Source organism: Candidatus Omnitrophota bacterium (genome assembly GCA_041649175.1).
Taxonomy (GTDB): domain Bacteria; phylum Omnitrophota; class Gorgyraeia; order Zapsychrales; family JBAZNR01; genus JBAZNR01.
Window position 1 is genome coordinate 980,415 of record JBAZNR010000001.1, and the last position, 57,671, is coordinate 1,038,085.

The window sequence follows — 57,671 nt, forward strand, 5'->3', positions numbered from 1 at the left end:
GGGAAATTACATGGCCGTACAGCATTAATAATACGATCGCCCACAACATTTTTATGGGTAGCTTTAAATATGGTTTGAAAGTATACGCTGATTTTGAGGATGAAGAACCTTATGGCTCCAATGTTCGCGAGAATACCGTAGCGAATAATATTTTTTATTCGACATCAAGCGGTAAGGTTATTCCGACTTCTCTTCAATACGATGTTGACCATAGCTTAAATACTTATAACAACAACATCTATTTTGCTCCCAATGCCAGCGAAATAAAATTTGTTTATCAGACTTTAGGCAACCAGGCTACGGCAGAATTTAATTTTGCTGATTTTCAAGAATTCTCCGGGCAGGAAAATAATTCCGCGGCCCTCGATCCGCTATTTACAAATTTCAATGACGGCGACTTTACGTTGCTGCCCGGATCACCGGCGATAGATAATGCCATGCTTTTATTAGACATCAATGATCTGGATTATCGAGGGGTGGGCCCGGATATCGGTGCTATCGAATTTGCGTCGGCCCCTCTGTGCTCTAATTCTATTGTTGAAGAAGGCGAGCAGTGCGACGATGGAAATCTAGCCGACGAAGATGGATGTTCGTCTACGTGTGAAGTGGAGCCTCAGCCGATCTTTATCAATCCGCCGCCGGGCAATAGTGAACCTGAGCCAATTCAAGGAAATCAGTCCGTTGGCCAATCTCAAGTTTCATCCGATAGCCAGGTTTCTCAGCGAACAACTGAGAGCAGCAGTGTTGATTCTTCGCAACAAGCGCCGATCGGATTTCCTGATTCCGATCGTTCCGGTAGCGTTTCTTCTAAGCAGAATGCGCGGCAAGATGCGGCATTTAATTCAAGGAAAACTGTTTTTCCGGATCTCAACATAGCTGTTCCCGAGAATGAGCAAGGTCAATCGCTAGAGACTGCGGCGAACTTATTGGGGGCTAAGCATCCTCGTGTTTTTGGCCCCAAAAATCTAAAAATTGGAACAGGAAAAAATACTCCGATTTCTTGGAAAGAAACAGCAAGCAGCTATAGTGACAAAGCTAATGATGAGCTTAAAAAAGATAGTTTGAAGGGTTCTGCCGCAAAAACACCGCATAAAACTTCAGCTGTGCCAATGTCTGCCGTAGCGATGAGCATTATTTTCCTTTGTGCTCTCGCGGCGATGGTCATTTTCTTGAGGAAATCTATTAAGAAATAATTTCGACCGAAATTTTAAAAGCGGATTTAGATAATTTTTAGAACGGATTCTGCCGCGCGCCGGCTGGCACCGGGCTCACCGAGGGAAGATTTCACAAAGCCAAGAGCGCTTTTGATCTGGTTCATCTTAAATTCATTGGATGAAATGCTTTTGAGTTCGTTGGCAATATGAACCGCTGTCGCTTCAAATTGTATACATTCCGGAACGATTTTTTGTCCCGCCACGATATTGACCAGCCCGATGCAGGGAATTTTCACAAATAATTTCGCCAGCATCCAGGTCAAAAGCGATGTTTTATAAATAACGACCATCGGTTTTTGTAAAATGGCTGTTTCCAGCGTCGCTGTTCCGGAGGCGACCATACAAATATCGCACGCGTTAATTCCAACATAAGTTTGGTCATCAATGATCTTGATCGGGAAATTGTAATGACGGATAGGGTGTTCTAAAACGCTCTTGCTGATCGTGGATGCTCGCATCAAAAGAAATTGTAATTTTTGGTTTTGCTGGTAAAGAATATTGGCGGCGCCTAACATCACCGGTAAATGTGTTTCCACTTCCTTTTGACGCGACCCGGGTAAAAGCCCGATGGTTAATTTATTAGTGGCGAAATTAATAGAGCGAAAAAGCATATCGCGCGAGACCTGGACGTTGATCATATCCAGTAAAGGGTGTCCCACAAAATCCGCATCAATGCCGTGTTTTGCGTAGAGTTCTTTTTCAAATTGGAATAGAACAAGCATTTTGTCCACGCATTCTTTAATGAGAGCTACGCGGTCTTCTTTCCACGCCCAGATCTGTGGGCTAATATAGTAAATAACTTTAACACCTTTTTTCTTTAGTTCGCGGGCCAGGCGTAAATTAAATCCGGGATAATCAACGAGGATAACGGCGGTAGGCTTGATCTCATCTATTTTTGCTAAGACGAGATTAAATATTTTCTTGATCTCGCTAAAATGTTTTAAAACTTCCACAAAACCAACGACCGCCAGATCGGTGATGTCCGCAAAAAGCTTAACGCCGCTGGCGCGCATTTTTCCTCCGCCCACGCCTGAAAAAATAATGGAAGGATCAAGCAGTTTGATTTCATCAACTAAGCTGGCAGCATGCATATCACCGGAAGCTTCGCCGGCAATAATTAGGATATGTTTTTCTTTGGAGTCCATATTTTTTTGATGATCTGAAGGGCGACTCTTAGCGCTTCGGTGCCTTCAACACCGGAAACGACCGGTTGTTGATCGCCGGCAATGCAATCAATAAAAGATTCCAGCTCTTTTTTGAGCGGCTCTTCTTTTTCAATAGGCAAGGCGTGCTTGGAGATGAGCTGGTTGTGCTTTTTATAGATGAAGGCTTCTTGCTTGGGATAATCTAAAGAAATATAAGTGTCGGGAAGGAAAATGCGTATTTTTCGGGTAACATCGTCGGAAACACGGCTGGCGGTCAAGTTGCAGACGCAACCGTTTTTAAAGGTGATGCGGGCATTGGCGATATCTTCCTTATCTGTTAAAACCGGAACGCCGATAGCCTGAATATCTTTAATAGGAGCATTAACCAATCCTAAAATAATATCAATGTCATGGATCATGAGATCCATCACGACGCCGATATCCAAAGAACGGTTGGGGAAATGGTTAAGCCGATGACATTCGACAAATAAAGGATTCTTAGCTAGGGTTTTGATCGCTTCAAACGCGGAATTAAACCTCTCCACGTGGCCCACTTGAAGCTTAAGGTTGTTTTTTTGAGCTAAAGCGACCAGTTTCTCGGCCTCTTTAACTGTTGTGGTGATAGGTTTTTCGACTAAGGTGTGAATGCCGTTATTTAGGAAATCTTTCGCGACTTTAAAATGATTAATGGTAGGAACGCAAATACTGGCGGCGTCGATTTTCCCGGCAAGATCACGGTGGTCTTTAAAGAAGGGAATTTTATATTGCTCAAAAAGTTCTTGGGCTCGCTCTGCTTTTGTATCGCAAATACCGACCACATTAACTTTTTCGGAAAGTTCTTGATAGACTTTTAAATGGCGAGAACCCAAATGCCCAATGCCGATAACTGCCACATTGATCTTTTTCATTGGCTGACTATAACAAATCTTTCCGCAAAAGTCAAATGAGGCCATGGGCATAAATCGCTCGACAAAAGTTTATCGCTATGCTAATATGCCCCCCAAACATGAAAAATTATTTTAAGCTTTTGCGCTTCTTAAAGCCCCACTCCAAGACATTGGTTTTGGCCTCTTTTTTTATGTTCATTTCCGCTATCTTCGACGGAGTTCAGCTGTCTTTGATGGTTCCTATTACCGATAAGATCCTCAGCAAAGGAACGATCATCTTGCCCGGTAAGGCCCCCGAATTCATCACAAATTTGATCGATCAAATTAACGCGACTCCTTCCATGACATTATTGTGGGTTATGGCGGTTGGCGTTGTTGTGATGTTCATCCTGAAAGGGTTTTTTGGTTTTTGGTACGGGTATCTGATGAACGATGTTTCTCAGAAAGTTATGCGCGACATCCGTTTTCAGCTTTACGAAAGAATTCAAACTCTATCATTGGAGTATTTTGGAAAGAAACGCAGCGGGGAGTTGATCGCGCGCATTACCAATGATGTGCAGGTGGTTGAAAACGCGGTTTCTTACGGCATAACGGATTTTATTTATCAGACATTTAAAGTGATCATGCTGACGGCTATTTTGTTCTTCATCTATTTTAAGTTGGCTGTTTTGACTTTTCTTTTATTTCCCCTTATTGCTTTGCCAATGCGCCAAATAGGCAAGAGATTGCGCAAACTTTCCAAGAGTTCCCAAGAAAAAATGGCTGACATCAATTCTTTTCTCATCGAAACAATTTCCGGCGTGCGCATTGTTAAGGCATTTTGCATGGAGTCGTATGAGATCAAGCGCTTTGCGCAGCAAAATCAGGATTTTTATAAGATAAAAATGAAAGGGTTGCAAAGAAGCCTTTTGGTCAATCCGATCACCGAGCTCGTTGGTGTTTTCTGCGGCGTTGCGATCTTCTGGTGGATGGGCCGCCAAGTGATCGCCGGCAGCGTGTCGTTTGGAATTTTCGGGTTTTTCTTCGGCTCTATGATGTCTTTGATCAATCCTTTAAAGAAATTGGCCAATGTCAATGCTTTAACACAACAAGCTTTAGCGGCTAACGAACGTATTTATGATGTCTTAGAATCCAAACCAACGGTTGTTGAGTCGCCGGATGCCAAGCAGATCGGGATCATCCGAGATCGCATAAAGTTGCAGGATATCAGCTTTCAATATGATAAAGAATCCGGCGATGTTCTTAAAAATATCAACCTGGAGATCAGGGCTGGCGAGTTGGTGGCTATTGTTGGCCCGACGGGAACGGGGAAATCAACCCTGGTTAATCTTATCCCGCGTTTTTATGATCCGTCTTGCGGTGTTGTGATGATGGATGGGGTGAATTTACGAGATGTGAGCTTCCAGTCTTTGCGCGGGCAGATAGGCATCGTGACGCAGGAAACGATCCTTTTTAATGATACGGTCCGCAATAATATTGCTTATGGTTACTTGGATGCTTCACTCAAGGAGATCGAGTCTGCCGCGCAAAAAGCCTTCGCGCATCAATTTATCATGGAAATGCCTAGCGCCTATAACACGATTATCGGTGACCGAGGGTTTCGGCTTTCCGGAGGGGAAAAACAGCGTATCGCGATCGCCAGGGCTATTTTGAAAAATCCGCCGATTTTGATCCTGGATGAGGCTACTTCGCAGCTAGATTCAGAATCGGAACGGCTTGTCCAAGAAGCACTGGATAAGTTGATGAACGAAAGAACGGTTGTTTGTATCGCTCACAGGCTTTCCACCATCAAAAAAGCCACAAAAATCGTGGTTTTGAATGAGGGGCAAATTGTGGGCTTAGGGACGCATGAGGAATTGCTTAAAACCTGCAGTCTGTATCAGAGACTCTACGAAACGCAATTTCAGATGTAAGCTTTTGGCCAGAAATCCGCCGATTTTCGCTTAAATCCCGAAGAAATAAAAAGTTGCAAAAAAAACGATTATTGGGTATACTACTTCAACAAAAATTCAAGAATACAAAACGGAGGAGTAATGACTGACGAATTAATTAAACAACTTTTGGAAGCGGGTGTCCATTTTGGGCATCAGACAAAGCGCTGGAATCCGAAAATGAAGAAGTACATTTTCGGGCAAAGAAGCGGTATTTACATCATTGACCTTGAGAAAACAGTCGAGTGCCTTAATAAGGCGCGTGATTTCTTGCATGGCATTGCCTTAAAAGGGGGTAATGTTCTTTTTGTCGGAACAAAAAAGCAAGCTCAGGATGTTATGGAGGCCGAAGCGACACGTTGCGGTATGTATTATGTTAAGTATCGCTGGTTGGGAGGCCTGATGACCAATTATCAAACAGTTAAGAAATCCGTCGAGAGAATGAAGGCGATCGAGAAGATGGCGGAAGACGGAACGTTTGAAAAATTGACCAAAAAAGAAGTTGCTGTACTCAATAAAGAAAAAGATAAATTATTGCGCGATCTTAAAGGGATCCGTGACATGGGCATGCGTTTGCCGCAGGCCATTGTCATGGTTGATTCCAAGAAAGAAGAAATCGCTGTTCGCGAAGCCAGCCGTCTTAAGATTCCTATTGTTGGGTTCATTGATACCAATTGCGATCCGGATTCCATTGATTATGTTATTCCCGGCAATGATGACGCCTTAAAATCTATCCGCCTCGTTGTCTCGCTTTTGACGGATAGTATCATCGAAGGAAAGAAAGAATTTGCGGTCGGTGAGCGGGTGAAGGCAGCGGCTGCCGAAGAAGAGGCCAATGCCGCCAAGGAAGAGGTCGCTATCTTACCTGAGGTTTTAGAATCATTCGAAGAAGCCCCGGAATTAACGGCTGAGCAAAAACGCGGGCCTACCAAGGTTCGTTTAGGCCGAGATAAGAAATAGTTTTTCCAAAGATTTTAAGCTATTTTAAGATAAGAAAGGAATGACATGGCTGTCTCTGCAACAGATATCAAGGAATTACGAGAGATGACCTCGTGCGGTGTTATCGAATGTAAAAAAGCTTTAGAAGAGGCCAAGGGCGACAAGGGCAAGGCCAAAGAAATTTTACAAAAAAGAGGCTTAGAAATAGCGGCGAAAAAAAGCAGCCGCACGGCCAATGAAGGGCGCGTGGAAGCGTATATTCATTTAGGTTCCAAAATCGGTGTTCTTTTAGAAGTTAACTGCGAAACTGATTTTGTGGCGCGTAATGAAGATTTCTGCCGGTTCACCAAGGACGTGGCTATGCAAATTGCCGCGACCGCTCCGAAATACATCAAAAAAGACGATATTCCTGCCGATATCTTGAAGGAACAAAAAAATCCTGATGTCTTTGTTAAAGAGCATTGCCTTTTAGATCAGGCGTATATCAAAGATCCTTCGATGAATATTCAAGGGTATCTTAATTCTTTGGTCGCTAAGATCGGTGAAAATATATCGATCGGCCGTTTTATCCGTTATAAGGTCGGTGAAGGTGAATAAAAAAGCCATCTATAAGCGTATTCTTTTAAAGCTAAGCGGCGAAGCCCTTCAAGGGCGCCAGGCGCACGGCATTGACGCTGAGATGTGTGTTTCTTTAGCGGCGCAAATAAAAGAAGTGATCGGCCTTGGCGTGGAAGTCGCTTTAGTTGTTGGTGGCGGCAATATCTTTCGCGGCCAGGTTGAATCAGCGCGTTTTGGCTTGGATCGTTCTGTTGCCGATTATATGGGGATGCTGGCGACTGTCATCAATGGTTTGGCTCTCCAAAATGCTTTAGAACATAACGGAATTCCCACGCGTGTTTTAACCGCCATTGAAATGCGTGCTGTTGCCGAACCTTATATTCGCCGACGGGCTATGCGTCATTTAGAAAAAGGGCGCGTGATCATTTTCGTTGCAGGGACCGGCAATCCTTATTTCACGACTGATACGGCCGCGGCGCTTCGCGCCAAAGAGATCGGCGCGGAAGTTATTTTAAAAGCGACCAAGGTTGATGGTGTTTATACGGCCGATCCCGTTAAGGTAAAAACAGCCAAGAAATTCTCTCGCCTGAAATTTATTGATGTCTTAAAAAAGAATTTAAAAGTCATGGATGCGACGGCAACTAGCCTTTGCATGGATAATAATCTGCCTATTGTTGTTTTTGACCTGACAAAGCCGGGGAATATCAAGCGCGTTGTCTTAGGAGAAAAGATCGGCACGACCGTTTGCTAGTTTTGTATTTTTGAATCCGGAAAAGCGTTTTTAGGGAGGGACCTACCGATGAATATCAAAGATGTTGTCAGCGAAACAGAATTAAGAATGAAGAAAACGATGGAGTCGGTCTCTAGAGAATTCTCAGAAGTCCGTACCGGCCGTGCTCATCCGGGCCTCATCGAGGGAATGCATATCGATTATTACGGAACGCTGACGATGATCAAGCAAATTGCCAACATCTCCGTTCCTGACGCAAAGACAATTGTGATCCAGCCGTGGGATATTTCGGCGATCGCTGAAATAGAAAAGGCAGTTTTAAAATCCAGTTTGGGTGTGACACCGATGAATGACGGGAAGATCGTCCGTCTGTCCATTCCGCCGCTTTCTAAAGAACGCCGTCAAGAATTGGCCAAGGTTGTCAAAGACATGGGGGAAAATGGCCGCGTTTCTTTGCGTACGATCCGCCGCGATGCTAATGAAAAGATCAAAAAGCTTAAAGCGGATAGCGTTATTTCGGAAGACGATAGTTTTAAAGGCCAAGACGCGGTGCAGAAGCTGACGGATAAGTTTATCGCGGAAGTTGAAAAGATCTCGGAATCAAAGAATAAAGAATTAGTCGATTTTGGATAAAGCATTTCCTGATTTTCCCGGCCTCCATTATTTCGTATCCGTACAATAATCGCGGTCGTATTTAAAACGTTCATTGAAATTTTATCATTTGCTTTTTGACCCACTAGCTCATCTGGCAGAGCACCACCCTTTTAAGGTGGGTGTGCCGCGTTCGAGTCGCGGGTGGGTCACCAAATTTGTAAGATCAAAGTTAAGCGGAAGCGAATTTCTTATCGGGCATTACGCTTTTTAAGATTGAGCGGTCATATATTCGGATCGGGCGGATGGCGGAATTGGCATACGCGCATGCCTTAGGAGCATGTCCCGAAAGGGTTGGAGGTTCAACTCCTCTTCCGCCCACCAGATTTTTACGAAGGATGCGCCAAAAGTTGTAAAAGTTGGAAGCTCAACCGCGCTTAGAAAATGTGGATCAACAGTTCTTTAATAGGCTAGCAGGAATATCTCAAAGTCGAAGACCAATAAAATCTTGCGACGGTAATTCAGCGGTAGAATGCCTCCTTGCCAAGGAGGATGTCATGGGTTCGATCCCCATCCGTCGCTTTTAATTTAATTGAAAATCAATGTTAAACCCAAAACGACGAGGATTCCATTATGTTTGTTACCGAAGGAGGTACGTCCATGAAGATCGGTGATTTTCTCTGCGATGAGGCCGTGACGGCGGATTTAAAAGGGACGACCAAAAAAGATGTTATTGAAGAATTAGTTGATTTACTCATTGAAGCGAAAGCAGTTGAAAAAAAGAACAAAGCCAAACTTGTCGAGATTTTAATGGCCCGAGAAGCCTTAGGTTCAACGGCGATCGGCCAAGGCGTTGCCATTCCTCATGGCAAATGCGAATATGTTACCGAATTAAAAGCTGCTTTAGGCATTAGCAAAAAAGGCGTTGATTTTGATTCTCTCGATGGAGAGCCCGCCTATATATTTTTCTTGCTCATTGCTCCCGCCGACTCTGCCGGGCCGCATTTAAAAGCCTTAGCTCGGATATCGCGTCTGCTCAAAGACAGATATTTCAGAGAAAGTTTAAAGCAGGCCAAAGACGAGAAAAGCATCTTAAAGTTTATATCTCAAGAAGATAAAAGAGCTCTTTAAAAGCCATGCTGCAGACCATTTTTAAATGGCTTTATCCCGGGATGAAAGTCAAGAGGTGGCTGGTGACCTCGCTTTCCGGCATTGTTGTCGTCGGGATCGGAGCTATTTTTACGACACAGCCGTACACCTTAGTAAGCAGCTTTGGTGTTATTATCATTATTTGCGGGATCGTGCTGGTCGTTTTTGGCATTGGGAAAATGATCGTGTCATTGATCACGCTTTTTCTTCCCGAGCGCGAAAGAGATCTCGTTAATATTCTTTTTGAGCGCCGTTATCTAGAGCGCGGCCCTAAAATTGTGGCGATGGGCGGAGGGCATGGCTTATCCAATCTTTTGTTGGGGTTAAAAGAATATACATCGAATATTACGGCCATTGTAACGGTTGCCGATAGCGGCGGTTCGTCGGGTCGTTTGCGCGAAGAATTCAATATTGTCGCTCCCGGTGACATTAGAAATTGTTTAGTGGCGCTTGCCGATACGCCGGCTTTGATGAGCCAATTATTTCAGTACCGGTTTTCCGAAAAATCTCAGCTTCAAGGGCATAGCTTCGGAAATCTTTTTTTAACAGCGATGGTCCAGTTAACCGGCGGAGATTTTGAAAAGGCTGTTAAAGAGTCAAGTAAGGTTTTGGCGATCCGAGGCAAAGTTGTTCCGTCAACCGTGAGCAATGTTCACTTAGTTGCGGAATACGCCGATGGGAAGCGTACGGAAGGGGAAGCAAAGATCCCCAGGTCCAATGCGCGTATTAAACGTTTATCTTTAAAGCCGGAAAATTCTAAGCCGACCGCTGATGCCTTAGAAGCCATTGCCAATGCCGAGATCATTATTTTGGGCCCGGGAAGTCTATATACGAGCATTATCCCTAATTTGATCATTCATGGTATGACGGAAGCTATTGTGAATTCTTCGGCGTTTAAGATCTATGTGTGCAATGTGATGACCCAAAAAGGCGAAACAGAGAATTACGGTGCCAGTGATCATGTTAAAGCCATTGTTGAGCATACATCGCCTAAGATCATAGATGCGTGTTTAGTAAATAACGCGATCGCGCCTCCGGATATGCTGGGCCGGTACAGCGCGGAAAATTCGTATCCGGTCACCCCGGATGTTGAAAAAATAAAAAAAATGGATTATATGGTTGCGGCGACGGATTTGCTGGGTGTTGACGATTATGTCCGTCACGATGCCAAAAAGTTAAATAAAGCCCTTATTGAACTCATCGAAACGAATAGGATCATAAAAAGATAATGGTCAATCTTCTCTTAGCGATGCATAATCATCAACCCGTCGGAAATTTTGACGGTGTTTTTAAAGAGGCTTACGAAAAATCATATAGGCCTTTTCTTGATGTTCTTGAGCGTCATCCAAAGATCAAGGTTGCGCTTCACTATACGGGAAGCCTGCTGGATTGGCTGGAAAAAAATGAACCGGGATTTATCGCACGGATCAAAAAGTTGGTTAAGGAAGGGCGAGTGGAGATTTTTGGAGGCGGCTACTATGAGCCGATCCTTACCGTTATTCCTCATCAAGATGCCGAGGCTCAGTTAAATTTATTGACGGAAAAGGTCAAGAAACTTTTTGGTTATGAAGCAAAAGGTGCTTGGATCGCCGAGAGAGTTTGGGAACCGAAGATGCCCGTTTTGTTCTCAAATTGTAATTTAGATTACGGCATCGTGGATGATTCGCATTTTACCATGGTGGGCAAAAAACCCGAGGAGCTAAGCGGATTTTACGAGACGGAAGATGAGGGGAAACGCTTTAATTTATTCGCATGTTGCGAACAACTGCGTTATGTCATTCCGTTCGGAAAGCCGGAAAAAACGATCGAATATTTAAAAGCGCGTGAGCAAGATTGCCCGGAAGTGACGATCGCCTACGGGGATGACGGCGAGAAATTCGGCCTTTGGCCGGGAACTTACAAATGGGTTTATGAAGAAGGTTGGCTAGAGAAGTTTTTTACTATTCTCGAGCAAAATAGTTCTTGGCTTCAAACGATGACGTTTAAGGAATACTACGATACACATTTACCGACGGATCGCGTCTATCTTCCATGCGCCAGCTACCGGGAAATGCTGGAATGGTCGAAAGGCTTCTATCGGAATTTTATGGTTAAATATCCGGAAGTTAATTTAATGCATAAGCGCATGCTTCAAGTGAGCCATAAGATCGATACGGCGAAGAATTTGACCAAATCAGAAACTACGAAAGCCAGAAAGCACCTTTTAATGGCGCAAGCTAATGACGCCTATTGGCACGGAGTTTTTGGCGGGCTTTATCATAATCATTTACGAAGTGCTGTTTATCAAAATCTCATCAAGGCGGAAAGCCTTCTTGATGCCGCAACGAAAAGAAAGCCGGCTGTTCAATTGCGCGAAGTGGACGTAGATTACGACGGAGATAAGGAAATCATTATCGAGACAAAGAATAATAATTTTTATCTTAAGCCTAATGCGGGCGCGACGCTTTTTGGCTGGGACGTTAAAGACAAGACGTGGAATTTGGTTAATACGATCAGCCGTAAAGAAGAGATCTATCACAAAAAAATCCGGGAAAAAAATAAGTCAAAAGAAAAAGAGCCCCAATCTAAAGAGGGCATTGCCACCATTCACGATAATTTTGTCCAAAAGCAAGACGACCTTGTGAATTTCCTTTTTTATGATAAAAATCCGCGACATTGCCTGGTGGACCATTTTCTTTCCAATGACATTGAAGTTGCGCAATTCTTTAATAGCAGTTATGAAGAGTGTGGTGATTTTTCTACGGACCGCTATGAAGCGGCGATCAAAAAACACGGTTCCATTGATGAGATTGTTATGTCGTGTCGAGGGCATATCAATCATTATTTGTCGAATTTAACTAAAAAGATCTCTCCCACGGAACATGGGCTGATGGTCCGTTATGATATAAAGAATTTGGAATCTAAAGAAGTAATTGACGCGACCTTTGGCGTTGAATTTAATTTCTCTCTTTATGATAAAGAATTGGCGGCCATGGGGCAGATCTTACAAAAAGACCATTTGCAAGTTCGCGACCAGTGGAATTCGTTCGTGATCGATTTTAAATTAAGCCAAAAGGCGAATGTGGCGCATTATTCGGTGGAAACAGTTTCGGATTCCGAGACGGGAATTGAAAAAACCTATCAACAGCTTTGCGTTGTTCTTCTTTGGCCTTTGAAGATAAATCCGAATGAATCATGGTCCGTTAATTTTTCCATGACAGCCTGATCTGGTGAGAAGTTTGTTTTGAGATCTTATGCCCAAAATCGAAAAAGAAGTTATGATCGGAAATCCTCAGGGCCTTCACGCAAGGCCGGCAGCCTTGTTTGTTCAGCTGGCTTCCAAGTTTGATTCTATGATCACGGTGCGGCGGGGCGCAGAAAGAGTAAGCGGAAAATCCATTATGGGAATTTTGATGTTAGCGGCGGGAAAAAACGCAAAGGTTACGATCGAGGCTGACGGTGAAGATGCTCAGCAAGCGGTTGATGAATTAGAAAGGTTTTTAATTCAAAATGAGTGAAATCGTTTTAAAAGGAATTCCGGCGGCTCCGGGGGTTGCATGCGGCCCGGCGTTTATTTTGGATAAACAGGACTTTATTATCCCGCCTCGGGCCATTATGGACCAGGAGATCCCCATTGAGATCGCGCGCTTTGAAGAGGCATTGATGAAAACGCGTGATGAGATCGTCGTGATCCAAAAAAAGATCTCCGAAGAAATGGATACGCATCACGCCCAGATCTTTGATGCCCATCTTTTGGTCTTAGAAGACCGGACTCTCATCGAAGAAGTGATCAAGCGCGTAAAAAAAGAGAAATTATCCGTCGAATTCATATTTTCTAAGGTTTTAAAGAAATACATTAAAGTGTTCTCTAATATTCAGGATGAATATTTGCGCGAGCGTACCAGCGACGTCAATGACGTGGGCCGGCGTATTTTAAAGAATTTAGTTGATGAATCAAAATTGCACGAACTGGATAATTTGCAAGAACAGCTGGTCATTGTCGCGCACGATCTTTCTCCGTCAGACACGGCTAGCATGTATAACAAGAACATCATTGCCTTTGCTACCGATAGCGGCGGACGAACTTCGCATACGGCTATTATGGCAAAATCTTTAGGGATCCCGGCGGTGGTTGGCCTTAAAGATGCGACACTGCGCGTTACTAATCAAGATTTTGTTATTGTCGACGGACGCATGGGGCTTTTGATCATTAACCCGACCGAAGCGACCGTGACCGTTTATCGCCACGAACAAGACAGAATCGAAGCCTTAAGAGACCGCTTTGATGATATTAAAGATTTGCCGGCGGAAACAACAGACGGAAAGAAAGTTAAGATCTCTGCTAATTTGGAACTGCCGGAAGAAATTCCTATGGTTTTAAAGAACGGCGCCGATGGCATCGGATTATACCGAACGGAATATTTCTATATGAATCGCATGGATCTTCCGTCCGAAGAAGAGCAGTTTGAGGCCTACAAACATGTCGCGCAGGCTGTTCTGCCGCATCCGGTCAATATCCGCACCCTGGATTTGGGCGGAGATAAATTCATTTCCAGCTTACAAATTCCGCATGATATGCACCCCTTTCTAGGCTGGAGGGCCATTCGCTTTTGTTTAGCGCGTCCGGATATTTTCAAAACACAGTTACGGGCTATTTTAAGGGCGTCCGCTTACGGTAAATTAAAAATGATGTATCCGATGATCTCCGGTTGCTGGGAATTGCGCCAGGCCAATGTGATCTTAAATGAGGTCAAAGAAAATTTACGCGAAGAAAAAGCCCCCTTTGATGAAAATATGGAAGTTGGCGTTATGATCGAGGTCCCTTCGGCGGCGTTAACGGCCGATCTTTTAGCCAAAGACGCTAATTTCTTTAGCATTGGAACTAATGACCTTATTCAATATACGCTGGCGGTTGATCGGGCCAATGAACAGGTGGCGGATCTTTATGAGCCCGGACATCCCGCGGTTTTACGCCTGATAAAAAGCGTTATTGATTCCGGGCATCAGAACAAACTTGAGGTAAGCCTTTGCGGAGAAATGTCCAGCGAACCGGCCTTGGCGCTTTTGCTTTTAGGGTTAGGATTGGATGTTTTTAGCATGCCGCCATTTAATATTTTGCAGATCAAAAAACTTATTCGAAGCGTAAGTTTTCAGGATGCGCAAAAAGTTGTCGCGCAGGCAATGACGTTTTCGACGGGCCAAGAGGTTGAAGAATTTAGCCGGCTTAAATTACGAGAGTTAGCTCCGCAGATCGTTAATGCCGATAACGGCGGACGAAAAGCTTAATCATGAAAATCCTTATTTTGGCGGCAGGTTACGGAACAAGGCTTTATCCTTTAACGCTTAACGCGCCCAAACCGCTTTTAGCCGTCAATAAAAAGCCGATCATTGATTATCTTTTAGAAAAGACTGAAAAGATAAGCGGTATTACGGAAGTTTTAGTTGTTACCAATGAGAAATTTTATTCTAACTTTACCAAGTGGAGCGCTGATAAGAAATATCCGCTTCCAATTACGATCGTTAATGACACAACAACAAGTCCGGAAGATCGGCTCGGGGCGGTTGGGGACATCGCGTTTGTTTTGAGAAAGCGCGCTATCAAAGAAGACTTGATGGTTTTGGGGGGCGATAATCTTTTTGATTATGCGCTGATTTCTTATATTCGTGCGGCTGGGCAGAATAGCCCGCGGGTTACGATCGGTCTCTTCGACATTAAAGATCCGGCGCAGGCCAAGCAATTTGGCGTTGTCGGCCTTGATGAGAATAACAAGATAACATCTTTTGAAGAGAAGCCCCAACAGCCTAAGTCCAGCTTGATCGCGATGTGTTTATATTATTTTCCCAAGGAATCTTTAGGCTTGTTCGAAAAATATCTTCAGACTGTAAAAAAAACTGATACGACTGGTGAATACATCAAATGGATCGCGCAACAAGAAGCGGTGTTCGGATATAAGTTCAGCGGCAAATGGTATGACATCGGCAGCATGGAGTCATACACGCAGGCACAGAAAGATTTTTCTTAAAAAAAGTTAACTTTTAGAAAGGAAGGATGAACAGTGGAAGGGCGATATTTCTTAACATCAGAATCCGTCGGTAAGGGGCATCCCGATAAAGTGTGCGACCAAATCTCCGATGCAGTTTTAGACTCTGTTTTAAAAGACGATCCCAAAGGGCGCGTGGCGTGTGAAAGTTTTATTTCTGCCGGAATGGTCATTGTCGGTGGCGAGATCACTACCACAACCTATGTGGACGTTCAAAAAGTTGTTCGAAACGTTTTAACTGGTATCGGTTATACGCATCACAAATATGGTTTTCATGCAGGAACATGCGCTGTGTTAAACGCCATCAACAGCCAATCGCCAGATATCTCGCAAGGCGTTGATTCGGGCGGGGCCGGGGATCAGGGAATTATGATCGGTTATGCCTGCGATGAAACTTCTGAGTGCATGCCGCTTCCCATAATGCTCGCGCATAAGCTTGTCAAGAAAATGGAAGATGTCAGAAAGTCTAGAAGGTTGGATTATTTAGGTCCGGATTGCAAAAGTCAGGTCACCGTTGAATACGAAGATGATAAACCGCTTCGTGTTGAAACAGTTGTTTTAGCCTGCCAGCATACGGAAGATATTCTTGACAAGACCGGGAAAAAGATCACCGAGAAATCGCGCAATGAAATTATTGATGTTGTTGCCAAAGAAACTTTAGGGAAATATGTCGACAGCCGCACGAAATATTATGTTAATCAAACCGGAAAATTTGTCGTCGGCGGCCCGCAATCAGACACCGGAATGACGGGGCGTAAGATCGTTGTTGATACTTATGGCGGCGTTGTTTCTCACGGCGGCGGGGCTTTTTCCGGAAAAGATCCGACGAAGGTTGACCGTTCAGCCACCTACATGGCGCGCTATGTAGCCAAAAATATCGTTGCAGCCAAATTAACCAAAAAATGCTGGATCCAGCTTGGCTATGTCATCGGTAAAGCCGATCCGGTCAGCGTTATGGTGGATACATTCGGAACAGGAAAAGTCTCTAATCAAAAACTGGTCGAGTTGGTGCGCAAGCATTTTGATCTAACGCCGCGCGGAATTATTGCGGAATTGGATCTACTGAAGCCTATTTATCAAAATACGGCCGCCTATGGGCATTTTGGGCGTAATGAATTTTCTTGGGAAAAACTAAACAAGGTTCAAGCACTTAAAAAAGGATAGTTAAAAACAATGAATTACGACGTAAAAAATCTCGCACTCGCGAAAAAAGGAAAACTGCGTATTGAGTGGTCCAGAAAAGATATGCCCGTTTTACGGCTTATTGAAAAACGTTTTGAAAAAGAAAAGCCGCTAAAGGGATTAACGATCAGCTGCTGTTTGCATGTCACGACGGAAACAGCCAATTTAGCGCGCGTTTTAAAAGCGGGCGGCGCGAAAACTTATGTTTGCGCGTCCAATCCCTTATCAACGCAAGATGATGTGGCATCTTCTTTAGTTAAAGATTATGGAATTCCCACATTTGCCATTAAAGGGGAAGACACCAAAACTTATTACAAGCATATCAACGCCGTTTTGGATGCTAAACCGAATTTGACCATGGATGACGGGGCTGATCTGGTTTCCGTGGTTCATCAAAAACGAAAAGATCTGGCGGATAATATTTTAGCCGGCACCGAAGAAACAACGACCGGGGTTATTCGCTTAAAAAGCTTGCAAGCTCAAGGGCTTTTGATGTACCCCATTGTTGCCGTTAATGACGCGATGACCAAGCATTTTTTTGATAATCGCTATGGAACGGGTCAATCGACTATCGACGGAGTTATTCGTGCCACCAATCGTTTGATGGCGGGCGCTAATTTCGTTATCTGCGGTTATGGCTGGTGCGGGCGGGGTTTGGCGATGCGCGCGGAAGGAATGGGCGCAAAAGTTATTATAACGGAAGTTGACCCTTTAAAAGCTTTGGAAGCAACCATGGACGGCCATCAAGTGATGCCCATCAAAGACGCGGCAAAGATCGGTGATTGCTTTGTCACGGTAACCGGCGATATCAACGTTATTCGCGCCGAGCATATGCTTTTAATGAAAGACGGCGCTATTATGGCTAATTCCGGCCACTTTGACGCTGAACTTGATCTAAAAGGGCTTAAAAGAATCACAAAAGCAAGCAGGGCCATTCGTGATTTTGTCCAAGAATACACGCTTAAGAACGGAAAGAATATTTATCTTTTAGGCGAAGGCCGCTTGATCAATTTGGCTGCGGCCGAAGGGCATCCGGCGTCGGTTATGGATATGAGTTTTGCCAATCAAGCTTTATCCGCCGAATATGTCGCGAAAAATTATAAAAACCTCCAAAGAAAAGTTTACAGTGTCCCCGAAGATATTGACCGCATGATCGCCAAATTAAAACTGCAAGCACTCGGCGTTAAAATAGATACGCTCACCGAAGAGCAGAAGAAATATCTTAGTAGCTGGGATATGGGAACATAGATTTGATGAGATAAGGTCTAGGGAGTTCTTATGAAAAAGGGTATCAAAAAGATCGGCGTACTTTGTTCCGGCGGTGACGGCCCGGGAATGAACGCGGCAATCCGCAGTGTGGTGCGCAGCAGCCTCGCTTACGGCATATCGGTCGGCGGAATTATGCGCGGTTACGAGGGATTGATCGACGATGAAATTATTGCGATGGATCATCGCTCCGTTTCCAACATTATCAATCGCGGCGGAACGATTCTTAAAACGGCGCGTTCCAAAAGATTTAAAACGCCCGAAGGAATGAAAAAGGCGTTCGATGTTTTTAAAAAACACCGCATGGATGGCTTGATCGTTATTGGCGGCGATGGAAGTTATCGCGGTGCTGATGAATTTTATAAAAGATATAAAGTGCCGGTCGTTGGAATGCCCGGAACGATCGACAATGATCTATGCGGCACCGATCAGACCATCGGTTGTTCTACGGCAGTTAATACGGCGCTAGAGGCTATCGACAAAATTCGCGATACGGCGCATAGCATGGAACGGATCTTTATTGTTGAGGTTATGGGAAATTCTTCCGGTTATATTGCGATGCAAGTTGCTTTAGGCTCTGGCGCTGAAAGCGTTATTATTCCGGAAAGAAAATTTGATTATGAAAAACTTTTTACCGATGTCCAGGAAGGGTATCGTAAGGGAAAAATAAGCTGGATCGTTATTACCGCCGAAGGCGCCGGCAAGGCTCCGGATGTCGCGAAGAAGATCATGCAAACAACGGGGCTGGAAACACGGTTCGTTGTCTTGGGCCATGTTCAGCGCGGCGGGGTTCCGACGGCGTCCGACAGGATTTTGGCAACACGTTTAGGCGTGGCGGCGGTTGAATTACTGCTCAAAGGCATTTACGGAAAATCCGTTGGGGTTTTACAGGAAAAGATCAGCGTTGTTCCATTAGCACAAGCTTGTCATCGAAAGAAAAGTTATATTGACGAATATGACCGTTTGATGAAGCTTTTAAGATAAACATACATTCAGATCTTTTAACCACGATTAAGCAACAACAAGAGGGAGGATTCAAACATGTCTCAAGCTTTGGATATTGATGTTTTGGTTAGTGAGTTAATTACCAACGATGATATTTCGGCGAAACAAAAGATCGTCGGCGAGATCTTTAAAATGGCTAAGGCCAAGGGTATTTTCTTGGCTTCCATTCATGATCTTTATAAAGCCCGCGGTGAAGGAAAGTGGAGCGATTTTACCGTTCCGGCGATGAATTTACGCTGTTTAACCTATTATTTGGCTAAGGCGATCTTTCGCGTTGCCAACAAAACCAATGCGGGCGCTTTTATCTTTGAAATCGCCAAATCCGAAATGGGCTATACTGGCCAACCGCCGATCGAATATACGGGCGTTATTTTAGCGGCTGCAGTTAAGGAGAATTTCTCCGGCCCTGTATTCATTCAAGGTGATCATTGCCAATTAAAAGCCAAAGCCTTTTTTGCTGATCCCAAAAAAGAAGTAACCGCGGTTAAGCATTTGCTGGAAGACTGCATTGCTTCTGGTTTTTATAATATCGACATCGATAGCTCAACTTTGGTTGATCTTGATAAAAAAACTACTGCCGAACAGCAGGAGAATAATTTCAAGGTCTGCGCTGAGCTGACGGAACATATTCGCAAAATTCAGCCTGAAGGCATTATGGTTTCTGCCGGAGGCGAGATCGGTGAAGTTGGCGGGAAAAATAGCACCGTAGAAGAATTAAAAGCGTTCATGGACGGTTACTTGGCTTGTTTACCGCCCGGAACCGAAGGGATCAGCAAAATCAGCATTCAAACCGGAACATCGCACGGCGGCGTGGTTTTACCCGACGGCACGATGGCTCAGGTGAAAGTTGATTTTGATTGCATTAAAACTTTGTCAAAATATGCGCGCGACAATTACGGGATTTCCGGCGCGGTGCAGCATGGTGCGTCCACCTTGCCGTCCAACGCCTTTGGAAAATTCCCGGAAATGGACACCGTCGAGATCCATTTAGCGACGAATTTCCAGAACATGATGTTTGACAGCGTTTTGTTCCCTAAAGAACTTAAGGAAAAAATGTATCTGTGGGTGAAAAAGAATTGCGCGGATGAAAAGAAAGCTAATCAAACCGAAGAGCAATTTGTTTATTCAGCCCGCAAAAAGGCTTTAGGGCCGTTCAAGAAAGAAATTTTCGCTTTGCCGGAAAAAATTAAAGAAGGCATTGCCCAAGAGATGGAAGCCAAATTTGATTTCCTCTTTAAACAGCTCAAAGTAGGAAATACAAAAGCGATCGTTGGGCAATTCATTAAACGCAAGGATGTTGAATTAGGGTTAAACAAACAAGCCAAAGCGATTTTAGATGGCGAGGGTGATGACTAATAAATGACGGCTCGGCTTACGCAGCGTTGTTGCGTAAGCCGATAGCCGGAATTTACCCCGCGTTTTGTTTTTGAAAAAACAGCGGGGGCGTAGGTTTCTAATTTAAGGAGAATGTTAATGGCTAAAATTTATTATGAGAAAGACACTGATTTAAATTTTATCAAAGATAAGACGATCGCGGTGATCGGTTATGGTATTCAAGGCCGCGGACAAGCCTTAAATTTACGCGACAGCGGTTTAAAAGTTATTATTGGCCAACGGGAAGGTTCGGTCAATTACGATCAAGCTAAGAAGGATGGTTTTGAGCCCATGGATGCCGCGGCCGCCGCAAAACAAGCGGACATTATTCAGATCTTGACGCAAGACCATGTTCAGGCTGAGATCTATAAGAAATCCATCAGAAAACATCTTAAAAAGGGGAAAACGTTGATGTTTTCTCACGGATTTAATATTCATTTTAAACAAATTGTCCCTTCGCCGGATGTGGATGTAGTAATGATCGCGCCCAAAGGGCCGGGTTCGTTGGTTCGTCGTCAATACGAAGAGGGAAAAGGAGTTCCTTGTTTGGTTGCCGTTCATCAAGACGCGTCAGGAAATGCGTTAAAGACTGCGCTCGCTTACGCGAATGGAATTGGCGGCGCTCGCGCCGGAATTCTTGAAACAACATTTAAAGAAGAAACCGAAACCGATCTTTTTGGCGAGCAAAGTGTTTTGTGCGGCGGTGCTTCAGAACTTATTAAAGCCGGATTTGATACGCTTGTGGAAGCCGGATATCAGCCGGAAATCGCGTATTTTGAATGCTTACACGAATTAAAGCTCATTACCGACCTTATTTATGAAGGCGGCTTGCAAGGAATGCGCAAGAAAGTTTCTGATACAGCCGAATACGGTGATTATACGCGCGGCCCGCGTGTTGTCGATGCTAAAACGCGTAAAACCATGAAGAAAATTCTAGGCGAAATCCAATCCGGAAAATTTGCCCGCGAATGGATTAGGGAAAATAAGCAAGGCCGCCCCAATTTCAATAAATACCGCGAAGAAACAGCTGCTCTACAAGTTGAGAAAGTCGGTGCAGAGCTTCGTGGTATGATGCCTTGGATGAAGAAGTAATTTAATCAAATCTTAGATTACGAGCCCCGCTATTTTGTTAGTAATCAAGAAGCGGGGCTCAGTCTTTAAAAATCGTTATGGACAAAATTCTTTACTTGAGCCTCGGAGGAATTGTCGGAACGCTGGCAAGATACGGCCTGGCGGGTGTGGTTTATCGATTTTTTGGGACGAGTTTCCCATTTGGGACATTTGCCGTAAATATTCTAGGATGTTTATTGGTCGGATTCTTTGCCTCTCTTTCAGATAAAAAGTTTCTACTCGATCCCAATACGCGTTTGCTGCTTATGGTTGGCTTTTGCGGGGCCTTTACTACTTTTTCCACGCTTATTTTAGAAACGGATCATTTACTTAAAGACGGTGAAATGATCAAAGCTTTTTTAAATATTTTGCTAAGCGTTGTGGTTGGTTTTATTGTTTTTAGGGTTGGCATTTTCTTGGGAAAAATCATATAATCATCAGAAAAGAGAATAGGCTATGAAAATTCCGGCAGACGGAAAATTACTAAGAATTTTTATCGGCGAGGCCGACAAATGGCAGGGCAAACCTCTCTACGAAGAGATCATTTATCTGGCTAAAAAAGAAAAAATGGCCGGGGCAACCGCCATCAAAGGTTTTATGGGTTTCGGCTGTAAAAGCCACTTGCATACGGCCAAGCTTTTAAGGCTTTCGGAAGATCTTCCGATCATCATTGAAATTGTGGACAGCGAAGAAAAGATCAATCAATTTTTGCCGCATTTAGATGAGATGGTCAAAGAAGGATTGATCACTTTAGAAAAAGCCAATGTGGTTATGTATCGGGCTTAAGAAATGAATACAGTTATGCAAAACAAAGCCGAAGTTCAAAATAATTCTACGATCAAGCTTCACCTCGGATGCGGGACGAATAAATTGTCCGGCTGGGTCAATATTGATTCTGTTAAAGACTGTCAGCCCGATTTAGTTCACGATATCATGCGTCCTTTGCCGTACGCGGACCAAACGGTCGATGAGATCTTAGCGGAAGACCTCCTCGAGCATTTTGATAAATATATGCGCTATATTGTTTTTGGCGATTGGGCGCGGGTTTTAAAAATCGGTGGCACAATAACCATTCGTGTGCCAAACTTTAAAAAGCTTCTTTTCCGGTATTTTAAATTTGGGTTTGATAATTTAGTGGATATGGCCTTTGGAGAGAATATGTGGCGTTCAGAAATTTATTTAGGGCATTTTGGCAATCACAAATGGGGTTATTCGCCCGAGAGTTTAAGCGCTTTTGTGAAAAATTTTGGCATTACTTCATCAAAAGTTACTCTCGAAGGCCTTAACATCAAGCTAGTCGGTTCCAAAGACCGACACGCGACCACTGATGAACTAAATAAACTGATGATTTACGCACATGCCAACAAAACGGGCCAAGGGAAACCATTCCTTTCGCTTGGGTTTGTTAGGGAAAAAATCAATAAATTTCAAAACTCAATTTAAAATAAAAGGTGATAAAAATGGACGACAAAAATAAAGTATTGATCTTTGATACAACGCTGCGCGACGGAGAACAGGCTCCGGGCGCCAGCATGAATGAAAAAGAAAAGTTAGAGATCGCTTACGCTTTGGAACGTTTGGGCGTTGACGTGATCGAGGCCGGATTTCCCGTTATCTCCGAAGGGGATTTCAATTCGGTCAAAAACATCTCAAAACATATTAAGAATTCTATCATTTGCGGTTTGGCGCGTTGTGTTAAAAAAGACATTGACGCGGCCTATGAAGCGGTAAAATCAGCCAAATATCCGCGCATTCATGTTTTCTTGGCGACATCCAAGATCCACTTGCAGTATAAATTAAAGAAAAGCGCCGATGAGATCTTGCAGATGGCGGTTGATTCGGTGAAATACGCCAAATCAAAAGTTTCTGATATTGATTTTTCTCCGGAAGATGCTTCGCGCAGCGAAAAAGATTTTCTCTATCGCGTATTGGAAGCGGTCATTGATGCCGGTGCCACAACGGTTAATATTCCCGACACGGTCGGTTATGCAACTCCAGCGGAATATGGGCAATTAATGGCGGATATCAAAAACAATGTTCCCAATATTGATAAAGCGATCATTTCAGCGCATTGCCACGACGATCTGGGCTTAGGCGTTGCTAACTCTTTAGCGGCGGTGATCGGCGGAGCGCGCCAAGTAGAATGTACCATTAACGGCATTGGCGAACGCGCCGGCAATGCTTCCATGGAAGAGATCGTAATGGCGATCAAAACGCGCGCTGATTTTTATAAGTGCTTTACGAATATCAATACACAGGAATTTTGCCGTATTTCGCGGTTGGTGAGCAAATATACGGGGTTCATTGTTCCTCCCAACAAAGCCATCGTCGGGGCCAATGCTTTTCGGCATGAATCCGGCATTCATCAAGACGGGATCTTAAAGGAACGCTCAACGTATGAGATCATGCATGGCGAAGATGTTGGTTTTATGGAAACGGGAATGGTGTTAGGAAAACATTCCGGTCGGCACGGATTTAAAGTCCGCTTGCAAGCGTTAGGAATTAATTTAAACGATGCGCAATTAGATAAAGCCTTTGATCGGTTCAAAAATATTGCCGATAAAAAGAAACAGGTTTTTGATGAAGACCTGATCGCCATTGTGGAAGATGAAACGAAATTAGTCCAGAACACCTGGCAATTAATTGACCTGACCATCACTAGCGGAACGAATATCGCGCCCAAGGCAAAGATCGTTTTGCAATCCAAGGGAAAAAAGCATGAGAATAGTTCTTCCGGCGACGGCCCGGTGGATGCCTGTTACAAGGCGATCGACGCTATTACGAAGATGAAAGGCGAGTTGTTGGATTATTCTATTCAATCTGTTACTCGCGGAAAAGACGCTTTGGGCGAGGTAATGGTGAAAGCGCGTTTTGCGGATAAAAAAGTGATCGGCCATGGCGCCAGCACTGATATCATTGAGGCCTCTGCTAAAGCGTATATCAACGCCATTAACAAAGCGCTTTCTAAGGATGTCGCGAACGACTAAATATTATGGAAGATCAAAAAACATATTACGGCTTAGTTGGCTATCCTGTTTCGCATAGCCTTTCGCCTTTAATGCATAATACGGCTTTTGCCGAGTTGGGCATTAAGGCTTCTTATGAGCTTTTTCCTCTTAAAGAAGAAGAGCTAGAGCCTTTTTTTAATCGCTTGAAGGAAAAAAGTTGCGATATCCAAGGTATCAATGTAACGGTTCCATATAAAGAAAAAGTGATCGGTTATCTTAATGGCGTAAGCCCTTACGCGCAAAAAGCCAAAGCCGTTAATACGGTGGTGATCTCTCCTCAACGAAGCCTTCAGGGTTTCAACACGGATGGGCCGGGATTTCTGACGCATCTGACAGAGCTGGGGTTTGACACAAAGGACAAAAAAATCGCCATGATCGGCTGCGGAGGGGTAGCGCGGGCGATCGTATCTGTCCTTTGCCTTTTGCCTGAGCGGCCGAAATTAATTACGATCTATGATGTTCAAAAAGAAAAAGCCGACGGGCTTATTAGCGATCTAGGTAGCCGTCTGGATGTAAGCATTGTAAAGAATGTCGGCGAGGTTTCTGATTTGGGCCTTAAAGAAGCTCAGTTATTGATCAACGCGACACCTATCGGCTTAAAAGAAGAAGATCCCTGCATCGTCGATGAAAAGGCTTTGCACGAAAAAATGCTTGTTTATGATGTGATCTATAATCCTTTGGAGACCAAGCTATTAAAAGCGGCAAAGAAAAAAGGTGCCAAAACGGCCAATGGATTAAAGATGCTTTATTATCAAGGGGTTTTGGCATTTCAACATTGGATGAATGCTGAGTTAGAGCCGGAAGTAAAAAACAAAATGTGGCAAAGCCTAGTGAAAGGGCTTTCGGCCCATTAAGGGATAAAATATGATAGAGACAATTTGGCCTTTGTTCATGTTTATTTTAGGATCGATGATCGGAAGCTTTCTTAATGTCTGCATCGTGCGCATGCCGCAGGAACGCTCCATTGTTTTTCCGCGTTCACACTGCGTTCACTGCCAGAAACAGATCGCTTGGTATGACAATATTCCGTTTGTCAGTTATCTTGTCCTTCGGGGGAAATGCCGCTTTTGTAAAAAGCCTATTTCTTTTCGGTATTTTCTGGTGGAATTCATAACGGCAGTTTTTTTCTTAGGGTTTTATCTTTATTTCGGGCTTAACGGACAATTATTTGCGTATCTTGTTTTGGTGTGCGGCCTTATTGTGGCGACCTTTGTTGATTTGGAACATAGGATCATTCCTGATGAAATTAGCGTCGGAGGAATGGTCGTAGGGTTTATTTTAAGCTGCGCTTTGCCGCAATTGCACAATACCAATTCTCATCTTGTGGCTATGGGGCAATCGGCATTAGGGATTCTAGTTGGCGGCGGAACGATCTATGCGATGGGCCTTTTAGGCGATCTTATCTTTAAGAAAGAATCTATGGGTGGGGGAGATGTAAAATTTCTGGCGATGATCGGCGCGTTTTTAGGCTGGAAAATGGCGGTTGCGACATTTTTCATTGCTCCTATTTTTGGAGCTGTGGCCGGAATTATTGTCAAGATCCGCACGAAAGAAAGCGTTATTGCTTACGGGCCGTTTCTGGCTTTAGGAGCACTTATTAGTCTTTTTTGGTCGGGACCGTTAATCGAGTGGTTTTTGAGCGGCTACGGACTTTATTAGTAAGTTATTGTAAATGTTATCTTTGAAAGAGGCGGTTCGCCTCGCCAAAGCCCATGGCGAGGCGAACCGCCTCTTTAATTCTAAAAGCCCATCGCATAACTTCCTATAATAATTGACAGCTTTTGCCTGCAGTGTTACAATCCTCGCCATGAATAAGAATATTGTTTTAGTCGGATTTATGGGCGCAGGTAAATCTGTGACAGCTAAGCAGTTGCAAGAGCTTTCCCAGAGAAGCCTTGTTTCGACCGACGAATTGATCGAAAAAAAGGAAGGCAAGGCGATCAGCCGGATCTTTCAGGAAAACGGTGAAGCCTATTTTCGTGATCTGGAGCGAAAAGTCATCGAAGAGATCTCTCGAAAAGAAAATCTCATTATTGATTGCGGCGGCGGCGTTATTCTCGACCAGGGCAATATCGACAATTTAAAGAAAAACGGTGTTATTTTCTACCTTAAGGTATCACCGGAAATTATTTATGAGCGTATCAAGCACGAAACGCATCGTCCGCTCTTGAAGGTGGACAATCCAAAAATAAAAATTAAAGAGCTGCTAGAGAAAAGACAATCCCGCTACGAACAAGCCGACCAGATAATCGATACTTCCGGAAAGACCATTGATCAGGTTGCCGGCAGCATTTTAAAATTAATTTAGCATGAATGAAGCAGAAGCTTTGATGGCTTTAAATGCGGTTCCCGGATTAGGGAATGCCCGCATTAAGAAATTGATCGACCGTTTTGGCTGTGCCAAAACCGTTTTTTCTTCCTCGGCCAAGGACCTTGGATCTAGCGGTATTGTTTCATCGGAAATAGTCAACTTGATAAAAACCCTCGATGTCGACGACTATTTGAAACAAGAAGCTCAATTGATCAAGCGTTTTGGGACAGAGGTTGTCGCGTTTACGGATGAACAATATCCTAAAAACCTTAAAGAAATTCCCGATTGTCCGGTGCTTTTGTATTGTAAAGGAAATATCTCAAAGCTTGATCATTTGGCCGTTGCCGTTGTCGGCTCTCGAAAAGCATCGATGTATGGACAGGCGACCGCGGAGAAGCTGGGTACAAATTTAGCCGAATTAGGAATAGCGGTTGTTTCGGGGATGGCGCGCGGCATTGATACGTGCGCGCACCGGGGAGCGTTAAAAGCAAAAGGCATAACGGCCGCTGTTTTAGGCTGCGGCTTGTCGCATATTTATCCGCCGGAAAATAAAAAATTATTTGATCAAATTGCCGAGCAAGGAACGGTTATTTCAGAATTCTCGATGGCAACGCCACCTGCGGCTTATCATTTTCCTCAGCGCAATCGGATCATTAGCGGGCTTTCTTTAGGCGTTGTGGTGGTAGAGGCATCCTTTAAAAGCGGAGCGCTTATTACCAGCGATTTTGCTCTAGAACAAGGACGGGAAGTTTTTGCTGTTCCCGGGAAAATTGATAATCCGGCGGCCTTAGGTGTTAATCGCCTCATTCAACAAGGGGCGAAGCTCATTAATGGCGTTGAAGATATCATTGAAGAATTAAAGCCGCATCTTCAGCTTCCCGTTGAAAGAAGTATTCAAAAAGAAGAGGAAAAGACGGTTTTACACGATCCTCTTGACCCAAAACAGGGAGGCGTCTATCGGCTTCTCAATAAGGAACCGGCGCATATCGACACATTGGTTGATAAAACTCAGTTTTCTTTGCCGCAAATATCATCAATTCTGCTACAATTAGAGCTCAAAAAGCTTATTAAACAGTTGCCGGGAAAGTTTTTTGTCCGGATAGAGAAATAATTAAGTCTTCTAGGATTTCTGTCGCACAAAAGGAAAATCATACATGGTAAAAGCACTCGTGATCGTAGAGTCACCCGCGAAAGTTAAGACGATCAATAAGATCTTGGGGAAGAATTTTAAAGTCCTTTCTTCGATGGGGCATTTGGTCGATCTCCCTGCATCTAAACTCGGCGTTGACCTGGAGAATAACTTTAAGCCGCAATTGATCGTTATGCGTAAAAAACAAAAGGTTTTAAAGGATTTGAAGAAAGAAGCGAAAACAAAAAAAGACATTTATATCGCGACAGATCCCGATCGCGAGGGAGAAGCCATCGGCTGGAATATTGCCAATCAACTCGGTGATGAAAAAAATTTCTACCGCATTACCTTCCATGAAATTACCAAAGATGCCGTTTTAAAGGCTTTCAAAACTCCTCGTAAGTTTGACTTAAAGAAAATTGACGCTCAAATCGCTCGTCGGATCTTAGATAGGATCGTGGGCTATCAGTTAAGCCCGCTTTTATGGAAAAAGATCGGCTCACATTTAAGCGCCGGGCGCGTTCAATCGGTGGCGCTGCGCCTTATCGTTGACCGCGAGCGTGAGATCCAGAAATTTATTCCGCAAGAGTATTGGGAGATCGCCGTCGACTTAAAAAAGAAAGGTTATGAAGATATTCTTTGCGCTGATCTGGAAAGAATAAGCGGTGAAAAGATCGATCTGCAGGCAAAACTTCCCACCGATGATGTTGTGGCTCAGATCAAAAAAGAAGATTTTAAGGTCACAAATATCACCAAGCGGGATGTCAAGCGCAGTCCTTCGCCTCCTTTGATCACCAGCACGCTTCAACAAGATGCTTTTAATAAATTAGGATTTAACGCCGCTAAGACGATGATGATCGCCCAAGAACTTTATGAAGGCGTGGAATTAGAGGGGGGCGAGGCTGTCGGTCTTATTACCTATATGAGAACCGATTCCGTCAATATCGCCAAAGAGGCTATTGAAAAAGTCCGCGGTCTTATTGAGAAATCTTACGGCAAAAAATATCTGCCCGAAAAACCTAATGTTTATAAATCAAAGAAATCCGCCCAAGAGGCGCATGAGGCTATTCGTCCATCGGATGTTGACCGCAGCCCCGAAGATATTCAAAAATATCTCTCTGTCGATCAACTTAAGCTTTATCAGTTGATCTGGAAGCGATTTGTGGCTTGCCAAATGACAGACGCGCTTTTTGAAAGCAAAAAAATAGAAATTACCGCCGGAAAATTCCAATTCGGCGCGTCAGGATCAACGCTTAGCTTTGACGGATTTTTAATTTTGGATAAAGAATCGCGCGGCGCGGATAAAGCCATCGATCTATCGCATTACAAAACCGGCGATCTAATGGATCTCGTTGATATTCACCCCAGTCAACATTTCACCAAACCTCCGGCGCACTATTCGGAAGCAACGCTTGTTAAAGCTTTAGAAGAAGACGGCATTGGCCGGCCCAGTACTTATGCGCCCATCATTCAAACACTGGTGTATCGTAATTATGCCAACCGTGACAAGGGGTATTTTAGCGCTACTGAACTCGGAATGATGACTTGCGATCTTCTGGTTCAATATTTTCCAAAGATCATGGATATCGGGTTTACCGCGACGATGGAGGAGCATTTAGATTTAGTGGAAGAAGGAACGCTGGAATACACGAAGCTCCTCAATGAGTTTTATCAACCATTTAAAGAAGAGCTTGAATATGCCATGGGTAAAATTGAGAAAACCCAGACACTTCTTGAGAAAAAATGTCCTCAATGCGATCGGCCGATGGTAGTCAAGTGGGGCCGGCGCGGCAAGTTCTTAAGTTGTTCCGGATTCCCCGAATGTAAATTTGCCCAAGGGTTCGGGATGGGCGTTAAATGCCCGCAGGAAAATTGCGGCGGTGAGCTTATTGAGCGCCGCTCCAAGCGCGGATCGACCTTTTACGGATGCAGTAATTATCCGACATGCAGGTTTATAGCCAATAAACTTCCTCAAGAGCAAAGCGCGCCAGGCGAAAAGCATGAACCGATACCTTGAAAAATTCTTGCCCTATTTGGAAATTGAAAAGAACTATTCCAAGCACACGGTTCTCAATTATAAAATCGACTTAGAAGATTTCTTTAAGGTTGTCGGCGATGTGGCGATCGAGCAGATCGATTACCTTGTTTTGAGAAAATATTTAGCCGCTATCCGTTCTCGCGAGCATAAGCCCCGCACGGTTGCCCGAAAACTTTCCTCGCTGCGCAGTCTGTTCAAATTCCTGCAAAGAGAAGGTTATATTAAAAATAATCCGGCTACGCTTCTCATGACGCCGAAATTAGATAAAAAACTTCCGGTTTTCTTGACGGAAGAAGAAGTATTTAAATTATTGGACGCGCCTTCCGGCGATGATGTGGCGGGGTTGCGTGATCGGGCGATTTTAGAAACACTTTACAGCACCGGAATTCGCGTGAGCGAACTTGTCGGTTTGGATGTGGATGCGGTTGACCTTATTAGCAATATCGCTAAAGTAGCCGGTAAAGGAAAAAAAGAAAGACTGGCTCCTATTGGCAACAAGGCTACTTCGGCTATTCGCGAATATTTAGGAAAAAGAAAGCATAAAAGCAGCGCTCTTTTTTTGAATAAAAACGGAACGCGGCTGACAGATAGAAGTATTCGTAACATCATCAATAAGTATATTCATTTGATAAGCCTACGCGCCAGCCTTTCTCCGCATGCGTTGCGGCATTCCTTCGCGACACATATGCTTAATCGAGGCGCGGATTTGCGTTCGGTCCAAGAGCTTTTAGGGCATGTGAATCTTTCCACAACACAGATCTACACACATATGACAACCGAAAAGATAAAAGGGGTTTACGATAAGGCGCATCCGCGCGCTTAAGTTTTTTAAACGCTATGGTTATTTTCTACGATTCTTTTTTTATTCTTTTTGCTGTTATCTATTTCCCTTATCTTTGCCTTAAAGGAAAATGGCATAACGATTTTGTTATGCGCTTTGGGTTTTTCCCCGGCTCTTTAAGAAGATCAATTTCGTCGCGAAAGAATATTTGGGTTCATGCCGTAAGTGTCGGGGAAGTCTTGGCGGTTGCTAAACTCATCCGTGGCATTAAAGAACAATATCCGTCGCATCAAATTGTTGTTTCAACTGTGACAACAACCGGATTTAAAATGGCTTGTCTTAATTTTCCCCAAGATATTGTGATCTATGCGCCGGTAGACTTTAGTTTTTCCGTGAATCGTTATATTAAATTGATCTCTCCTCAACTTTATATTGCCGCCGAAACAGAAATTTGGCCGAATTTATTTCATGCGTTAAGCAAGAAGAGTGTTCCTATTATTCAGGTGAACGGCCGTATTTCCGATAAAGCGTTTAACCGATACCGTTTGGTTCAATTTATTTTACGTCCTATTTTAAATTGTGTTCGCCTTTTTTGTGTGCAAAGCGAGCAAGATGCCAAGCGCATTATTGCGCTAGGTGCTAAAGAAAAAAACGTTAGAATAACCGGCAATATGAAATTTGATGACCTGCCGGAAATGGACGGGCCAGCGTTAGAAAACCTTGGGCTTAACGAAGGAGATGCCGTTTTGGTCGGCGGCAGCACTCATCCCGGGGAAGAAGAAATTCTGGTTAATATCTTCAGAGAATTATCTAAGGAATTTTCTTCTCTTCGCTTGATCATCGCGCCGCGGCACATTGAACGGGCGGATGATATTTTTAAGCTTATTGAAAAGCAAGGGCTCAGGGCGCAAAAATTCTCTCAAATTAAAAATGAGAAGCCGCAAGGTCGGCCAGTTATTGTCGTTGATGCGATGGGGCATCTACGCTTACTTTATAAATTGGCAAAAATTGTTTTTGTAGGAAAAAGTTTAACCAAGCGCGGCGGCCAAAACATCATTGAGCCGGCGTGTTTTGCGAAGCCTATCATCGTTGGACCCTGGACGGAAAATTTCAAAGATGTGGTCAATATTTTCGCGCGTGAAAGATCTATTATCCAGGTTAATGATGAACGCGAGCTTCTCAATGAAGTGCGGAATTTATTGAAAGATCCACAGCAAGCACAGCGCTTAGGGTCTTTAGCGAAAAATGTTGTTCAAAAAAATCAAGGCGCAACAAAGCGCACCTTAGAAATAATTACAAAAGAAGCAGCATTGGCGTAAGATTATGAAGAAATGTTTTTATGAATTAGCGACTGACCAGCGTCATGGCATTATAGACGCGCCCGTAAAGCTTCTTCTTGGGATCTTGTCGGTGTTTTATTTTTGCGCTGTCCGTGTGATCTTGGTACTTTATAGGTTTGGTATTTTGAAACAGCGTGTTCTTCCTAAGCCGGTTATCAGTATTGGTAATATGACTTTAGGCGGTACCGGAAAAACGCCTCTGGTGGAATTTGTTGCAAGAGCATTGCGGGATAAAGGAGTTAAAAGCGCTGTGCTTATCCGAGGCTATATGGATAAAAATAGCGCGGGATTGTCGAATAATACGGCGAGCGATGAAGCGGTTTTACTTAAAGAGTTGCTTAAAGATATCCCTGTTTTTGTTGGGGCTGACCGATTTCGATCCGGACAAGAAGCTTTAAAAAATAATTCTATCGATGTTTTCCTTCTGGATGACGGATTTCAACATTGGAAATTAAAACGTGATTTGGATATTGTGGCTATTGATGCGTCGCGGCCGTTCGGCAATGGATTTTTAATTCCCAGAGGTATTTTACGCGAACCTTTAAGCTCGCTATCTCGGGCCGGAATTTTTATTATTACGAAATCTGATCTTGACTATTCAAATTTAGAGAAGATTTATAACTGTTTGCGCAAAATCAATCCCAAAGCAATTGTTGCCGAGAGCATTCACAAGCCCATCGCGTTTATCAATTTATCAAAATCCAATTCATCAGTAGGCTTGTCGGCTTTAAAAAGTAAATCGGCTTGCCTATTATGCAGTATTGCAGATCCGAACGCTTTCAAGCAAACCGTGCTTAATTTAGGCGTTAATCTGCGAAAAGAATTTACATTTATTGATCATTATATTTACCGGAAGAATGATGTTATGTCGGTCGTTGAATTCTGCAAGCAAAATAAGATCGAGTCCGTTATATCGACCCAAAAAGATGCCGTTAAGCTTATGAAATATGTAGATTGCTTTAAAGATGGACCGGATCTTTTGAGTTTATCCATTAAGATTGAATTAATAAAAGGAAAAGATGAAGTTATTTCTCGAATCACTTCTATGTGCCTTCGTTAGCCTGATCGGTCTTTTGGTGCGTCTTCTGCCGGTTTCAGCGGCGCTTTTTATCGGGCGCGCGCTGGGCCTTTTGGCGTATTATGTGGACCGAAAGCATAAAGCGCTGGCGTACGGAAATTTGAAGATCGCGTTCTCGAGAGAGAAGAAGCCCAGCGAGATCAAAAGGATCGTTAAGCAACTTTTTAAGAACTATGCGCAGAACTTTATTGAGCTTTTAAGGATCCCGCTTCTTAAAAAAGGCGGATTTAAGGATTTTGTGCAAGTTGACGGACGGGAGCATGTCTACGAGGCGTTAAAGAAACAAAAGGGCGTTATTTTGCTTGCGATGCATTTTGGCAGTTGGGAACTTTCCAATTTTATGGGTGAAATGCTTGGACATCCTTACCGGGTGCTGGCGAAACCTCAAAATAGATTTTCCGGGCTCGACCGTTTGCTTAATTCTTACCGCGAATCCAGCGGATCTTCGGTCATCTTAAGAGGTGTCGGAACGCGGGAGATCATTACAAGTTTGCGCAACAATGAAGTGATCGGTATGGTTGTTGATCAGGGTGGCCGCGATGGCGCTTTAGTTAAATTTTTTGACCGGCAGGCGGCGATGTCGGTGGGGGCTATCCGCATTGGGTTAAAATTAAAAGTCCCGATCTGTTTTTCTATTATTGTCCGCGAAAAAGGCGCGCAGCATCGCTTGATCATTAATCCTGAGATCGAGCTTATAAATACAGGCGATATTGAGAAAGATGTCGCGGCTAATTTAGAAAAGATCGTTAAGTTGATGGAAAGTTATATTAGAAAGTATCCATCGGAATATATGTGGTTTTATAAAATATGGAAATATTCCAAAGAATCAACAACGATCGTTTTAAGCGACGGCAAGACAGGGCATTTGCGCCAATCGCAAGCGGTGGCAAAGTTGGTGGACGCGGCGCTGGCCCAGAGAGATATTGTTTCGCAGACACAAATTGTTGAGGTTCGTTTCAAAAATACCTTAGCGGCTAAAATGGCTACACTGTTAGGAAGCATATCGCATCAGTATTTTTGCCAAGGCCGATTGCGGTATTTAAAATGGTTTTTAACCTATGAATCGTTTCGAAAAATATCCAGCATCAAAGCGGATTTTGTTATTTCCTGCGGGTCATCCATAGCCGGAGTTAATTTTCTTTTGTCTTCGGATTGCCGCGCGAAAAATATTTCTATCCTAAAACCGAGCGTTTTAGATTTTAAGAAATTCCGCTTGGTCATTTTGCCGGCTCATGACCGCGTTTCTTTAGCGGGAAAAGAGGAAAGTGTTGTCATTACGCAGGGAGCATTGAATCTCATTGATCGGGATTATCTTAAAGAGCAAATCGATTTGCTTGGCAAACGCTTTAAGGGTCGCTTTGACACGAATAAATTAAGGATTTCTGTTCTCATCGGTGGTGACAGCAGGAAATATGCGGTCGATGAAGGGCAAGTAAGAATGCTGATCGGTCAATTAAAAGAGGCTTGCGAAAAACTTGATGCCGAAATCCTTTTAACGACTTCTCGCCGGACATCAATAGCCGCGGAAAATATCATTAGAAATGAACTGCAAAATTATAACCGTTGCCGATTGCTTATCTTTGCTAAGGAAAATAATATTCCCGAGGCCTTGGGTGGGATGGTCGGCTTATCTGATATTGTCATTACCTCCGGTGACAGCATTTCGATGGTTTCGGAAGCGGCGAGTTCGGGAAAAAATGTTATCGTTTTTCCAGCGCGTAAAAAGCCGGGTTTGTTGATGGGAAAAAGCCGCCATGACTATTTTGTTGAGAATTTAAGCGACCAGGGATATATCGTTTTATCTGATGAGAAGAATATCGGCCGGGTCATTACAGACATGGCGAAGGGAAAATTAAAAACAAAAATCTTAGATGAGCGTCGTGTTGTTTTTGAGGTAATTAAAAAAATCATATGAAGATCTTACAAATACTTCCTGAATTGCACGTCGGCGGGGTTGAAACGGGAACCGTTGACCTGGCTAAATACCTTATGCGTAATGGCCATGAAGCGGTGGTTGTTTCAAACGGCGGGGAATTAGTTGGCGAACTAGAGAAAGCTGGCGTTAAACATTTTAAATTGCCCGTTCATAAAAAATCGCTGGCCGCCGCGCTTAAGTCTATCCGCAGTTTAGAAAAAATCATCCGCGATGAAAAAGTAGATATTGTCCACGCCCGTTCGCGCGTTCCGGGTTGGATCGCCTATTTTGCTTGCCGAAGAACAAAAACCGCTTTTATCACGACGTGTCATGGGTATTATGGAAAACACTTTCTAAGCCGTGTAATGGGCTGGGGGAAATTGGTAATCGTTCCCAGTGAGGTGATCGGGCGGCATATGATCGATGATTTTAATGTTCGTCCGGAAAATATCCGGCATATTGCGCGCAGTGTTGATCTTGAAAGATTCAGCATTTCTCGCGTGGAGAAAAAACCATCGGATGAAAAGATCATTGCGATCATCGGGCGTTTAACGCCGCTTAAAGGGCATCCTTATTTCTTAAAATCCATGGCCAAAGTTATTCGCATGGTTCCTAATGTGAAAATTTGGGTTATTGGCGATGCCCCGGCTAAAAAAGAAACCTATAAAGAAGAATTGCAGATCTTGGTCAAACGCTTAGGCATTGCCGACAGGGTTGAATTTTTGGGTAATCGGCGGGATATTCCTCAGCTTTTATCTCGGACGGATGTTCTGGTCCTATCGACGATAACCCAAGAAGCGTTTGGCAGAGTAATTTTAGAGGCTCAGGCGGCCGGTGTTCCGGTCGTGGCAACGAAGGTTGGCGGAGTTGTTGAGATCATCGATAACGAAAAAACCGGGCTTTTGGTTTTACCTAAGGACCCGGATGAAATGGCGCAGGCAGTTGTTCGTATTTTAAGAGATCAGAAATTAGCCGAATCGCTGGTAGAGGCTTCCCAAAAAAAGATCCAGGAAAAATTCACGCTTGAGCATATGGCCTCCCAGACGATCAAGACTTACGAAGAACTGCTAAATCTTATGAATATTTTGGTGATCAAAATTAGTTCTCTGGGGGATATTGTTTTAATAACAGCTTCTTTGAAGGCCTTACGAAAGAAATTTCCATCGGCAAAGATCTATTGCCTGGTTGGCGAAGAATCAAAAGAGGTTTTGCAGCATTGTCCGCTGGTCGATGGGCTGATCGTTTTTGATCACAAGGGTTATTATAAAGGATGGCGGGGCTTAATCAAATTTTCCGCGCGGCTACGCCAATACCGGTTTGATAAGATCATCGATTTTCAAAACAATCGTAAGAGCCATTTACTTTCTTTCTTGAGCTTTCCGCTGGAAAGCTGCGGATACGACAATGGAAAATGGGGCTTTCTTCTCTCTGATAAGATCAAAGATGACGGCGGATTTATGCCTCCGGTCAACCATCAATTTCAAATATTAAAAATGCTTGATATTGAACTAAAAGGAAAAACTCGTTTAGAGCTTTGGCCGTCTTCAAAAGACGAACAGCATGTTAAAAACCTGCTTGAGTCGGAATGGCTAGCTGACCATCAAGACATTGTCGGGATCAATATTGCCGCTTCTAAAAAATGGGCGACAAAGAATTGGCCGGTTTCACATATGGCTCGTTTATGCGATATTTTAACAGCCAAGGGTATGCGGGTTATTGTAACAGGAATGGAGAAAGATAAAGAAAAAGCACAAGAATTGCAAGCGTTGGCAAAAACAAAACCGGCCATTTTTGTCGGCAAGACAGACATTTTGCAATTGGCGGCTTTGGTCAGGCGTTGCCGGGTTTTTGTCACCGCTGATTCGGCGCCGTTGCATGTTGCCGCCGCGATGAATGTGCCGTTTGTAGCGCTTTTTGGCCCAACGGAATCCCTGCGCCATATCCCTCCGGCGGAGAAGTTTTCGGTGATCAAAAAAAGTTTGCCGTGTTCGCCGTGCTATAGTTCGACATGCCGTATCCGTAGCCATGATTGCATGAACCAGATCACTCCGGAAGAAGTTGCCGCGGAGATCTTTAAGCTTTTGGAAAATTAATTATGAATGTCCTTATTTTATCGAAACATCTTAATGCCGGCGGAATAACACGCTACATCATGACCTTGACAAAAGGGTTGAAGCAAAAAGGGCATAATGTTTTTGTAGCGACCAGCGGTGGAGATCTAGTGGACGATCTTATTCTTTGTGGCGCCAAGCACATTTTTTGTAATATCAATACGAAATCCGAACTTTCACCAAAGGTTTATTTTGCCTTAGGTAAACTTGCAAAACTTATTCGGAAAGAAAATATTGATGTCATTCATACCCAAACGCGCGTAACGCAAGTGATGGGTGAGTTGCTGAGTAAATTGACGAAGAAGCCGCATATTTCAACCTGTCATGGTTTTTTTAAAAAACGTTTATCGCGTAAATTATTTCCGTGTTGGGGGCGAGCTGTTGTCGCTATCAGCGAAGCGGTTAAAACACATTTGATCCATGATTTTAATGTGCCCGAAGAAAAAGTTTTTTTGATCCATCATGGATTAGATCTCGATGAATTTGCTCCTATTGATGAAGCGGTGCGTCAGGCAAAACGGCAGGAACTTCATTTAGGCCAGGGGCCTGTTATCGGCAATATCGCCCGCCTTGTCGATGTAAAAGGACACGATACATTAATTTCGGCGATGACGCAGGTAGTTCAGAAGATCCCTCAAGCCCGGCTTCTTATTGTGGGGCAGGGCCCTAAAGAAAATGTACTCAGAAAAATGGTGATCCATTTAAAGTTGGAAAATCATGTTTATTTTTATCCGGTGGTCAATAAGACGGCGGATATCTTGCCGGTCTTTGATATTTTTGTCATGCCGTCCACCCAGGAAGGTTTCGGCCTTTCGGCGATGGAGGCTCAAGCGGTTGGATTGCCGGTCATTGCATCCGACGTGGGAGGGCTGCCGACCTTGATCGAACACGGAAAAACAGGATTTCTTGTCCCGCCCGGCGATGCTAATGCATTAGCAGCTATGCTTTTTGATCTGGTCGCTGATATGGCTAAAACACGAGAAGTTGGATTAGCCGCGCGCAAGAATGTTGAAAATAAATTCTCTCAAAGAGCCATGGTCGAGCATACATGCCAAATTTATGAAAATCTGATCTATGGAAGAAAATAAAGCGGTAAGAAATATTCTTGTGGTTAACGTCAACTGGGTGGGGGATGTGATATTCTCCATCCCTGTTTTTAAAGCCTTAAAGAAAACCTATCCGCAAGCGCGCATTGCGTGTTTAGCTCCGTCTCGGGTGAAAGAAATTCTTGAAAACCATTTTTGCATCGATGACATTATTCCTTTTGATGAGAAAGGCCGGCATCAAAGTTTTTGGAGTAAGCTTGTTTTGATCTTTGAGTTAAGAAAAAGAAAATTTGATATCGCTTTCTTGCTGCATCGGTCGCTCACCAGAGCATTGTTAGTTTATTTAGCCGGAATTCCAACTCGCGTCGGATATGACGCAAAAAACAGAGGCTTTCTTTTGACGCATTGTGTTAAGCCGTTGCCGGGAGTTGTCCATCGCTTAGATCATTACTTGAATGTTATTGAATCCTTTGGCATTCCCGCTCTAGACAGAACATATGATCTACAAATCTCAAGTGCTGACAATGCGTTTGCCGAAGATCTGTTAAGACGCTTAGAGATTAGGCGCGGTGATTTTACGGTGATCATTAACCCTGGCGGCAACTGGGACCTTAAGCGTTGGCCCAAAGAGAAATTCTCCGCTCTTATCGATCGATTATCGTCTGAGCTTCGGGCAAAAGTTATCATGGCCGGCGCGCCCAAAGATGTTGATCTTGTTAACGATATTGTGCGGCAAGCAAAACAAAAGCCGTTTATTTTAACCGGGCAAACGACTTTAAAGCAATTATCAGCTTTAATGAGCAAAGTTTCTTTAGTGGTTTCGGCGGACAGCGGTCCGATGCATTTGGCCGCAAGCGTGAAGACGAAGGTCATTGGACTTTTTGGCCCCACGCGGCCGGAAATAACCGGCCCGCGAGGAAAAGGGCAGGCAGCGATCATTCAAAACGATGTCGCCTGCAACCGGTCTTCTTGTTATTACCTGGAATGCCCGGATAATATTTGCATGAAGTCAATTAGCGTTGATCAGGTGATGGATGAAATTCGAAAAATCAGAAATTAAGAAGATCTTAGTTATTTCTCTTAGCAATATCGGAGATGTTATTTTGACATTTCCGGTTTTGGATATTTTGAAGGAACATTTTCCCTCTGCCCAGCTTCATGTTGTTGTCGGCCCCAAGGCTGAACCACTTTTAGTTGGTAATCCACATTTTTCCGGCATCCACATTTTTAAAAAACACGATTCCGTTATGAGTAAGATCAAATGGGTTTGGAAACTGCGCGGTGAGAATTTTGACCTGGCGGTCGATTTGCGCAATACAGCCATTCCGTTTCTGATCGGCGCACGGTATCGAACGCCTTTAAACTTTTCTCGCAATGAAATTCTTCATAAAAAACAATCTCACCTTAATCGTCTTAGGTCCGTATTCTCTTTTTCTAGTGAAGCTGAGAAGCGACACGCCCTTTTTATCGCTGAGGCCGAAGATAAATTTGCGCGGGATGTCCTTTCTTTGTCCTCTTGTCCGAAAGAAAAAAATGTTATTGTCAGCCCGGGCGCGGCTAATCATAATAAACGTTGGACCAAGGAAGGGTTCGCTGAAGTTTGCGACCAGCTCATTGAAAAGCATCGCATGAGGGTCATTTTTGTCGGCGATGATTCGGATAGAAGTTTTGCGCAAGAGATCGCCGCCATCATGAAAAACCCGTCGCTTCTTTTGTGCGGAAAAACAACATTGCGTCAGTTGGCGGCGGTTTTAAGCCAAGCGCGGTTCATTATTGCCAATGATAGCGGGGTTATGCACTTGGCGAGTTATTTAGATATCCCGACGGTTGCTATTTTTGGGCCCACAGATCCGGCGAAATACGGGCCGTGGAGTTCCCAACATCATGTTGTTAAGCCGTCATCTTTTCTTCCTCTTGATAAAAAGTCCGATTCAACGGACAACCAGCAGGTCATGCGTTGTGTCAAAGCAGATGAAGTTTTTAAAAAGGCTGAAGCAATTCTTACCAACACTGTATAAAGGAACTTTTTTATGAGCGAGTTCGAGGAAAAGAGAAAGTTTGACCGCTATGAAACGGAAATAAAGATCTTTTTTCAAGTGACCTATGATCTGGCAACGTTAGTCCGGTATCAGGTTGTTGATCAAAAAAGCGAGAACAGGCCGGCTGAAAAATATTCGGCGCTCAGCAAAAATGTCAGCGTCGAGGGATTATGTTTTACCAGCGACCGAAGCTTGGACAAGGGCGTCTTCTTGGATATCGAAGTCTATTTGCCCGGACAAAAAGACCCTGTCCCTATGCAAGGAGAAGTGCGTTGGTCGCGTCCCTTTGTTAACGCCAAAAATGAAACCGTGTTTGATACAGGCGTTAAGATCGTTGTGGTGGATGGAAAGCCTGTGACGGAAACAGTTTTTTACGACTCGGCGAATAAGATCATGTGGAGCCTTGTCCTTGAATCTATTTTCGGGAATTTTAAGACTTTAATAGAGAAAATAAAGAAATCTTAAGTGCTGTTAGCAGTGTATAGCGATCTTAGTTATGAAAACCTACCGCAATATCCTTGTTGTGCGCACCGACCGGGTCGGAGACGTTGTATTGACAACTCCGTCCTTGGAGGCCCTGCGTAAGGCTTTTCCGAGTTCAAAAATTTCCATTTTAGTTGCGCCGCAGACCCGAGAGATCGTTGAAGGAAATCCCCATATTGATGAGATCATTGTCGATGACCGCAAAGGCCTTCAAAAAGGTTTTTGGAGATTTTGGAAGCTTGTTTTATTTTTGCGCCGGAAGAAATTCGACCTAGCCATCATTTTTCATACAAAAAGACGGACCAATTTTTTATGTTTTCATGCCGGAATTCCTCATCGCCTAGGATATAAAAATAAAAAAGGCGGATTTTTGTTAACGCAGGGCGTTGAAGATAAAAGAATTGAAGGCACGCGCCATGAGGCTCAGTATTGCCTTGATCTTTTGCGGTTTATCGGTGTTGAACCGGTCGATCTTAAGCTCTCGATTGTCGTGTCGGAGGGATCGGTGCGCTGGGCAGATGACTTTTTGAAGAAACAAGGTATTGAAAAAGGTGAGCTGATCGCTATCCATCCCGGGGCAAGTTGTATTTCTAAGCGTTGGCCGGCACAGAGATTTGCGAATGTGATCGATCAAGTTGTTTCAAAATATGGCGCAAAAGTTGTGCTGGTCGGCGATCAGGATACAAAAAAAATTTCACAAAAGATTCTTTCTTGCGTTCATTCTTCCGTCATTGACCTAACAGGCCAGACGTCGATCGGCCAGCTTGCTGCATTGTTTAAAAAGTGCCGTCTTTTGATCTCGAATGATTCCGGGCCGGTTCACGTGGCTTGCGCAGTCGGTTTGCCGGTTATTTCTATTTTTGGCCGTAACCAGGCCGGCTTAAGCCCAACCCGCTGGAAACCCTTAGGTCCTAAGGATATTGTTTTACACAAAGAAGTTGGTTGTGAAATTTGTCTTGCGCATAACTGCCGCATTGATTTTGAATGCCTGAAAGCACTTCAGCCTGGAGACGTTTTGGAAGCTGTTGACGCCCAATTTAAACTGTGATAGAATTGGCGCTTGAATTTGTTAATCCTGTTTTAAGGAAAAAGTTCTAACATGAGCCGTTTCAATAACATAATTACGAAATTTAAAGGGAAAAATATCCTCGTTGTTGGTGATCTTATCTTAGACGAGTATATCCGCGGCAGCGTTTCACGCATTTCTCCGGAAGCGCCTGTCCCCATCGTGCTTCAACAGGGAAAATCTGCTTATCAGCCTGGTGGTGCGGCCAATGTCGCCAATAATTTAAGTAGTTTGGGAGCCAAAGTATCTTTGGTGGGGAAAATTGGCGCAGACGCGCAAGGGCGCGTTCTTTTAAGTGAGCTTAAAAAACAAAAGATAAACACCAAGGGTATTGTAACGGATAAAACCGGTGTTACATCACTTAAAACAAGGATCATTGCCCATCATCAGCAAGTTCTTCGGTTAGATAGGGAAAAAGCGGTTGGCCCAGAAAATTTTCACATCGAAGACAAAATACTAGGATTTATTAAGTCCAATATCAAGCTTTTTGACGCCGTGATCCTTTCCGATTATGGTAAGGGCGTTATTACCTCTAATGTCGTCGGGAAAATTTGTTCTTTAGCCATTCAAAAAAAGAAAATTATCACTGTTGACCCCAAGGTTGAACATTTTGGTTTTTATAACGGTGTAACCTCAATTACTCCCAATAAAAAAGAAACAGAAAATGCGATTCGTAATATTAAACTGACGCAAAATGCCGGACGGCGCCTGGCGGTCTATAGCGATACATTAAAGACGGATGAAGATATTGATCTCGCCGGCCTAGAACTTTTAAAATTTTTAAATCTGCAATCACTATTAATTACGCTTGGCGAACAAGGAATGCGTATTTTTGAAAGAGGAAAAAAACCCGTTCATATTAATACAAAAGCCAGAGAAGTTTTTGATGTGACTGGTGCCGGGGACACGGTTATTTCGGTTTTTACGCTAAGTTTAACCGCGGGCGCCAGCAAATTAGAAGCCGCGCATTTGGCCAATTATGCCGCCGGTATTGTGGTCGGAAAAATGGGTGCCGTTGTTGTTACTAAAGAAGAATTACTATCTGCTGTTAAGCATCACGAGGATTAAAAATGAAAGTTATAGGCGTTATTCCGGCGCGTTACGGTTCGACGAGATTGGAAGCTAAGGTGTTGATCAAGATGGCCGGCAAGCCTATGATCTGGCATGTCTGGAATAGAGCCAAACAAAGCAAGCTTCTTAATGATGTTATTATCGCCTGTGACGACGAACGCGTTCGAAAAGCCGCCGTCGAATTTGGCGCCAACGCCGTCTTAACATCTAAAGACCACACCTCCGGCTCTGACCGCATCGCCGAAGTCGTGAATCCTTTGGATGTTGACATTGTGGTGAACATCCAAGGCGATGAGCCCTTGATCCATCCGAGCATGATCGATGATCTGGTGCGACTTTTGCTAGATGATAAAGAGTGTGTTATGGGAACCGTGATCAAGCCTCTGACGGATGAAGCCCAATTAGCCGACCCTAACATTGTCAAAGCCATTATTGATAAGAATAAATACGCTATTTATTTTTCGCGCTCAACCATTCCGTATAATCGAAATAAAATTCCCATCGGAGAAATTGGGTATTATAAACATTTAGGAATTTACGGTTATCGTAAAGAATTTTTATTTACCTTTAAGAATTTGCCAAAATCCCGTTTAGAAAAGGCCGAACAGCTTGAACAGTTGCGCGCCTTAGAAGCCGGCTACAAGATCAAAACCGTGGAAACAAAATTTGATACGATCAGCGTTGATGTTCAGGAAGACGTTGTCCGCGTCGAGGAATTCCTTAAAAGTCAGAGGCTGTCATGAATAAAACGATAAAAATCGGCGGTGTTACGATCAGTAATGACTTGCCGTTTGTTTTGATCGCCGGGCCTTGCGTTATTGAAAGCAAAGAATTAGTTTTTAAGACCGCGACCGCGATCAAAAAAATTACAGCGGCGCTTAATATCCCGCTTATTTTTAAAGCTAGCTATGATAAAGCCAATAGAACGTCTATCGCGTCGTTTCGCGGATTAGGTATGACGGAAGGTTTGAACGTCTTAGAAGAAGTGAAAGAAAAATTAGGAATTCCTGTTTTGAGTGATGTTCATTCTGTCGATGAGATGGAGCAGGCGGCGGAAGTTCTCGATGTGATCCAGATCCCGGCTTTTCTTTGCCGCCAGACGGATCTATTGCTTGCGGCCGCGAAAACCGGAAAAGTCATCAATATCAAAAAAGGACAATTTTTAGCGCCTTGGGATATGAAAGAAGCGGTCAAAAAAGTTGAACGCCAGGGAAATCGAAAGATCCTTTTAACCGAACGCGGGGTGAGCTTTGGCTACAATAATCTGGTGAGCGATTTTCGCGCGCTTGCGATCATGAAGCAAACGGGATATCCGGTTGTTTTTGATGCCTCGCACAGCGTTCAGCAGCCCGGCGGATTAGGAAAAGCTTCGGGAGGGAAAAGCGAATTCATTCCGCTTTTGTCTCGTTGTGCCATTGCGGCCGGTTGCGCGGCTATTTTTATGGAAGTCCATCCTCAGCCGGCGAAGGCTTTATCGGACGGACCCAACATGTTGCCACTGGAAAACTTAAAAAACCTTTTGATCGATCTCAAAGCCATTGATCGTATTGTTAAAAAAAGATAATTAAAACAGGTGGTTGCAATGTCAATACAAAGAGCCAGACAAGTTATTTATACTGAAGCGAAAGCTATTGTGGGCCTTGCGCGGCGCATTGACAAAAATTTCTTGAGCGCGGTTGACCTGATCTTCAAATGCCGCGGGCGGGTCATTGTGACCGGTATGGGAAAAACCGGTATCATTGGCCGGAAAATCGCCGCCACGCTTTCCTCGACGGGAACTCCCAGTATGTGGATGCACAGCGCCGAAGCTTTGCATGGTGATTTGGGGCAGGTGACAAGAAACGATTGCCTCATTCTTATTTCCCATAGCGGAGAAACCGAAGAAACAAAAAGGCTTTTACCGGCGATCAAAAAGATCGGGGCAAAATCAATTGCCATTACCGGAAATCCGAAATCAAATTTAGCGAAATATAGTGATGTTGTCTTAAACGTTGCCGTCCAAAAAGAAGGCTGTCCTTTAGGGCTTGCGCCGATGGCATCCACCACGGCCACACTTGTCATGGGAGATTGTTTGGCGGCTTGCCTTATTGACCGCAAAGGATTTAAAAAGGAAGATTTTGCTTTCTATCATCCTGGCGGAAGTTTAGGTCAAAGGCTTTTGCTGAAAGTTGAAGACATTATGCGCGCAAAAAATAATTATCCAAAAGTACGGGAAAATACGATTGTGAATGATGTCTTGTTGGCGATTACGCGCGCCCGTTGCGGATCGGCATGCGTGGTTGATCAAAAAGGTGTTTTAGTGGGGCTTTTTACTGATGGAGATTTGCGGCGGCATTTAAAGACCGACCCTTTATTGTCTTTACGCAAGGTTAAAGATGTGATGACGAAAAATCCGATCACTATTCAAAAAGAAAAGCTTGCCACTGAGGCTTTTCGAATTCTGCAAGATAAAAGGATCGACGAACTTCCCGTTGTTGACCGCGCCAGAAGATCTGTTGGGCTTCTGGATGTTCAAGATCTGCTAAAAGCCGGATTGGTTTAATTTCATGGACAAACGTATTAAAAAGATCAAAGTTCTAGCTTTGGACGTGGACGGTATTCTAACCGATGGGCGTATCATTTTCGATAGCCGGGGCACAGAAACAAAATTCTTTGATGTTCAAGACGGGTTTGGTTTAGTTTTATTCAAAAGGCTAGGGTATAAAACAGCCATTATCACGGCGCGCGCGTCAAAGGTTGTTGCACTTCGCGCTAAAGATTTGAATATTGATAAAGTTTATCAGGATGCGTATCCGAAAATGGATGCGTATAAAAAAATGTTGCGTCACTTTGGCGTAAAAGATAATCAAGTTTGTTTTGTCGGGGACGACCTGCCGGATCTGCCGGTTTTAAAAAAAGTTGGTTTTGCGGTCACTGTTCCTAACGGCGTTGCGGAAGTAAAAAAGGCAGCGCATTATGTTACGAAAAAATCCGGCGGCAAAGGAGCTGTTCGGGAAGTGATCGAGTTGATCCTGAAAACTCAAGGCCGATGGCCGGATGTTTTAAAGCGGTATCAATCATGACGAAAAAAATCCTTGTCACGTTTTTCATTTTTCTTCTAAGCGGCATGATCATTCATGCGGAAGAAACTCCTCAGCAATTTGAAGGATTTGATCTGGTCGGCTATTCCGAAGGCAACAAAAAGGCCTGGGATATTAAAGGCGATACGGCGGATATGATCGGCAGCATGATCAAGTTGACGAATATCGTTGCCAATGCTTATGGGGATGAGCAGATGCATTTAACAGCTCAAAGGGGAAATTTGGATAGGGTGAGCGGCCAAATGCATTTGGAAGATGATGTCGTGATCACCACCGAAGGCGGCGCTAAGATGACAACGGATTCTTTGGACTGGCACCGGGATAAAGATTTGGTGAAGACGAAAGATGACGTTGTTTTAACGCAGGAAGGAATGACGGCGACGGGCACGGGCGTTGAAGGGCATCCTGGTTTGAAGACAGCTCAGATGGAAAAGGATGTTACGGTAACAGTTAACACCGAGCCCAAAGGCGCCGGACGGACGATCACCATCACCTGTGATGGGCCGTTGGAAATTGAATACGAAAGCCAGAAGGCTGTCTTTAATAATAATGTCGTTGCCATTGATGCGGGCCGCAAATTAATGGCGGACAAAATCGAATTATTCTTTGATAATGTTTCAAGACAGATCAAAGAAATGATTTGTACCGGGAATGTTTCCATTATTCAGGGAGAAAATACGACGTATTCCGAGAAAGCTATTTATAACGCGCAGCAGCAAAAGCTGACCTTAGTGGGCCAGCCGAAACTTATTTTATTTACTGAAGGAGAAGGTTTCGGCGATATGCTGGGCGGCGAGGGAACAAAGGATATTCTTCCCGGACAGGAATCTGATGTATCTTCTGGAAACTAAAAATTTAGTTAAAACATACGGCGGACGCCGGGTTGTTGACGGGCTTAGCATTACGGTACGCCGCTCTGAGATCGTCGGGCTTTTAGGGCCCAATGGCGCCGGAAAGACAACAACCTTTTATATGGCTGTCGGGATCATTACGCCCGATGAAGGGCAGATCATTTTTGACCAGGCGGATATTACCAAAAAAGCAATTCACGAACGATGTCATTTAGGGATAGGTTATTTGGCGCAGGAACCATCTGTCTTTCGCAAGCTAACGGTTAAAGAAAATATCATGGCCATTTTAGAAACGCTCAACATCAGCCCTCGCGAGCGCAAGAAAAGATTAGAAGCGCTTTTAGAAGAACTGAATATCGCGCATCTTGCCAATAGCAAGGCGTACACGCTTTCCGGCGGAGAAAGACGGCGCTTGGAGATCACGCGTGCTTTAGTGACCAATCCGTCATTTATCCTGTTGGATGAGCCTTTTTCCGGCATTGATCCGATCGTGGTGGCGGAAGCGCAAGAGATCATCCGGGAATTAAAGAACAAGGGGCTGGGGATTCTTTTGACGGACCATAATGTGCGGGAAACACTTTCCATCACGGATCGTGCATATTTGATCGCCGATGGAAAAGTTTTAATTTCAGGGACAGCGGAACAATTGATCAATGATCCGGGTGCCAGAAAGATCTATTTAGGCGAAAAATTTACGATGTAAATTTTTCGCCCGGAAGTTATTTTATTCAACAACATCAAACAGAAGGGTAGATATTTAAAATGAAAGTCGAAGTAAAGAAGATTGACGCGACCAGACGCGAATTAAAGTTCCAAATTTCTAAAGATCGTGTTTCAAAAAAACTCGAAGAAATTTATGTGGATATCGGCAAAGAAGCCAAGATCAAAGGCTTTCGCCCGGGAAAAGCTCCTCGTCATTTGATCGAATCTAATTATAGCAAGCTGGCCCAAGAAGAAACTTTAAAAAAGATCATCCCCGAGGTTTATCGTGAAGCGGTTGAAAACGAAAAGCTTGCCCCTATTGATCTTCCGGAGATCGAAGATGTTTCTTTTAAAGACGGGACCGTTTCTTTTACGGCAAAATTAGATATTAAGCCTGATGTAAAGATCAAAGATTATAAGGGTATTCCTATTCAAAAGAAAAGTTCCGCCGTGACCGAAGAAGAGATCGCTAAAACTTTTGAATTCTTTAAAAAAGGGCAAGGCAAAGAAAAAGAGCTAACCATTGATGATGAGTTTGCGCGGGGCTTAGGCTACGTTGGCCTTGACGATTTTAAAAATTCTTTAAAACGCCAAATGGAAGTTGATAAAGACCGGCAAAACCGTTTGGATGTAGAAAATCAAGTCGTTGAATATTTGCTAAAAAACGCGCAGCTTTCTGTTCCCCAAACTGCCGTCAAAAAACAAGTTGATTACCGCCTTTCGGAAAACCGGCGCCATTTTGAACAGCATGGCCAGAAAAAAGAAGACATCGACAAAAAGCTTGACGAGATGCGTAAGGATCTAGAAGCGGTATCTGAAAAAGATGTTAAGGTATACTTCATCCTTGATAAGATCGCCGAACTGGAGAATATTTCAGTTACGGAAAATGAAAATGCTTTTCATAAAGTCATGGGATTTTTACTTAAAGAAGCCAAGTGGGAAGGAGAAAAATAATGGATGAAAAAATGCAAATGTTAGTTCCTATTGTGGTGGAAAAAAGCGGGCACGGCGAACGCGCGTATGATATTTATTCTCGATTGCTCAAAGACAGAATTGTTTTTATCGGAACGGCCATTGACGATGTTGTCGCTAATTTGATCATTGCTCAACTGCTTTTCTTGCAGTCGGAAGACGCAACAAAAGATATCAATGTTTACATTAATTCTCCGGGCGGATCGGTGACGGCAGGCTTGGCTATCTATGATACGATGCAATTTGTAAAACCCGATGTTTGTACGTATTGTATGGGGCAAGCCGCCAGTATGGGCGCGGTTTTGCTAACAGCCGGAACAAAAGGAAAGCGCTATGCTTTACCGTATTCGCGTATGATGATCCATCAGCCCTGGGGCGGCGTTCAGGGTGCGGCGAGTGATATTTCTATTCAAGCCCAAGAGATCATGCGGCTTAAAGAGGATCTTAATTCGATCTTAGCAAAACATACCGGACAGTCTTTGGACAAGGTCAAGAAAGATTCCGACCGAGATTATTTTATGTCGTCGCAGGAAGCCAAAGCGTATGGTCTTATCGACGAAGTGATCATCAATCCAAAGAAAGCATAAACTCAAAATAATTGATTGAAAGAAAGGAATTTTTAGAAATGAAACGCAATCTTCTCTTGACCCCGGGCCCCACACAACTTCCTCCTCAGGTTTGCGAAGCATTAGGAAAACCGATCATTCATCATCGCACGCCGCAGTTCCAAAGTATCCTAAAGGAGGCAACGGAAGGGCTTAAATATATTTTTCAAACCCAAAATGATGTTTTTATTTTAACATCGTCGGGAACAGGGGCTATGGAAGCGGCGGTTTGTAATTTACTTTCGATCGGCGATAAAGCCATTACCGTAGAAGCCGGAAAATTCGGCGAACGCTGGACCGAGCTTTGCAAGGTTTATGGCGTTGACGCAAAAGTCATGAAAGTCGAGTGGGGTAAGGCTGTTTCGGCTAAGGAAATTGAAAAGGTTTTATCTGAAAATAAAGACATTAAAGCGGTTTTTGTCACGTTATGCGAAACATCAACCGCCGCCGCGACCGATATCAAAGCGCTTGGGGAAGTTGTGAAGAAAACCGGCGCGGTTTTAGTGGTTGATGCTATCAGCGGACTTGGCGTTACCGATTTGCAGACAGATAATTGGTCAGTGGATGTTGTGGTGACCGGTTCGCAAAAAGGATTGATGCTTCCGCCGGGCTTGGCGTTTATCAGCGTGAGCAAAAAGGCTTGGGAGTTGATCGAAAAATCTAAGACACCAAAGTATTATTTCAGTTTAAAGAAAGCTAAAAAAGCCTGGGATCAAACCGATACGCCGTTTACGCCGGCCATTGGCATCATCATCGCTTTAAATGAAAGTTTAAAGTTGATGCGCGGTGTTGGCATCGAAAAGTTATTCGTTTATTATGCGAAAATGGCAAAAGCCGCCCGCGAAGCCGCTAAGGCATTGGGCTTAACGATTTTTCCGGATGAATCTTGTGTGTCCAGTGTTGTGACCGCTGTTAATATTCCGTCCGGTATCGATGGGAAAAAGCTGGTCAAGCAAATGCGCGATACCCATGGCATTACGGTTGCCGGAGGCCAAGCGGAGTTGGAGGGAAAGATTTTTCGCATCTCCCATATGGGCTGCGTGGACGAATATGATGTCTTAAGCGGGATCTCGTGCTTGGAGAAAGTCTTAAAAGAAATGGGCTATAAATTTGAATTAGGAGCCGGCGTTGCGGCGGCACAAAAGGTATTAAATTCTTAAAAAGAAAATTAAAAAACTTTAGGAGCATGAAATGAAAATCCTTATTAGCGATAAGCTAGCCGATGAAGGCGTTAATATTCTAAAAGATGTCAAAGAATTCCAGGTTGACTGCAAATACGGGATCAAGCCCGACGAGCTTAAAGCGATCATCAAAGATTATGACGCGCTGATCATCCGAAGCGGAACGACTGTAACGGCGGATATCATCAGCGCGGCCGATAAATTGAAATTTATCGGCCGCGCCGGTGTCGGCGTGGACAATATCGATTTGGTGGCCGCCACCAAAAAAGGCATTGTGGCGATGAATACGCCCGGCGGAAATACGACATCAACCGCCGAGCATGCGATGAGCTTGATCTTATCATTATCCCGCAATATCCCTCAAGCATATGCGTCGATGAAAAGCGGGAAATGGGAACGCAATAAGTTCAACGGTGTTGAGCTTTACGGAAAAACATTAGGGATCGTCGGTTTGGGGCGCATCGGCTCAACAGTTTCACGTATGGCCAAAGGATTCGGGATGAAGATCATTGCGTATGATCCTTTTATCTCCATGGAAGTTGCCAAAAAAATGGAGATCGAAGTTGTGGAATTAAACGATTTGATCAAGCGAGCCGATTATATTACGATCCATACACCCAAAAGCACGGAAACAAAACATCTTATTTCCGATGCGCAATTTGCCATGATGAAAAAAGGCGTGCGCATTATCAATTGTGCCCGCGGCGGTATTGTGGACGAAGCGGCTTTGGCGCGCGCGTTAGAAGCGGGCAAGATCGCCGGCTGTGCTTTGGACGTTTATGAAAAAGAACCGCCCGACCCCAATTTGCCGTTATTTAAATTTGACAATTGTGTTGTGACGCCGCATTTAGGCGCATCAACATCCGAAGCTCAGGTCAATGTGGCCGTAGAGATCGCCGAAACCGTTCGGGATGCTTTATTAGGCAAGGGAATTGTCAATGCCGCGAATTTTCCGTCAGTTGACGCGCAATCCTATAAAGTTTTAGAGCCGTATATTAATCTGGCACAGCGTATGGGAAAGTTTGCCGGCCAGCTTATTAACGGGCGCATCAATGAAGTCAAAGTTACTTATGCCGGAGAAATGACAAAATATAAAAATGCTCCGGTCACGATGTCTTTGGTTTATGGGCTTTTGTGGCCGATCTTAGAGGAGACGGTTAATTTTGTGAACGCCATTGATGTGGCTCGCGAACGTGCTATTAAAGTCGAAGAAACTCAATCTCACAGCGAAGAAGAATTCGTTAATCTGATCAAAATGGAAGTGGTGACCGATAAAGAAACATTCAGCCTTTGGGGAACTTTATCTGGCAATATGCAACCGCGCATTGTTAAGGTGAATAATATTTACGTTGAGGCGACTCCCAACGGGTATATGCTTTTTATTAATAATAGTGACCGTCCCGGCATCGTCGGTGCCGTTGGAACGATCCTGGCCCAAGACAGCATTAATATTGCCAGCATTACTTTTGGCCGGGAAAAACAAGGCGGGTTGGTCATTAGCGTTGTCAATGTGGACAGCGAAGTTTCCGAAAAAGTTTTAGATAAGCTGCGCAAAACAAAAGATATTTTGTTTGTTAAGCTGATCAAAGTTTAATGCTTTAAAAACAGTTTAAAACGGTTTTTAAAATGAATTTCTCTCCTTTTACTCAAACCGGGCTTATGGACGGGCGCAATCCGTGCGCACTGACGCTTTTATTTTTTTGGGTGTCGCTGCTCCTTCTTTTAGGATACAAGCAAAAACAAATTACGTTAGCGGGAATTCTTTTGTTGGCGTCTCTATGGGCGGGTTGTTTTGCCTCGGGCTTGGGCGCCTTAAAGGAACTTTATAGTTCAGCGGTGCTTTATGCGCTTTCAAAAACATTATATCTTTTGATGGGATTTTTAGCGCTTATCTTTGGCGCGATCAATGCCCATGATTGGATAAAAGCAAAAAAGAAAACACCTGAGGCAATGATCATCAAATCGCTTGTTTTGGGCGAAGGGCAAAAATTATTTTCAAAGAAGATCTTGCCGGCTGTTATTGCCAGCGGTTTTTTTGTATCATTCTTAGGGACAGTTGCCGTCGGACATTTCTATTTTCCGGTTATCTTTTATGTTTTAAATGCGCAAAATCAAATGGATAGCGCGTTTGTATATCTATTGGTCTACAGCCTTGCTTATCTTGTTCCGATAACGGTTATTTCGGCCTTGATCTTTATCATTCTTAAGCTGGAACGGATGATGGCAGTAGTTATGGCCCAGGCGCTTATCATTAGAAGTATTTTTGCCGCGTTATTTTTGGCTTTAGGATTAGGCTTAGTTGTTATTTTTAATTTTGTTTAAAAGACAAGGAGATCGTATGCGCCTAACAAAAATCATCATTGCCGCGTGTATTTTTTTAAGCGCTGGGCAAATGCTTTTTGCGCAAATTCCTGCTCCCGTCGCGGGACCGGGAATGGGAAAAGCCCGCTGTCAATCGGATATGGATTGCCAAAAAACTGATATGCGCGGGCTTTGTCAAAATCCCGGGCAAGCGAATTCGGCATGCGTTTTTCTGGAGACGGTTAAGGCGACTTTGTGTGTGGTTACTCCTAATGATTGCCGCACTTGCTTAACCGGGCCTGTGGTCAATCAGTTAAAAAACATTTTTCCGGCGCTAAGCGTCGAATATCTTCCCGCTGATAGCGAGCGTGCGGTTAAGATGATCAATGATGCCAAGATCGAATTGATGCCGGCATATATTTTATCGAAGGAAGTCGGGGAAGACCCTATTTTCGCGCAAATTGCAGAGTCTGTTGAGCTCGTCGGAGATTATTATTATGTAAAGCCGGCTGTTTCCGGAGTTTCGTATTTTTGGGGAAGAACACCAAAAGCCGATCAGCTGGACCTATTCATCTTTATCACCCACCCTGATACGGCAAGATTGCTTAAGGTTGGCAAGGAATTAATGGATCAGAAAAAAGAAGGCCTTCGTTTTCAAGTGCGTTTGGTTGGGTCAAAAAATCCGGAAACAAACGAGGTCGTCAGTCCTGCCGGCATACGCGAGTTAAATGAAAATAAAATTTATGCCTGCGTGGATCAATATTATCCCGAAAGATCCTGGGATTATTTAGCGTGCCGTGCTAATGATATTGGAAGCCTTTGGTGGGATGATTGTTTAAAGGGCGAACCGGCGGATACGGACAAGGTAAAGCAGTGCGCGCGCGGTAGCGAAGCTAACGCTCTTCTTGCGGAGAAGGTAAAATTTTCCGAAGAGCTGCAAGTTTCTTACGCGCCGCTTTTTTTGATGGACAATGTTGAGATCTTTGGCGCGAATGATAAAACAACTGCGCAAGAGTTAATGAAGACTTTAGAGAAAAAACCGGTTGCAAGCGAGGCAGCACAGAAAAGCGAATAACAGCTAAGGATTAACCTCAATTTTTTAAGGAAATTTCTATGAATATTGTGGTCGTTGGTGCTCAGTGGGGCGATGAAGGCAAGGGCAAACTTATCGATATCTTGTCGCGTGATAAAGATATTACCGTGCGTTATCAAGGCGGCAATAATGCCGGGCATACGGTTATCGTCGGAAAAGAACAGTATGTTTTTCATCTTTTACCGTCGGCAATTTTGCGCGATGAAAAAGTGTGCGTGATCGGAAACGGTGTTGTCATTGATCCTAAAGCCTTATTAGAGGAAACAGAAGGACTGGTTAAGCGCGGTGTCAAGATCAACAAAACAAAATTTAAGATCTCTGGCCACGCGCATGTGGTGATGCCGTATCATCGCATTCTAGATGGGCTTCGTGAGTCACTGCGCAAAAATAAAATAGGAACAACTGGCCGCGGCATCGGGCCTTGTTATGCCGATAAGGTTGCGCGTTGCGGTATTCGCATGGTTGATCTTTTAAATCCAGTTATTTTAAAAGCAAAATTAGAAGATAATTTGACCGAGAAAAATGAGATCTTTAAGCGGGTTTTCGGCCGTTCTGATTTTCGATTCAAAGAAATTTATGATGAATATCTCGATTATGGAAAAAAGCTTAAAGAATATATCTGTGACGCAGCTTTGTTTGTAAATCGGGAGATCGACAAAGGAAAAACCGTTCTTTTCGAAGGAGCTCAGGGAACCTTTCTGGATATCGATTTTGGAACGTATCCTTTTGTGACTTCATCCAATTCAACGAGCGGGGGTGTTTGTTCCGGAAGCGGTGTCGCGCCGACTAAGATCGGCAAGATCATTGCTGTCGTAAAGGCCTACACAACGCGCGTTGGTGAAGGGCCGTTTCCGACGGAGTTGTCCGAAGGTTTGGAGTCGGATATTCGAGCGCGCGGAAAAGAATTTGGGGCGACAACAGGGCGTCCAAGGCGTTGCGGATGGTTTGACAGCGTTTTAGTAAGATATGCGGTGGCCATTAACGGATTTTCAGAGTTAGCCATTATGAAGCTGGATGTCTTGGACCATCTTAAGAAAATCAAGATCTGTACCGGTTATCGATATAAGGGAAAGATCCACCGGGATTTTCCTCTTGATTTTGAAGTTTTAAGCAAAGCTAAACCGGTTTATGAAGAAGTTGATGGCTGGCAAACTCCGGTTACCAATATTCGAAGTTACAGCAAGCTTCCCTTAAATGCCAGGCGTTATTTAGAACGGCTTGAGGACCTTTTGGGCGTTAAAATTAAGTGTATTTCGGTTGGGTCAAAGCGAGATGAGATCATTAATCGGTAATAAGCCAACTTATCGTAACTCGTTGTGTTGCTTAGAGAAAAATCTTGACTTTAATTTTGGCTTATGTTAATTTGGGGTACTGAAAAAGGAGGATGGAATGTTTAAGTTTAAAGGAATTATTTCGATACTAGCGGTTGCCATTTTGGTGGGTTCAATGTTGGCGGGGTGTACGGTCATTGTTCAAAAAGGACGCCGTACGGATGTTGAAAAGATCTCACAGTTAAAAAATGAATTAAGTGAATTAGAAAGAGCAAAAGCCGAGCTGGAAGATAGGCTCAGAAAAGAAATCGCCGATAAACAAGTGTCGGTCGATATGATGGAGCGAGGCTTGGTCATCACATTTGTGGCAGAAGTTTTGTTTGATTCCGGAAAAGCAAAATTAAAACCGGAATCATTAGCGGCACTAGAGAAGGTTTCGGATGTTTTGAAAACGACTGTCCGCGATCTTAAAGTCGGTGTCGAAGGGCATACGGACAATATTCCGATCAAATACTCAGGTTGGAAATCAAACTGGGAATTATCGGCAGCGCGCGCGATGAGCGTTCTTCACTTTTTAGCGGATAGCCAAGGTATTGAGCCTATGCGGCTTTCAGCGACGGGATTTGGTGAATATCACCCCGTAGCTTCTAATGATACTGTTGAAGGACGGCAAAAAAATCGCCGTGTAGAAATTGTGATTTTGCCGAACGCAACAAAAAAGTCGGCTGATGAAAATTCTTCAAACGAGAACTTAAAATAATTTAAGTTTTTGGCGGGATGATGATGAAAAATAAAGCTTTGGTTTTAGGCGTCTTCTTGCTTTTTATTTCCTTGTTGATCTTTGTTTTTTCAGGGAAAACTGTTGATAAAAGCAAAAAAGAACTTAATCAAGAACGCTATAGCCGCATGGTCGCGGAAGAGTCATTAGAAAAGGCCATGTCAAAGTTGCGAGCCATTGAGTCAGAAGCAGCCAATACAAAAGAAAAGGTCCAAAGCACGCAAGTTGTTTTAAATGAAGAGCGGGCAAAGATCTCTGGGCTTCAAAGCGAATTAGAAAAAATGGCGGTTTTAAACGAGAAATTGCAAAAGCAATTAAATGAGGCACTGACCGCCTCGGATCAAGCGCAGCAACCCCCAGCTCAAACGCCTTAAAGAGCGTATGTTCGATCGTATGATGAATTGTTGATTTTCTGACAAAGTGATTGATGTAAAATGGGGGATTAAACGATCCCCCATTTTACTTAGGAAAGAATATAGAATAAGTCATTTTTGAAAGGAAAAGTTACTAGTCGATACGCGTTAGAAAAATATCGGACACAAGAAAAAGCCAAGAGGGGGACAAACATGGCCACAAAAAAGACGGTGGTTAGTAAAAAGGTAAAAGCGGCTGACAGGGTAGTCAGAAAAAAAGTTGTAGCAAAGATTGTTGAGAAAAAGCTGCTTAAGTTAAAGAAGGTTTCAGTGGGTTTGGTTGACCGTAAGCCGGCTCGCCTCAGGGCAAAGATCGCTTCGCTTAATTCATCGCAACAAAAAGTTTCCGGAACAAAGTTTTACACCGGTGTTGGCCTCAAGACAGAAACAGTTCCGCAATTTTCTACCGAACTACCTCAAAAATACTACGAAGACAAAATCGTTGTTCAGGTGCGTGACCCCTGGTGGTTGCATAGCTATTGGGAAGTGCAAGATTCGACCGTCAATGATATCCGTCGCCGCTTTGGCAATGATTTTCATGGAGCGCGGTTAGTTCTAAGAGTCTATGACATTAGCTACATTATTTTTAACGGAACTAATGCGCACCGTTTCTTTGACATTGATGTTAATTTAGAATCCGGAAGCTGGTACGTTGACATCGCGGAGCCAGGACGTTCTTGGTGCATTGATATTGGTTTTCTGCTTAAAAACGGCACATTTATCATGATCGCCCGATCAAATGTTGTCACGACTCCTCTAGACGGCCCGTCTTGGGTCATGGATGAAGAATGGATGATCCCCGATGAGATGTTCGCCCGGCTTTATGGTCTAGGATTTGGGTTCGGTCCGAATTCTCCTACCGGAAAAGGTTGGCTGGAACGCTTAAAGCTTCCTATGGGTTCTCCGGGATTATTTTCAATCAGCAGTCCTCGCCGATTTAAAACAGAAGGGAAAAAGCCGTTTTGGCTTGTTGTTAATACAGAGCTTATCGTGTATGGAGCGACTGAGCCGGACGCGCGCGTTACTGTCTGCGGGAAAGATTTAAAGCTTAACCCAGATGGAACATTTTCTCTTCGTTTTGCATTGCCTGACGGGAAACAGACAATCCCCGTTGAAGCCTGGTCTAATGACGGCACAGACCACCGTTGTATTACTCCCATCGTTTCAAAAGAGACCCGTTAAGATAACGGCATTTTTTCCTGGTTTTAGACTTAAGCCAGTTGTGGGCGATAGACATTCATCAAACGCATAGGGAGACTTTTATGGAAAAAGGGTATTTCAGCTTAGTTTTGCATGGGCATTTGCCTTATGTTCGGCATCCAGAACACGAAAACTTTTTGGAAGAAAGTTGGTTTTACGAAGCGATCACGGAAACGTATGTTCCGCTGATCTTGATCTTTGAAAAATTGATCGCAGATAAAGTTAAATTTCGTTTAACTATGACGTTAAGCCCAACGCTTTTGTCGATGTTCTGCGACTCTTTGTTGCAAGAGCGGTATCTTAAGCATATCGGAAAATTGATCGAGCTTGCCCACAAGGAAGTTGAGCGTACGCGTTGGCAGCCGGAATTCCACGATCTCGCTAATATGTATTTGCATGACTTTATCGAGTCGCGCGATACGTTTTTGCGTTACGGAAAAAATCTAGCGATGGCGTTTAAGAGTTTTCAGGATCAAGGGCGTCTGGAGATCATTACCTGCGGAGCGACACACGGATTTTTGCCCTTGATGGATACGTGTCCTGAATCTGTGCGCGCGCAAGTTCGAGTAGCGGCAGACCATTATAAAAGTATTTTAGGGCGCGCGCCCCAGGGGATATGGCTTCCGGAATGTGCTTATCAACCCGGCCAAGATGTTATTTTAAAGGAAAATGGGATCAAGTACTTTTTATCCGATGCGCATGGGATC

The 57,671-nt window shown here is 43.8% G+C and carries 56 protein-coding genes and 3 tRNA genes (2 of these 59 cut by a window edge); 57 read left to right on the top strand and 2 right to left on the bottom strand.

Annotated features, from left to right (window positions below; all coding sequences use genetic code 11):
• Positions 1–1,193, top strand: partial view of a right-handed parallel beta-helix repeat-containing protein gene (locus tag WC676_04015; GenBank protein ID MFA5059773.1) — the 3' end only. Its footprint begins 5,032 nt before the window's first position; only the last 1,193 of its 6,225 coding nucleotides appear in the window; its start codon lies beyond the left edge, outside the window; the stop codon is at positions 1,191–1,193.
• A 26-nt stretch (positions 1,194–1,219) separates the two neighbouring features.
• On the opposite strand, the gene lpxB is transcribed toward WC676_04015, so the two are convergent.
• Positions 1,220–2,359: a lipid-A-disaccharide synthase gene (gene lpxB, locus WC676_04020; GenBank protein MFA5059774.1), complete on the bottom strand. Its 1,140-nt coding sequence runs from the start codon at positions 2,357–2,359 to the stop codon at positions 1,220–1,222.
• Positions 2,332–3,312, bottom strand: a complete 981-nt coding sequence (locus WC676_04025; protein ID MFA5059775.1) for a Gfo/Idh/MocA family oxidoreductase — start codon at positions 3,310–3,312, stop codon at positions 2,332–2,334. The genes lpxB and WC676_04025 overlap by 28 nt, the downstream gene beginning before the upstream one ends.
• Positions 3,313–3,365: 53 nt before the next feature.
• Here WC676_04025 and WC676_04030 point away from each other — a divergent pair, with 53 nt between their 5' ends.
• From WC676_04030 to WC676_04305, 56 genes are all read left to right on the top strand, one after another.
• Positions 3,366–5,159 (top strand): ABC transporter ATP-binding protein, encoded by a 1,794-nt coding sequence (locus WC676_04030; GenBank protein ID MFA5059776.1) that lies wholly within the window; start codon positions 3,366–3,368, stop codon positions 5,157–5,159.
• Between the two features lie 120 nt (positions 5,160–5,279).
• Positions 5,280–6,137 carry a 30S ribosomal protein S2 gene (gene rpsB, locus WC676_04035; GenBank protein ID MFA5059777.1) on the top strand — a complete coding sequence of 286 codons (858 nt, stop codon included), beginning with the start codon at positions 5,280–5,282 and terminating at the stop codon, positions 6,135–6,137.
• Between the two features lie 45 nt (positions 6,138–6,182).
• The gene (locus tag WC676_04040; protein MFA5059778.1) at positions 6,183–6,713 is read left to right on the top strand and encodes a translation elongation factor Ts; all 531 of its coding nucleotides are present in this window, start codon (positions 6,183–6,185) and stop codon (positions 6,711–6,713) included.
• Positions 6,706–7,425: a UMP kinase gene (gene pyrH, locus WC676_04045; protein ID MFA5059779.1), complete on the top strand. Its 720-nt coding sequence runs from the start codon at positions 6,706–6,708 to the stop codon at positions 7,423–7,425. Before WC676_04040 ends, pyrH begins: the two co-directional genes overlap by 8 nt.
• A gap of 54 nt (positions 7,426–7,479) precedes the next feature.
• A complete protein-coding gene (frr, locus tag WC676_04050; GenBank protein MFA5059780.1) occupies positions 7,480–8,037 on the top strand; it encodes a ribosome recycling factor in 558 nt (185 codons plus the stop codon).
• 97 nt (positions 8,038–8,134) lie between these two features.
• Positions 8,135–8,210 (top strand) — tRNA-Lys (locus WC676_04055).
• A gap of 84 nt (positions 8,211–8,294) precedes the next feature.
• Positions 8,295–8,379, top strand: a tRNA-Leu gene (locus WC676_04060).
• A gap of 126 nt (positions 8,380–8,505) precedes the next feature.
• A tRNA-Gly gene (locus tag WC676_04065) sits at positions 8,506–8,577 on the top strand.
• 51 nt (positions 8,578–8,628) lie between these two features.
• Positions 8,629–9,126 (top strand): PTS sugar transporter subunit IIA, encoded by a 498-nt coding sequence (locus WC676_04070; protein ID MFA5059781.1) that lies wholly within the window; start codon positions 8,629–8,631, stop codon positions 9,124–9,126.
• Positions 9,127–9,131: 5 nt separating this feature from the next.
• The gene (locus tag WC676_04075) at positions 9,132–10,373 is read left to right on the top strand and encodes a YvcK family protein (GenBank protein ID MFA5059782.1); all 1,242 of its coding nucleotides are present in this window, start codon (positions 9,132–9,134) and stop codon (positions 10,371–10,373) included.
• Positions 10,373–12,349 carry an alpha-amylase/4-alpha-glucanotransferase domain-containing protein gene (locus WC676_04080; GenBank protein ID MFA5059783.1) on the top strand — a complete coding sequence of 659 codons (1,977 nt, stop codon included), beginning with the start codon at positions 10,373–10,375 and terminating at the stop codon, positions 12,347–12,349. Before WC676_04075 ends, WC676_04080 begins: the two co-directional genes overlap by 1 nt.
• A gap of 28 nt (positions 12,350–12,377) precedes the next feature.
• The gene (locus WC676_04085; protein MFA5059784.1) at positions 12,378–12,641 is read left to right on the top strand and encodes an HPr family phosphocarrier protein; all 264 of its coding nucleotides are present in this window, start codon (positions 12,378–12,380) and stop codon (positions 12,639–12,641) included.
• Entirely contained in the window at positions 12,634–14,409 is a 1,776-nt protein-coding gene (ptsP, locus tag WC676_04090; GenBank protein ID MFA5059785.1) for a phosphoenolpyruvate--protein phosphotransferase, read from the top strand. The genes WC676_04085 and ptsP overlap by 8 nt, the downstream gene beginning before the upstream one ends.
• 2 nt (positions 14,410–14,411) lie before the next feature.
• A complete protein-coding gene (locus WC676_04095; protein ID MFA5059786.1) occupies positions 14,412–15,146 on the top strand; it encodes a nucleotidyltransferase family protein in 735 nt (244 codons plus the stop codon).
• A 33-nt stretch (positions 15,147–15,179) separates the two neighbouring features.
• On the top strand, positions 15,180–16,328 hold the full coding sequence (gene metK / locus WC676_04100) for a methionine adenosyltransferase (GenBank protein ID MFA5059787.1): 1,149 nt from the start codon (positions 15,180–15,182) through the stop codon (positions 16,326–16,328).
• 9 nt (positions 16,329–16,337) lie between these two features.
• Positions 16,338–17,594: an adenosylhomocysteinase gene (gene ahcY / locus WC676_04105; protein ID MFA5059788.1), complete on the top strand. Its 1,257-nt coding sequence runs from the start codon at positions 16,338–16,340 to the stop codon at positions 17,592–17,594.
• A gap of 30 nt (positions 17,595–17,624) precedes the next feature.
• Complete coding sequence (gene pfkA, locus WC676_04110) at positions 17,625–18,596, top strand: 6-phosphofructokinase (protein ID MFA5059789.1); 972 nt, start codon at positions 17,625–17,627, stop codon at positions 18,594–18,596.
• A gap of 57 nt (positions 18,597–18,653) precedes the next feature.
• Positions 18,654–19,973, top strand: coding sequence for a class II fructose-bisphosphate aldolase (locus WC676_04115; protein MFA5059790.1), 1,320 nt, complete (start codon positions 18,654–18,656; stop codon positions 19,971–19,973).
• Positions 19,974–20,090: 117 nt separating this feature from the next.
• Positions 20,091–21,083, top strand: a complete 993-nt coding sequence (ilvC, locus tag WC676_04120; GenBank protein MFA5059791.1) for a ketol-acid reductoisomerase — start codon at positions 20,091–20,093, stop codon at positions 21,081–21,083.
• A 77-nt stretch (positions 21,084–21,160) separates the two neighbouring features.
• Complete coding sequence (gene crcB / locus WC676_04125) at positions 21,161–21,535, top strand: fluoride efflux transporter CrcB (GenBank protein MFA5059792.1); 375 nt, start codon at positions 21,161–21,163, stop codon at positions 21,533–21,535.
• A gap of 22 nt (positions 21,536–21,557) precedes the next feature.
• The gene (locus tag WC676_04130) at positions 21,558–21,887 is read left to right on the top strand and encodes a DUF190 domain-containing protein (GenBank protein ID MFA5059793.1); all 330 of its coding nucleotides are present in this window, start codon (positions 21,558–21,560) and stop codon (positions 21,885–21,887) included.
• 3 nt (positions 21,888–21,890) lie between these two features.
• Positions 21,891–22,544, top strand: coding sequence for a methyltransferase domain-containing protein (locus WC676_04135; protein ID MFA5059794.1), 654 nt, complete (start codon positions 21,891–21,893; stop codon positions 22,542–22,544).
• A 17-nt stretch (positions 22,545–22,561) separates the two neighbouring features.
• Positions 22,562–24,088, top strand: coding sequence for a 2-isopropylmalate synthase (locus tag WC676_04140; GenBank protein MFA5059795.1), 1,527 nt, complete (start codon positions 22,562–22,564; stop codon positions 24,086–24,088).
• A gap of 5 nt (positions 24,089–24,093) precedes the next feature.
• Positions 24,094–24,963, top strand: coding sequence for a shikimate dehydrogenase (gene aroE, locus WC676_04145; GenBank protein ID MFA5059796.1), 870 nt, complete (start codon positions 24,094–24,096; stop codon positions 24,961–24,963).
• A gap of 10 nt (positions 24,964–24,973) precedes the next feature.
• A complete protein-coding gene (locus WC676_04150; protein ID MFA5059797.1) occupies positions 24,974–25,768 on the top strand; it encodes a prepilin peptidase in 795 nt (264 codons plus the stop codon).
• 148 nt (positions 25,769–25,916) lie between these two features.
• Positions 25,917–26,417 (top strand): shikimate kinase, encoded by a 501-nt coding sequence (locus tag WC676_04155; protein MFA5059798.1) that lies wholly within the window; start codon positions 25,917–25,919, stop codon positions 26,415–26,417.
• A 1-nt stretch (position 26,418) separates the two neighbouring features.
• Positions 26,419–27,531, top strand: coding sequence for a DNA-processing protein DprA (gene dprA, locus WC676_04160; GenBank protein ID MFA5059799.1), 1,113 nt, complete (start codon positions 26,419–26,421; stop codon positions 27,529–27,531).
• 43 nt (positions 27,532–27,574) lie between these two features.
• On the top strand, positions 27,575–29,566 hold the full coding sequence (topA, locus tag WC676_04165; protein ID MFA5059800.1) for a type I DNA topoisomerase: 1,992 nt from the start codon (positions 27,575–27,577) through the stop codon (positions 29,564–29,566).
• Positions 29,550–30,410, top strand: a complete 861-nt coding sequence (xerC, locus tag WC676_04170) for a tyrosine recombinase XerC (GenBank protein MFA5059801.1) — start codon at positions 29,550–29,552, stop codon at positions 30,408–30,410. The genes topA and xerC overlap by 17 nt, the downstream gene beginning before the upstream one ends.
• A 14-nt stretch (positions 30,411–30,424) precedes the next feature.
• Positions 30,425–31,687 carry a 3-deoxy-D-manno-octulosonic acid transferase gene (locus tag WC676_04175; protein MFA5059802.1) on the top strand — a complete coding sequence of 421 codons (1,263 nt, stop codon included), beginning with the start codon at positions 30,425–30,427 and terminating at the stop codon, positions 31,685–31,687.
• Positions 31,688–31,691: 4 nt separating this feature from the next.
• Positions 31,692–32,768 (top strand): tetraacyldisaccharide 4'-kinase, encoded by a 1,077-nt coding sequence (gene lpxK, locus WC676_04180; protein MFA5059803.1) that lies wholly within the window; start codon positions 31,692–31,694, stop codon positions 32,766–32,768.
• Positions 32,728–34,701 carry an ELM1/GtrOC1 family putative glycosyltransferase gene (locus WC676_04185; protein MFA5059804.1) on the top strand — a complete coding sequence of 658 codons (1,974 nt, stop codon included), beginning with the start codon at positions 32,728–32,730 and terminating at the stop codon, positions 34,699–34,701. Before lpxK ends, WC676_04185 begins: the two co-directional genes overlap by 41 nt.
• Positions 34,698–36,794 carry a lipopolysaccharide heptosyltransferase II gene (waaF, locus tag WC676_04190; protein MFA5059805.1) on the top strand — a complete coding sequence of 699 codons (2,097 nt, stop codon included), beginning with the start codon at positions 34,698–34,700 and terminating at the stop codon, positions 36,792–36,794. The genes WC676_04185 and waaF (WC676_04190) overlap by 4 nt, the downstream gene beginning before the upstream one ends.
• A gap of 2 nt (positions 36,795–36,796) precedes the next feature.
• Positions 36,797–37,900, top strand: coding sequence for a glycosyltransferase family 4 protein (locus WC676_04195; protein ID MFA5059806.1), 1,104 nt, complete (start codon positions 36,797–36,799; stop codon positions 37,898–37,900).
• Positions 37,887–38,918: a lipopolysaccharide heptosyltransferase II gene (gene waaF / locus WC676_04200; protein ID MFA5059807.1), complete on the top strand. Its 1,032-nt coding sequence runs from the start codon at positions 37,887–37,889 to the stop codon at positions 38,916–38,918. Before WC676_04195 ends, waaF (WC676_04200) begins: the two co-directional genes overlap by 14 nt.
• Positions 38,893–39,876 (top strand): glycosyltransferase family 9 protein, encoded by a 984-nt coding sequence (locus WC676_04205; GenBank protein MFA5059808.1) that lies wholly within the window; start codon positions 38,893–38,895, stop codon positions 39,874–39,876. Before waaF (WC676_04200) ends, WC676_04205 begins: the two co-directional genes overlap by 26 nt.
• Positions 39,877–39,888: 12 nt before the next feature.
• Entirely contained in the window at positions 39,889–40,362 is a 474-nt protein-coding gene (locus tag WC676_04210; protein MFA5059809.1) for a PilZ domain-containing protein, read from the top strand.
• A 31-nt stretch (positions 40,363–40,393) separates the two neighbouring features.
• Positions 40,394–41,428 (top strand): lipopolysaccharide heptosyltransferase II, encoded by a 1,035-nt coding sequence (waaF, locus tag WC676_04215; GenBank protein MFA5059810.1) that lies wholly within the window; start codon positions 40,394–40,396, stop codon positions 41,426–41,428.
• 51 nt (positions 41,429–41,479) lie between these two features.
• Positions 41,480–42,514: a D-glycero-beta-D-manno-heptose-7-phosphate kinase gene (gene rfaE1, locus WC676_04220; GenBank protein ID MFA5059811.1), complete on the top strand. Its 1,035-nt coding sequence runs from the start codon at positions 41,480–41,482 to the stop codon at positions 42,512–42,514.
• A gap of 2 nt (positions 42,515–42,516) precedes the next feature.
• Entirely contained in the window at positions 42,517–43,260 is a 744-nt protein-coding gene (gene kdsB, locus WC676_04225; protein ID MFA5059812.1) for a 3-deoxy-manno-octulosonate cytidylyltransferase, read from the top strand.
• On the top strand, positions 43,257–44,081 hold the full coding sequence (gene kdsA, locus WC676_04230; GenBank protein ID MFA5059813.1) for a 3-deoxy-8-phosphooctulonate synthase: 825 nt from the start codon (positions 43,257–43,259) through the stop codon (positions 44,079–44,081). Before kdsB ends, kdsA begins: the two co-directional genes overlap by 4 nt.
• An 18-nt stretch (positions 44,082–44,099) precedes the next feature.
• Positions 44,100–45,059, top strand: coding sequence for a KpsF/GutQ family sugar-phosphate isomerase (locus WC676_04235; GenBank protein ID MFA5059814.1), 960 nt, complete (start codon positions 44,100–44,102; stop codon positions 45,057–45,059).
• 4 nt (positions 45,060–45,063) lie between these two features.
• Positions 45,064–45,579 (top strand): HAD hydrolase family protein, encoded by a 516-nt coding sequence (locus tag WC676_04240; GenBank protein ID MFA5059815.1) that lies wholly within the window; start codon positions 45,064–45,066, stop codon positions 45,577–45,579.
• The gene (gene lptC, locus WC676_04245; GenBank protein ID MFA5059816.1) at positions 45,576–46,448 is read left to right on the top strand and encodes an LPS export ABC transporter periplasmic protein LptC; all 873 of its coding nucleotides are present in this window, start codon (positions 45,576–45,578) and stop codon (positions 46,446–46,448) included. Before WC676_04240 ends, lptC begins: the two co-directional genes overlap by 4 nt.
• Positions 46,429–47,151, top strand: coding sequence for an LPS export ABC transporter ATP-binding protein (gene lptB, locus WC676_04250; protein ID MFA5059817.1), 723 nt, complete (start codon positions 46,429–46,431; stop codon positions 47,149–47,151). The genes lptC and lptB overlap by 20 nt, the downstream gene beginning before the upstream one ends.
• Before the next feature lie 59 nt (positions 47,152–47,210).
• Complete coding sequence (locus WC676_04255; GenBank protein ID MFA5059818.1) at positions 47,211–48,104, top strand: trigger factor; 894 nt, start codon at positions 47,211–47,213, stop codon at positions 48,102–48,104.
• Positions 48,104–48,709, top strand: coding sequence for an ATP-dependent Clp endopeptidase proteolytic subunit ClpP (gene clpP / locus WC676_04260; protein ID MFA5059819.1), 606 nt, complete (start codon positions 48,104–48,106; stop codon positions 48,707–48,709). The genes WC676_04255 and clpP overlap by 1 nt, the downstream gene beginning before the upstream one ends.
• A gap of 38 nt (positions 48,710–48,747) precedes the next feature.
• Entirely contained in the window at positions 48,748–49,887 is a 1,140-nt protein-coding gene (locus tag WC676_04265) for an alanine--glyoxylate aminotransferase family protein (GenBank protein MFA5059820.1), read from the top strand.
• Between the two features lie 31 nt (positions 49,888–49,918).
• Positions 49,919–51,502 carry a phosphoglycerate dehydrogenase gene (gene serA / locus WC676_04270; protein ID MFA5059821.1) on the top strand — a complete coding sequence of 528 codons (1,584 nt, stop codon included), beginning with the start codon at positions 49,919–49,921 and terminating at the stop codon, positions 51,500–51,502.
• A 32-nt stretch (positions 51,503–51,534) separates the two neighbouring features.
• The gene (locus WC676_04275) at positions 51,535–52,230 is read left to right on the top strand and encodes a hypothetical protein (GenBank protein MFA5059822.1); all 696 of its coding nucleotides are present in this window, start codon (positions 51,535–51,537) and stop codon (positions 52,228–52,230) included.
• Between the two features lie 16 nt (positions 52,231–52,246).
• Positions 52,247–53,284, top strand: coding sequence for a hypothetical protein (locus tag WC676_04280; protein ID MFA5059823.1), 1,038 nt, complete (start codon positions 52,247–52,249; stop codon positions 53,282–53,284).
• A 38-nt stretch (positions 53,285–53,322) separates the two neighbouring features.
• Positions 53,323–54,594: an adenylosuccinate synthase gene (locus tag WC676_04285; GenBank protein MFA5059824.1), complete on the top strand. Its 1,272-nt coding sequence runs from the start codon at positions 53,323–53,325 to the stop codon at positions 54,592–54,594.
• Between the two features lie 97 nt (positions 54,595–54,691).
• Positions 54,692–55,333 (top strand): OmpA family protein, encoded by a 642-nt coding sequence (locus WC676_04290; GenBank protein MFA5059825.1) that lies wholly within the window; start codon positions 54,692–54,694, stop codon positions 55,331–55,333.
• Between the two features lie 20 nt (positions 55,334–55,353).
• Positions 55,354–55,725 (top strand): hypothetical protein, encoded by a 372-nt coding sequence (locus tag WC676_04295; protein ID MFA5059826.1) that lies wholly within the window; start codon positions 55,354–55,356, stop codon positions 55,723–55,725.
• 192 nt (positions 55,726–55,917) lie between these two features.
• Positions 55,918–56,946 (top strand): DUF4912 domain-containing protein, encoded by a 1,029-nt coding sequence (locus WC676_04300; GenBank protein MFA5059827.1) that lies wholly within the window; start codon positions 55,918–55,920, stop codon positions 56,944–56,946.
• An 80-nt stretch (positions 56,947–57,026) separates the two neighbouring features.
• Positions 57,027–57,671, top strand: the start of a protein-coding gene (locus WC676_04305; protein ID MFA5059828.1) for a 1,4-alpha-glucan branching protein domain-containing protein. 939 nt of this gene lie beyond the right edge of the window; only the first 645 of its 1,584 coding nucleotides appear in the window; the start codon lies at positions 57,027–57,029; the stop codon falls past the right edge of the window.

What these genes read in the sequence shown, in the direction of transcription:
- WC676_04075 (MFA5059782.1), top strand. Translation starts at nt 9,132, where the DNA reads ATGCTGCAGACCATTTTTAAATGGCTTTATCCCGGGATGAAAGTCAAG.
- WC676_04280 (MFA5059823.1), top strand. Translation starts at nt 52,247, where the DNA reads ATGCGCCTAACAAAAATCATCATTGCCGCGTGTATTTTTTTAAGCGCT.
- waaF (MFA5059805.1), top strand. Translation starts at nt 34,698, where the DNA reads ATGAAGATCTTACAAATACTTCCTGAATTGCACGTCGGCGGGGTTGAA.
- kdsB (MFA5059812.1), top strand. Translation starts at nt 42,517, where the DNA reads ATGAAAGTTATAGGCGTTATTCCGGCGCGTTACGGTTCGACGAGATTG.
- WC676_04115 (MFA5059790.1), top strand. Translation starts at nt 18,654, where the DNA reads ATGTCTCAAGCTTTGGATATTGATGTTTTGGTTAGTGAGTTAATTACC.
- ilvC (MFA5059791.1), top strand. Translation starts at nt 20,091, where the DNA reads ATGGCTAAAATTTATTATGAGAAAGACACTGATTTAAATTTTATCAAA.
- ptsP (MFA5059785.1), top strand. Translation starts at nt 12,634, where the DNA reads ATGAGTGAAATCGTTTTAAAAGGAATTCCGGCGGCTCCGGGGGTTGCA.
- WC676_04135 (MFA5059794.1), top strand. Translation starts at nt 21,891, where the DNA reads ATGAATACAGTTATGCAAAACAAAGCCGAAGTTCAAAATAATTCTACG.
- rpsB (MFA5059777.1), top strand. Translation starts at nt 5,280, where the DNA reads ATGACTGACGAATTAATTAAACAACTTTTGGAAGCGGGTGTCCATTTT.
- WC676_04240 (MFA5059815.1), top strand. Translation starts at nt 45,064, where the DNA reads ATGGACAAACGTATTAAAAAGATCAAAGTTCTAGCTTTGGACGTGGAC.
- WC676_04295 (MFA5059826.1), top strand. Translation starts at nt 55,354, where the DNA reads ATGATGAAAAATAAAGCTTTGGTTTTAGGCGTCTTCTTGCTTTTTATT.
- lptB (MFA5059817.1), top strand. Translation starts at nt 46,429, where the DNA reads ATGTATCTTCTGGAAACTAAAAATTTAGTTAAAACATACGGCGGACGC.
- WC676_04255 (MFA5059818.1), top strand. Translation starts at nt 47,211, where the DNA reads ATGAAAGTCGAAGTAAAGAAGATTGACGCGACCAGACGCGAATTAAAG.
- WC676_04085 (MFA5059784.1), top strand. Translation starts at nt 12,378, where the DNA reads ATGCCCAAAATCGAAAAAGAAGTTATGATCGGAAATCCTCAGGGCCTT.
- lpxK (MFA5059803.1), top strand. Translation starts at nt 31,692, where the DNA reads ATGAAGAAATGTTTTTATGAATTAGCGACTGACCAGCGTCATGGCATT.
- WC676_04095 (MFA5059786.1), top strand. Translation starts at nt 14,412, where the DNA reads ATGAAAATCCTTATTTTGGCGGCAGGTTACGGAACAAGGCTTTATCCT.
- waaF (MFA5059807.1), top strand. Translation starts at nt 37,887, where the DNA reads ATGGAAGAAAATAAAGCGGTAAGAAATATTCTTGTGGTTAACGTCAAC.
- WC676_04040 (MFA5059778.1), top strand. Translation starts at nt 6,183, where the DNA reads ATGGCTGTCTCTGCAACAGATATCAAGGAATTACGAGAGATGACCTCG.
- clpP (MFA5059819.1), top strand. Translation starts at nt 48,104, where the DNA reads ATGGATGAAAAAATGCAAATGTTAGTTCCTATTGTGGTGGAAAAAAGC.
- dprA (MFA5059799.1), top strand. Translation starts at nt 26,419, where the DNA reads ATGAATGAAGCAGAAGCTTTGATGGCTTTAAATGCGGTTCCCGGATTA.
- pfkA (MFA5059789.1), top strand. Translation starts at nt 17,625, where the DNA reads ATGAAAAAGGGTATCAAAAAGATCGGCGTACTTTGTTCCGGCGGTGAC.
- WC676_04285 (MFA5059824.1), top strand. Translation starts at nt 53,323, where the DNA reads ATGAATATTGTGGTCGTTGGTGCTCAGTGGGGCGATGAAGGCAAGGGC.
- xerC (MFA5059801.1), top strand. Translation starts at nt 29,550, where the DNA reads ATGAACCGATACCTTGAAAAATTCTTGCCCTATTTGGAAATTGAAAAG.
- crcB (MFA5059792.1), top strand. Translation starts at nt 21,161, where the DNA reads ATGGACAAAATTCTTTACTTGAGCCTCGGAGGAATTGTCGGAACGCTG.
- WC676_04080 (MFA5059783.1), top strand. Translation starts at nt 10,373, where the DNA reads ATGGTCAATCTTCTCTTAGCGATGCATAATCATCAACCCGTCGGAAAT.
- WC676_04175 (MFA5059802.1), top strand. Translation starts at nt 30,425, where the DNA reads ATGGTTATTTTCTACGATTCTTTTTTTATTCTTTTTGCTGTTATCTAT.
- WC676_04155 (MFA5059798.1), top strand. Translation starts at nt 25,917, where the DNA reads ATGAATAAGAATATTGTTTTAGTCGGATTTATGGGCGCAGGTAAATCT.
- WC676_04070 (MFA5059781.1), top strand. Translation starts at nt 8,629, where the DNA reads ATGTTTGTTACCGAAGGAGGTACGTCCATGAAGATCGGTGATTTTCTC.
- WC676_04150 (MFA5059797.1), top strand. Translation starts at nt 24,974, where the DNA reads ATGATAGAGACAATTTGGCCTTTGTTCATGTTTATTTTAGGATCGATG.
- WC676_04205 (MFA5059808.1), top strand. Translation starts at nt 38,893, where the DNA reads ATGAAATTCGAAAAATCAGAAATTAAGAAGATCTTAGTTATTTCTCTT.
- topA (MFA5059800.1), top strand. Translation starts at nt 27,575, where the DNA reads ATGGTAAAAGCACTCGTGATCGTAGAGTCACCCGCGAAAGTTAAGACG.
- WC676_04140 (MFA5059795.1), top strand. Translation starts at nt 22,562, where the DNA reads ATGGACGACAAAAATAAAGTATTGATCTTTGATACAACGCTGCGCGAC.
- ahcY (MFA5059788.1), top strand. Translation starts at nt 16,338, where the DNA reads ATGAATTACGACGTAAAAAATCTCGCACTCGCGAAAAAAGGAAAACTG.
- WC676_04025 (MFA5059775.1), bottom strand. Translation starts at nt 3,312, where the DNA reads ATGGCCTCATTTGACTTTTGCGGAAAGATTTGTTATAGTCAGCCAATG.
- kdsA (MFA5059813.1), top strand. Translation starts at nt 43,257, where the DNA reads ATGAATAAAACGATAAAAATCGGCGGTGTTACGATCAGTAATGACTTG.
- rfaE1 (MFA5059811.1), top strand. Translation starts at nt 41,480, where the DNA reads ATGAGCCGTTTCAATAACATAATTACGAAATTTAAAGGGAAAAATATC.
- WC676_04130 (MFA5059793.1), top strand. Translation starts at nt 21,558, where the DNA reads ATGAAAATTCCGGCAGACGGAAAATTACTAAGAATTTTTATCGGCGAG.
- WC676_04275 (MFA5059822.1), top strand. Translation starts at nt 51,535, where the DNA reads ATGAATTTCTCTCCTTTTACTCAAACCGGGCTTATGGACGGGCGCAAT.
- waaF (MFA5059810.1), top strand. Translation starts at nt 40,394, where the DNA reads ATGAAAACCTACCGCAATATCCTTGTTGTGCGCACCGACCGGGTCGGA.
- WC676_04290 (MFA5059825.1), top strand. Translation starts at nt 54,692, where the DNA reads ATGTTTAAGTTTAAAGGAATTATTTCGATACTAGCGGTTGCCATTTTG.
- WC676_04300 (MFA5059827.1), top strand. Translation starts at nt 55,918, where the DNA reads ATGGCCACAAAAAAGACGGTGGTTAGTAAAAAGGTAAAAGCGGCTGAC.
- WC676_04195 (MFA5059806.1), top strand. Translation starts at nt 36,797, where the DNA reads ATGAATGTCCTTATTTTATCGAAACATCTTAATGCCGGCGGAATAACA.
- lptC (MFA5059816.1), top strand. Translation starts at nt 45,576, where the DNA reads ATGACGAAAAAAATCCTTGTCACGTTTTTCATTTTTCTTCTAAGCGGC.
- WC676_04265 (MFA5059820.1), top strand. Translation starts at nt 48,748, where the DNA reads ATGAAACGCAATCTTCTCTTGACCCCGGGCCCCACACAACTTCCTCCT.
- aroE (MFA5059796.1), top strand. Translation starts at nt 24,094, where the DNA reads ATGGAAGATCAAAAAACATATTACGGCTTAGTTGGCTATCCTGTTTCG.
- WC676_04185 (MFA5059804.1), top strand. Translation starts at nt 32,728, where the DNA reads ATGAAGTTATTTCTCGAATCACTTCTATGTGCCTTCGTTAGCCTGATC.
- WC676_04210 (MFA5059809.1), top strand. Translation starts at nt 39,889, where the DNA reads ATGAGCGAGTTCGAGGAAAAGAGAAAGTTTGACCGCTATGAAACGGAA.
- lpxB (MFA5059774.1), bottom strand. Translation starts at nt 2,359, where the DNA reads ATGGACTCCAAAGAAAAACATATCCTAATTATTGCCGGCGAAGCTTCC.
- WC676_04235 (MFA5059814.1), top strand. Translation starts at nt 44,100, where the DNA reads ATGTCAATACAAAGAGCCAGACAAGTTATTTATACTGAAGCGAAAGCT.
- serA (MFA5059821.1), top strand. Translation starts at nt 49,919, where the DNA reads ATGAAAATCCTTATTAGCGATAAGCTAGCCGATGAAGGCGTTAATATT.
- WC676_04030 (MFA5059776.1), top strand. Translation starts at nt 3,366, where the DNA reads ATGAAAAATTATTTTAAGCTTTTGCGCTTCTTAAAGCCCCACTCCAAG.